Here is a 55145-nt window from a genome sequence, read left to right as displayed (position 1 = left end):
GCGCCGCGCCAGGTATTCCGCGTAGGACTGATCCTCCATCCGGATCCCGCGCGCGGAGGAGAACACCTCGGTGTTCTTGTTCATCACCGTGATGTCTTCATAGCGGGTGACCGACCAGAAGTTCTTGCCGCCTTCGTATTCAGTCCAGTGCAGCGGGTCTTCGCGGCGCAGACGAGCAAAGGTGTTGTGCGGCGCACCATGTGCAAACGCGTCATGGCTGCTCAAATCCGCATGGCCGTCATCCGTCGGGGTCCAAACTGTCATGGCGGGCTTTCCTATCCTGCTGGCTAATTGTATATTAATGTGAGCCATAAATATGTAAAACGGAATCTTGCGAGCTGTCTCATGCACTTGGCCATCCTGATGACCAACACCGACGAAAGCGAATTCGCGCAAAGGCATCCCAAGGATGGCGAGAAGTTTACCAGCCTGATCCAGATGGCACGGCAGGACTGGCGCACCACGGTCTTTGCCGTGAAGGACGGCGCGTTTCCGCAGGATCTGTTTCAGTTCGACGGCGCGATGATCACCGGCAGCCCGGCGTCGGCCCGCTCTGGCGCGGCTTGGATTGCACAGCTGCTGGATTTGATCCGCGCCGCGCACGCCCGCCGCTTTCCGCTGTTTGGGGCCTGCTTCGGCCATCAGGCCATCGCTCTCGCCCTCGGCGGCAGCCTGGACCGCAACCCGGACGGCTGGGTTCACGGGCTGACCCGCAACCTGCTACTCCACCGCCCGGATTGGGCTGCGGGCCTGCCCGACGAAATCAAACTCTACGGCTCCCATTGCGAATGCGTCAGCACGCTGCCGGAGAGCGCAACAGCGCTCAGCGAAAGCAACGGCATGAACACGGGCTTCACCTTGGGCCGCCACATCTTCACCACCCAGCACCACCCGGAGATGACCCGCGATTTCATCATCGCGCTGAGCGAAGAAATGCGGGACGAACTTGGCCCTGCTGTCCATGCACGCGCCATAAACAGCCTAGCAGAGCATTCCGATCAGCACGCCTTCGCGGAATGCCTCGCGCGCTTCTTCGAGCAGTCTGCCCGCTGAGTTTTCATCTTTCTGACAAATACTCGCGTCGCAGGCACGGAGCCGCCAGGCGCCGTTCAGCGCGCTTTCAGCCCAGCGCCGCCAGCAGATCCATCACCGTGACCTGGTCGAACTGCACATGCGCAATCATCGCCGCCTCCGCGCCCTCCCGGTCGTGGGCCAGGATCAGCCCGGCAATCTGCCGGTGCTCCCTGGCCGACTGCGCAATCACCCCGGGATAGCGGTAGCGCGCCCGGTAATAGGCCATCAGTTTGCGCGCATTGGTCTTGATCATCTCGACCAGAAACGGATTGCCGGAGCCTTCCGCCACAGATGCATGGAACCGCAGGTTCAGCTGGTAATACCCGGCCGGATCGCGGTCCCCCTTCTCTGCCGCGTGTTTCTCGCAGGCGGCCACCGCCGCTCCCAGTTCCCTGGCCTGGGCCGGAGACAGCCGCCGCGCCGCCAGCGCCGCCGCCTGCCCCTCCAGCCGGGCATGCACCTCCAGGATGGCCAGGAATTCCTCCAGCGTCGGCTTGAACAGTACCGCCCCCTTGCGCGGCAGCCGCCTGATCAGGCCAATCGCTTCCAGCTGGATAAAAGCCTCCCGCACCGGGGTGCGCGACACCCCGTGGCGTTCGACCAGCTCGCTTTCCTCCAGCGGCGCGCCGGGCACCAGACGACCGGTCTCGATATCCCTCAGGATTGCGTTCAGAACCTGTTCCGTCTGCCCTGCCATTGTGCCGCCTTTGGTGCGTTTCCGGCCAATTTATGCGCCCCTTTGCCGCTTGGCAACGCGGGCTGGTGAGGGCGCTGCCCCCGCCCTGCGGGCTCCCCCGGAGTATTTGCGCAAAGGTGAATATGCAGGGCGGCTATCGCGGCACCGGTCCGCGGTACTTCGCCGTCAGTTCGGGCGCGGCCTCATCCGCCTCATAGACCCCCAGCAGGATCCCCTTGCGCCCGGAGGTGCCGCGGCGCGCGGTGATCTGCGCATCGGACAGGGTGATCCGCTGCGACATCCTCAGCCCCCATTCCAGCAGTCGGCTGTACATCAGGTCTATGATCTCCTGATGTCCGCCGCCCTTGGCCAGGTCCGCCAGTTCATCCGGGTCGTTTTCCATATCAAACAGCATCGGCCGCAGCCCGCCCTCGGCGTGCATGAATTTCCAGCGCTTGTCCGCCACCATGAACAGCCGTGCGTCCTTGGGCTCCAGCCCCAGCTTTTGGCAGAGCGGCATGGTGGAATAGTCGAACTCGGCAATCGCATAGTCCCGCCACTTGGGGGTTTCGCCGCGCAGCAACGGCATCAGCGAGCGCCCTTCCAGGATATGCGGCGCCGGGTCGCCGCCAGCCGCCTCCAGGAAGGTGGGCAGCAGATCAATGGCTTCCACCAGCTCATCGCAGGTGGTGCCGCGGGTGGCATCGGCCTCAGCGCGCGGGTCATAGATGATCAGCGGCACCTTGATCGACGGCTCGTGGAACAGGTTTTTCTCGCCCAGCCAATGATCGCCCAGGTAATCCCCGTGGTCCGAGGTCAGCACGATCATCGTGTCCTGCATCCGGCCGGTTTCCTCCAGCCAGGCAAACAGCCGCCCCATCTGGTCATCGGCCTGTTTGATCAGACCCATATAGGCGGGGACCACCTTCTCGCGCACCTCATCGCGGCTGAAGGTCTTGCCGATCTGGTTGTTCATCATGCCGTCAAAGACGGGGTGCGCATCCTCGCGTTCCGCGTCCGAACGCACCGCCGGCAGAACATGCTCCGGCCCGTACATATCGTGATAGGGTGCCGGCACTATATAGGGCCAATGCGGCTTGATATAGCTCAGATGCGCGCACCAGGGGCGTTCGGCCTGCGCGATGAACTCCATCGCCTGCGTGGTCAGCCAAGGGGTTTCGCTGTCTTCCTCGGCGATGTTGGCGGGCTTGTCCGCATTGATCATGAACCAGCCCGAGGCAATGTCCTGCCCCTGCACCGCGGCATTGGCAAAGTCGCTCCAGGGATTTTCGCCCGGGTAGCCCTTGCCCTTCAGGTATTCGTTATAGGGGCTGCGCTTGTTGTCATAGAACCCGTCCGGCCCCTCGGCCCACAGCCCGTCATCGCGCACCCAGGGATCAAAGCCGCATTCCGACTGGCGCACGCCAATCACGCTGTCCGGCGCCAGGCCCAGCCGCCGCATGCCCTCGGCATCCGCCACCATATGCGTCTTGCCGATCAGGTGGCAGCCCATGCCCGCCTTGCGCAGATGGTCGCCCATGGTCCATTCGCCCACCCGCAAAGGGTAGCTGTTGAACTGCACCCCGTGGCTGGAAGGGTAGCGCCCGGTATAGCTCGACATCCGCGAGGAGCCGCAGGTGGGCGACTGCACATAAGCCCGGGTGAAGCGCACGCCCTTGGCGGCCAGCGCATCGATGTGCGGCGTGTGAAGATGCGGATGGCCCGCGCAGCTCAGGTAGTCGAACCGCAGCTGGTCGAACATGATGTAGAGGATGTTCATCGGCGCCTCCCGCACAGTGCTGCCACATTGATAAACAGGTGAAGCAAAATTGACGAGGGTGTTTCCTTGACCGCCCCGCAATGGCCACGGAACAGTGGGGCGTATTGTGAAACCGGCTTAGAAAGCAATTATGACCCCGGCACTACACGCTGTTTCCCTGATGCCCGCGACCCAGGACGACTGTTCCAGCCTGGCCGCCCTGTCGATAGAGGTCTGGCTGGGCACCTATTTGCACAACGGCATCAACCGCTTGTTCTCGGATTACGTCCTTTCCGCGTACACGCCGGACCATTTTGCCGGCGCCTTGCAAAACCCTGCCGAACGCCTGATCGTTTCGCAAAACCAGGACGGTATCGACGGCTACATCCGTATCCGCCACGGCAGGCCAAGCCCGGCGGGCGGCCCCTCCCGCACAGAGATTTCGACGCTCTATGTCCAGCCCCGGCATCAGGGCAGGCACATCGGGCGGTTGCTTCTGGAAGCCGGGTTAAAGACCTGCCGGTCAGAAGGCTGGGACGCGCCGTGGCTTGCGGCCAACGCGCAGAACACGCGCGCCATTGCCTTCTATCTCCGGCACGGCTTTGAACCGGCAGGGCTGACCTGCTTCCAGGTTCAGGACAGCCAGTACCCGAACGATGTTCTGCAGTATCGCGGCAGTTGGCCCGCGGCAGAAACCTGAACCCGGCGGCTCCCGCCCGTCGTCAGTCTTTCTGGCGAAAGACCTCCTCCCGTTGGGCCCGGCGCCGCGCGCTGCGCGGCGCCGGGCCCAACGGGAGCGGAGCATTCTAAATGCACCGGCGACGGGCGGGAGCATCCGGCTGCGGGATCACGTGCGGTCGTCTTCCTGCGGCGTGATCTCCAGCAGCACCTGTCCCGCCTGCACCTGCGCCCCGGCACGCACCGCCACCGCCGCAACGGCACCCGGCGCGGGCGCCCGGATCTCGTGCTGCATCTTCATGGCCTCCATCACCGCCAGGCGGCTGCCCGCAGCCACTCGGTCCCCTTCTGCCACGCAAATATCCCGGACAACCCCGTGCATCGGCGCAACCACCTGCCCGGCTTGCCCGGCAGACGCCGTGCCGGCGGACGCCCGCTGCCGGGTGAAGGTGACGATCTGCGCAGCAGTTGCCACCTGCAGCTTGTCCCCCTCCAGCCGCCAGGACCTGAGGTCCGCCCGCCTGCCGTCCACCCGCAGAGCTTCGCCCTCCCCGGTCACGCGCTGCAGCCAGCCGGGGCCAACCACGCGCAGCCGGCCCGGTTCTTCACTCACCTGCAGGCTTTGGGTCTCGCCGTTGCAGCTCAGCCGCACAAAGGAGTGCAGGCTGCCCCGGCTTGACCAGCCCAGCAGTTCCGTTGCCACGCCGCCCGCCGCGGCGGCGCAGCGCTGCTGTTCTGCCCGGTGGATCAGGGCTGCACCCAGCGCCCAGATGCTGGCGGGCACTGGCGCCGCCAGCCCGTCCGGAAAATGGCTGGCGATGAATGCGGTAGTGATATCCCCTTTGGCAAACTGCGGATGCGCCAGCACCTGCAGCAGGAAATCCCGGTTGCACACCGGCCCGAACAGCACGCAGTCCTGCAGCGCCGCCATCAGACGCTGCCGCGCTTCTGCCCGGGTGCGGCCATGCGCGATCAGCTTGGCCAGCAGCGGATCGTAGAAGGCCGGCACCTGCTGCCCCGAAACGATCCCGCTTTCGGCGCGGACACCGTCACCGCAGGGCGGCTGCCAACGGTCAACCCGCCCGGCCTGCGGCAGAAAACCCTGCGCCGCATCCTCCGCGTAAAGCCGCACTTCGATCGCGTGGCCCTCCAGCCGCACATCGTTCTGCGCCAGCCCCAAGGGTTCGCCCCGCGCCACCCGGATCTGCAGCTCCACCAGGTCCAGCCCGGTGATCATCTCCGTCACCGGATGCTCCACCTGCAGCCGGGTGTTCATCTCCAGGAAATAGAACGCCCCCTTCTGATCCAGCAGGAACTCCGCCGTGCCCGCCCCCTGGTAGCCGATGGCCTGCGCCGCCCTGACCGCCGCGGCCCCCATCCGGGCGCGCAAGGCTGCGTCCACGGCCGGGCTTGGCGCCTCTTCCACCACTTTCTGATGGCGGCGCTGGATGGAGCAATCGCGCTCGCCCAAATGAATGACAGTGCCATGCGCATCGCCCAAGACCTGCACCTCCACATGGCGCGGCTGCAGCAGCGCACTTTCCAGGATCACATCCCCGCAGCCGAAGGCCGCCAGCGCCTCGCTGCGGGCCAGGTCCAGTGCAGCGCTGATTTCCGCCGCCTGCCGCACCAGCCGCATCCCCTTGCCGCCACCGCCCGCGGCGGCCTTGATCATCACCGGAAAGCCGATCCGCGCGGCTTCTGCCGCCAGTACATCCGCCGCCTGATCCACGCCCTCATAGCCGGGAATGCACGGAACGCCCGCCGCCATCATCCTGCGCTTGGCGGCGGCCTTGTTGCCCATCAGGGCAATCGCCTCCGGCGCAGGGCCGATAAAGACCAGCCCGGCAGCCGCACAGGCGCGGGCAAACTCCGCGTTTTCCGACAGGAAGCCATAGCCCGGATGCACTGCGCCCGCGCCCGCCTCCCGCGCGGCCGCGAGGAGTTTGCCGGTCGCAAGGTAGCTGTCCGCCGCGGGGCCTTCACCGATGCGGATGGAGATATCGGCAAAATCCGCATGCGGGCTGGCCGCATCCGCATCGGTGTACACCGCTACGCTTTTCAGCCCCATCGCCCGCGCCGTGCGCATCACCCGCAGCGCGATCTCGCCGCGGTTGGCCACCAGGATTGTGTCAAAACTGCTCATCCCGCCCCCTCAGATCCGCGCCACGCCAAAGCTGTTGGGGTTCAGTTGCCGCGCCCGCGCCTCCTGGCAGGTGTGCAGGCAGAAGCCGAGCACCGCCCGCGTGTCGCGCGGGTCGATCATCCCCATGTCCAGCATCCGCCCCGAGGTGTAGAAGGCATCCGACTGCCGGTCGAAATGCGCAGTGATCTTTGCGCGCTGCGCCGCCAGCCGTGCCTCGTCCGGTTCCACGCCCTTGCGTTCGGCTGTGCGCCGGGCGACCTGCTCCATCGTCAGCGCCGCCTGCGCGCCGCCCATCACCCCGGTCATCGCATTGGGCCAGGTGAACAGGAAATCGGCCCCGAAGGCATAGCCGCACATGCCATAGTTCCCCGCCCCGAAGCTGGCCCCGGTATAAAGGGCGATCTTCGGCACCCGCAGATTGGTCACCGCCTGGATCATCTTGGCGCCGTGCTTGATCATGCCCGCGCGCTCTGAGGCGGTGCCGACCATGTAACCGGTGGTGTTGTTCAAGAAGACAACCGGGGTGCCGGCCTGGTCCATCGCCTGCAGGAAATGCGTGGCCTTGGCCGCCCCGTCCGGGTCCAGCGGGCCGTTGTTGCCAAGCAGGCCAACCGGCTGCCCCATGATCCGCGCCTGCAGGCAGAGCGTCGCAGGCCCGAAATCCGGCTTGAATTCGCGCAAATCCGAGCCATCCGCGATCCGCGCCGCCACCTCGCGCATGTCGCAGGGGGTGCGGTAGTCGACCGGCACCACGCCCGCAATCTGATCAGGCGGCAGCACCGGCTCGGCGCAATCCGGCAGCGCGGGGCTGCAGGGCGCCCAGCCCAGCCCGGACACCACTTCGCGGGCGATTTCGATGCCATGGGCGTCATTCGCTGCGAGATACTCCACCTGCCCGGTTGTTGCGGCGTGCATCTCTGCGCCGCCAAGATCCGCGTCCTGCGCCGCCTCGCCGGTCGCCGCCTGTACCAGCGCAGCGCCCGCCAGCATCGCCATGCCGTTGCCCCGGACCCCGATCACATAATCCGACAGCCCCGGCTGATAGGCCCCGCCCGCGGTCGAGGCGCCGTGCAGCACCGTGATCACCGGGATGCCCGCCGCCGATAGCCGCGCCAGCCCCGCAAACATGCCGCCGCCATGCGCCCACAGCTCCACCGTGTAGCGCATCAGATCGGCACCGGCGCTTTCCACCAGGTGGATGAAGGGCAGCTTCTGCCGCTCGGCAATTGCAATCGCGCCCAGCGCCTTGTCCACCGATTTCTGCGTCATCGCCCCCGCGTTGATCCCGGCATCATCGGCAAAGACCATCGCCCGCACGCCCTCGACATACCCGATCCCCAGGATGATCGAGGCGCCGGGGATCGAGGTGTCCGGGTCCGGATCATCCACCAGGTAGGAGGCCATGTTGTACAGTTCCAGGAACGGCAGCCCAGGGTCCAGCAGTGCCGAGACCCGCTCTCGCGGGGACAGCTGCCCGCGCTTGTCAAAGACAGGGCGGCGTTCTTCGGATTTCGCCGCCGCGCGGGCCTCCAAGGCGCGCATTCGCTTGACCAGCGCCAGCATGTCTTCGCGGTTCCGGGCGAAGGTTTCGCTGTCAGGGCTGATTTTGGTCTGGAATTCACTCATGAACTGCTTTCCCAATTTGCGTTCCGCCCGGCGGCACGCCGGGCAGCGCCCGACCCTCCCCACGGGAGGGCGCTTCGCACCCACCCAGGGCCGGGCGCAGCCCTGCGCACATCATACCGCTGCCTCCAGCAAGTCCGCATCCACCCGCACCAGGGCCGCCAGCAGCAATTGCGCATAGCCCTTGGCCTGCGGGTCGTTGCGCAGCGAGGACGTGCCGCCGCCGGCCAGCGCGCCGTGCAGCAGGACGTTCATCGCGTGGCTGCCGGGCAGATAAAACCGCTCCATCCGCCCGTCCCAGAAATGCCCGAACACCCGGCGCAGATGAGTTTCGCTCAGCGCCTCCCAGATCCAGGGCATCACCTCCGGCTTGCGCGCGACAACGCCGATATTGGCGATGTCGCCCTTGTCGCCGCTGCGCGCCCAGGCGAGGCGGATCAAGGGCACCTCCGCCACGCGCTTTGCGTGCGGCACCGGCGGCGGCGCGGGCGGCTCCACCGCCTGCAGCGGGAGCGCCGGAGCCGCAGGCACAGCGCAGGTGCCCGCAGCATCCCGCACGGTCGCGGGCACCTGTGCCTTAGGCAGCAGGCAGGAAAACAAGGCCAGCACCGGCGACGGCCGGGGCCGCGCGCCCGCAAACCCGCTAAGCCCAGGCGGCGCCGACAGGCCCAGACCCACCGCCTCTTTCAGGAACACCCCCACGCCGCGGGCCTCGGGATGGCGCACTGCGATCTTGGCGGCCACCTCCCGCGCGGGCTCGCTCTGCCGCAGCCCGCCGAACTGGCTTTCGCTGCCGATCAGCTCGATGCTCACATCTCTGAAATCCGGCAGCTTCATGCCCCGCAGAACCTCCCGCGACCGGGCCAGCGCCGCCTCGGCAAAAGCCCGCGCCTTGGCCTCGGCATCGAGGCCATAGAAGGTAAAGTAATGACCGCTGCGGAAACCGTCCTGCCAGGTAATGCAGGTCTTATACGCATCCGGCACCCCGCGCCCCCTGGCGCCGGCCACCCGCACCCGGTCCGGTCCGGTCTCCGTCACCGCGACGGCAGAAAAATCGCAGACCACATCCGGCAGCACGTAGGCCTGCGGATCGCCGGTCTCATACAGCAGCTGCTCCGCCACCGTCCCGCGGGAGACCAGTCCGCCGGTGCCTGCGGGCTTGGTCACCTCAAACGAGCCATCCTCGCGGATCTCCGCAATCGGGTAGCCGATCCCGGCCAGGCCCTCCGCAGCCGCCTGCCAGTCGGTGAAGTTGCCGCCGGTCGCCTGCGGCCCGCATTCCAGGATATGGCCCGCCAGGCTGCCGCCCGCCAGCCGGTCCAGGTCCGCCGCCGCCCAGCCGAAGCGGTGGATGCAGGCCGCCAGCGTGACCGCGCTGTCCACGCAGCGCCCGGTCACCACAATGTCCGCCCCGCGGTTCAGCGCTGCGGCAATGGGAAAGGCGCCGAGATAGGCGTTGATGCTGGCGATCTTTTCCAGCGGCGGGAACGGCGCGCCGGTGAACATATCCTCCGGCGCGGCCGCCGCCAGCTCCGCCGCCCGCCCGAGAAGGTCGTCACCTTCAACCACCGCCACCTTCAGATCCAGCGCCTGCGCGCCGATCTCCTGCCGCAGGGCTGCGGCGCAGGCCTCAGGGTTGACCCCGCCCGCGTTGGAGATGACCCGCACCCCCTGCCGGGCGATCTCCGCCAGGTTCGGTGCCATCGCCGCGGTCACGAAATCGGTCGCATAGCCCGCCTGCGCGTCTTTTGCCCGCGCCCGCGCCAGCACTGCCATGGTGATCTCGGCCAGGTAGTCATAGACTAGGAAATCCAAGCCCCCCGCCGCCAGCAGCTGCGGCGTGGCCAGGGCGGCCTCCCCCCAGAACCCGGAAGCACCGCCGATGCGCAGTCCCTGTGGCATTGCTCCTCCCCTTGGCCGCCATCCGGTGCACAGCATACACGGATTTGCCCGCAAACGGCGGCCCCTTGCTGCCAGCCTGACCGCCAACGCCTTGGCGCCGCAACAGTAACCCCGCGTTCGTTGCGGCGGAGAGTGCGCTCCGCCCCTGACGCGTTACAGAATTTCCAAAGGTGAAAGTTTCAGGTTACATTTCACTTGCCGCGAATCATCTTCCGGCGTAATACCGACCCAACGGTCGGCTTATCCCGCCGCCGCCACAGGAGACGCGAACACCCATGGATGCTTTCATCTGCGATGCCACCCGCACCCCGATCGGCCGCTACGGCGGCGCGCTGAGCCAGGTGCGTACCGATGATCTTGCCGCCCTGCCGATTGCCGCGCTCGCCGCGCGCAACCCGGACGTGGACTGGGGCTCCCTTGACGATGTGATCTTTGGCGATGCCAACCAGGCCGGTGAAAGCAACCGCAACGTGGCCCGCATGGCGGCGCTGCTGGCGGGCCTGCCCACCTCTGTGCCCGGCACCACCATCAACCGTCTCTGCGCCTCCGGCATGGATGCGGTCGGCATGGCGTCCCGCGGGATCAAGGCGGGCGACTATGACATGGCCATCGCCGGCGGCGTCGAAAGCATGAGCCGCGCGCCCTTCGTGATGCCCAAGGCAACTTCTGCCTTCACCCGCGCCAATGCGGTTTACGACACCACCATCGGCTGGCGCTTCGTGAACAAGAAAATGCACGAGATGCACGGCACCGACTCGATGCCGCAGACCGCCGACAACGTGGCCGACGACTACGGCGTCTCCCGCGAGGATCAGGACGCATTCGCCGCCCGCAGCCAGGCCCGCTGGGCCGCCGCGCATGAGGCCGGCATCTTCAAGAACGAAATCACACCGGTCACCATCCCGCAGCGCAAGGGCGATGATCTGGTGGTGGACACCGATGAACACCCCCGCCCCGGCACCTCGGCAGAGAAGCTGGCGGGCCTCAAGGGCGTCAACGGCCCGGACAAGACCGTGACCGCAGGCAATGCCTCCGGCGTCAATGACGGTGCTGCGGCGATCCTGATGGCGAATGAAGCGGCAGCGGCGAAGAACGGCCTGACACCGATGGCCCGCATCGTCGGCATGGCCGCCGCAGGCGTGGAGCCGCGCATCATGGGCATCGGCCCGGTGCCCGCGACCCGCAAGGTTCTGGCCCGCTCCGGCCTGACCATCGAACAGATGGACGTGATCGAGCTGAACGAGGCATTCGCATCGCAGGGCCTTGCCACCCTGCGCGAGCTTGGCCTTCCGGACGATGCGCCCCATGTTAATCCCAACGGCGGTGCGATTGCACTGGGCCACCCGCTCGGCATGTCCGGCGCGCGGCTGGTGCTCACCGCCGCCTACCAACTGCAGCGCACCGGCGGGCGGTATGCGCTCTGCACCATGTGCGTCGGCGTTGGACAGGGCACCGCCCTGATCCTCGAACGCGTATAAAGAACTCTAGGGAGGTCCCAGACATGTATGCTCAGATGATCAAATCCGAGGCGACCCAGGACGATCCGGAAAAGCTGGCGGCCTTCCAGGCGCGCATCGACGCGGGCGAGAAGATCGAGCCCAAGGACTGGATGCCTGAGGGCTACCGCAAGACGCTGATCCGCCAGATCGGCCAGCACGCCCATTCCGAAATCGTCGGCCAACTGCCCGAGGGCAACTGGATCACCCGCGCGCCGACGCTGGAGCGCAAGGCGATCCTGCTCGCCAAGGTGCAGGATGAGGCCGGTCATGGCCTGTACCTGTACTGCGCGGCGGAGACGCTGGGCGTCTCCCGCGACGAGATCACCGAGATGCTGCTGGATGGGCGCATGAAGTATTCGTCGATCTTCAACTACCCGACGCTGAACTGGGCCGACATCGGCGCGGTCGGCTGGCTGGTGGATGGCGCGGCGATCATGAACCAGGTGCCGCTGCAGCGGACCTCCTTCGGCCCCTACTCCCGCGCGATGATCCGCATCTGCAAGGAAGAAAGCTTCCACCAGCGCCAGGGCTACGACGCCATCCGCAAGATGGCAGAAGGAACCCCGGAGCAGAAGAAGATGGCCCAGGATGCGCTGAACCGCCTCTGGTACCCGTCGCTGATGATGTTCGGCCCGTCCGACAAGGACTCTGTCCACTCCGCCCAGTCGATGAAGTGGAAGATCAAGATGAACACCAACGACGAGCTGCGCCAGAAGTTCGTCGACCAGACCGTGCCGCAGGCCGAATACCTCGGCCTCACCGTGCCGGACGAGAACCTGAAGTGGAACGAAGAGCGCGGCCACTATGACTACACCGACCCGGACTGGAGCGAGTTCTTTGACGTGATCCAGGGCAACGGCCCCTGCAACGTGGACCGCCTCGCCGACCGCAACAAGGCCTGGGACGACGGCGCCTGGGTCCGCGACGGCCTGCTCGCCCACGCCAAGAAAAAAGCCGCGCGCCAGCACGCCGCCGAATAACCCCAAGCATTCCGGCGCTCCGCCCAGACGCGCAAGCGCCCCCTCAGCCAGGAGGATTTGAGACATGAAAAACGAATGGCCCCTCTGGGAAATCTTCATCCGCGGCCAGCACGGCATGAGCCACCGCCACGTCGGCTCCCTGCATGCGCCGGACGCCGAAATGGCGATCAAGAACGCCCGCGACGTCTACACCCGCCGCAACGAAGGCGTGTCGATCTGGGTGGTCGAGGCGAACCACATTTCCGCCTCCTCGCCCAGCGACAAGGGCCCGCTCTATGAGCCGTCCGAGTCGAAGGTCTACCGCCACCCGACCTTCTTCGACATCCCCGAAGAAGTGGGGGCAATGTAATGACCCGCGACGACGCATTTGCCCAGTTTCTGCTGCGGATGGGGGACAACACCCTGATCCTCGGCCACCGGGTCAGCGAATGGTGCGGCCACGCGCCGGTGCTGGAAGAGGACATCGCGCTGGCCAACACCGCGCTGGACCTGATCGGCCAGACCCAGATGTGGCTCGGCCTCGCCGGTGAAGTGCAAGGCCAAGGCAAATCCGCCGACGACCTCGCCTTCCTGCGCGACGCCTGGGACTTCCGCAACGTGCTGCTGTGCGAAGTGCCAAACGGCGACTTCGGCCGCACCCTGATGCGCCAGTTCCTGTTCGACGCCTGGCATTCGATCCAACTGGGCCGGCTGATGAAATCCTCGGACGAGCGGGTTGCCGCAATTGCCGAAAAGGCCTCAAAAGAAGTGGCCTATCACCTGGAGCGTTCCGCCGACACCGTGGTGGGCCTGGGCGACGGCACCGAAGAGAGCCACCGCCGGATGCAGGAGGCGCTGGACTATCTGTGGCCCTACGTGGGCGAGATGTTCCAGTCCGACGAGGCCGACGCGGAGATGGTGAAAGCGGGCATCGCGCCCGATCCGGCGTCCTTGCGCGAAGAATACGACGCGCTGATCTCCCGCATCCTGAGCGACGCGACGCTGACCATTCCGGACAGCAGCTTTGCCCACAAGGGCGGGCGCACCGGTGCGATGCATACCGAGCATCTGGGCCACCTGTTGACCCAGATGCAATGGCTGCAGCGCGCCTATCCCGGCGCCAAGTGGTAAGGCCGCGGCCGGAGAACTGAAGGCAACGCCCGTCACGAGCGGCGGGCGTTGGACCCCCGCACCGCGGGGGCGCAATGGGCGTTGCCCGGCGCACTGCCGGGCGATACAGCCAATGAGGGTAACCGCATGAGCCAAGTGACAACTCAGCCAAGCACTGACCAGATCTGGGAGTGGCTCGACGCCGTGCCGGATCCGGAAATCCCGGTGATCTCGGTCGTCGACCTCGGCATCGTCCGCGGTGTGGAATGGCAGGGCGAAACCCTGGTTGTTTCCGTCACCCCCACCTACTCGGGTTGCCCGGCGACCTCAATCATCAGCCTCGACATCGAGACTGCGCTGCGCAGCAAGGGGATCGAAGACCTGAAGATCGAAACCCGGATCTCCCCCGCCTGGACCACCGACTGGCTGTCGGAAAAGGGCCGCGCCAAGCTGGAGGAGTACGGCATCGCCCCGCCCCAGCCCGCGGGCGGCCCGGAAAAATGCCCGCGTTGCGGCAGCAAGAACCTCACCAAGGTCAGCCAGTTCGGCTCGACCCCCTGCAAGGCCCACTGGCGCTGCCAGGACTGCCTCGAACCTTTTGATTATTTCAAGTGCATCTGAGGAGACCCTGATGGCGCGCTTTCACGACCTTGAAGTCACCGATGTCCGCAAGACCATCCGCGATGCGGTGGTTGTCACCCTGAAGCCCGTGAACGGCGCGGCTGAGGCGTTTGATTTCACCCAGGGCCAGTACCTGACCTTCCGCCGCGATTTCGACGGCGAGGAACTGCGCCGCAGCTACTCGATCTGCGCCGGCAAGGACGAAGGCATCCTGCAGGTCGGCATCAAGCGCGTCGACGGCGGCGCGTTTTCAACCTGGGCCAACACTGAGCTGAAGGCCGGCGATACCCTGCAGGCGATGGCACCGATGGGGACCTTCTTCACCCCGCTCGATGGTACCGCCGAAAAGCACTACCTGGGCTTTGCCGGCGGCTCCGGCATTACCCCTGTGCTGTCGATCCTCAAGACCACGCTGGCGGAGGAGCCCAAATCCTCCTTCACGCTGGTCTACGCCAACAAGGGCGTGAACACGATCATGTTCCGCGAGGAGCTGGAGGATCTGAAGAACCTTTACATGGGCCGCTTCAACGTGATCCACGTGCTGGAATCGGACGCCCAGGAAATCGACCTGTTCACCGGCCTGGTGACAGAGGAGAAATGCGCCCAGCTGTTCGAGCACTGGATCGACATCGAAAACGTGGACACCGCCTTCATCTGCGGACCCGAGCCGATGATGCTGGGCATCGCCGCCGCCCTGCGCAGCGCAGGCCTTGACGACAGCCAGATCAAGTTCGAACTGTTCGCCTCCGCCCAGCCGGGCCGGGCCAAGCGCAAGGCCGCCGCAACCGATGCCGCCAGCAGCGCCAACCAGACCAAGGCCGCAATCACCCTGGACGGCGCCACCCAGACCATCGAGATGGGCAAGGACATGACCCTCTTGGATGCCGCGCTGGAAAACGCCATGGATGCGCCCTATGCCTGCAAGGCCGGGGTCTGCTCCACCTGCCGCTGCAAGGTGCTGGAAGGCGAGGTCGAGATGGTCGCCAACCACGCGCTGGAGGATTACGAGGTCGAAAAGGGCTATGTGCTGTCCTGCCAGGCCTATCCGGTGACCGATAACGTCGTCGTGGACTACGATCAGTAAGGCAATTTCAAAACCCGGGTCGCCCGGAGATTTCAGGGAGGGCGTTTCATGTCCGAAGAGATGAGCATCACAAGCTATCTGGCCCAGGGTGGGGTTCTGACCAACCCGTCCAACGTGCCGCCGCGCTACCGCGCCGAGCTGATGAAGCTGATGGCGACCTTCGTCGACAGCGAACTGGCCGGGGCCGCGGGCTTTGCCGACATCATCAACGAAGGCCCCGGCATCAAGGCCCGTATCGCCGCGGCGCGGATCGTGCTGGAAAAGACCGACCACGCCGAGAAGGTGCTGCGGATCATGGGCGACTTCGGGGCCGACACCGAGCGCTATGCCGACCATCACCCCTGGACTGCGCGGCTGGAGCGGGAGGCCGACATCGGCCAGAGCCGCACCAAGCACGACATGCGCCTGGCGGTGTTCAACTACCCGCTGGAAGGCTGGGCAGATGCGGTGGTGATGAACTTCCTGATGGGCCGCGCGGTGGTGCTGCAGCTGGAGGAGCTGAGCCATGTGTCCTACCAGCCGCTGGCCGAAGCCTTCCGTGCCATCCTGCCGGTGGAGACCCGCCACGCGGAGCTGGCCGAAGAAGGCCTGATGGTGCTGGTCGAGGCCCAGGGCCCCGATGGGCTGCAGGAGCTGGTTGACTACTGGTGGCCGCGGGTCGCGGCCAGTTTCGGACAGGAGGACTCGGAGAAATTCGAAGGGCTGAAGGCCATGGGCCTGCGCCGCACCCCGAATGCGGATTTGAAGGCCCGCTGGCAGCAGGACGCCGCAGACATTCTGGACAAGGCCGGCCTGAAACCGGCCGCCTGATCCCCACCCGCAAAACTCCCGCCCGGGCTGCAGCGCATCACAGATGCGCAGGCCCGGTTGGGCCCGGCGCGCCTTGCGGCGCGCTGGCTGCGCTGCGCCGCCGCGGCTGTGCAAATCCACAGGCACATAGTGCGGCGCTGCGGAATGGCAGCCGGGCCGCACAGCGGCCATATCTGCAGCACCAGAAAGATGGAGGCTGCAATGAGCACTCGCACACACCCCCTTCCCGCAGGCACCCGCATCGGCCATGTCCACCTGAAGGTTTCGGACCTGGAGCGGGCGATCGGCTTTTACGGCGGCGTCCTGGGGTTTGAAGTGACCCAGCGTCTGGGCAGCTCCGCCGCCTTCCTGTCGGCGGGTGGCTATCACCACCACATCGGCCTCAACACCTGGCAGTCGCGCGGCGGCCCTGCCCCGGCTCCGGACATGACCGGCCTCTACCACACCGCCGTCCTGCTGCCGGACCGCAAGAGCCTGGCCGCAGTTCTGCACAGGGTGCTGGAGGCCGGCATCGCGCTGGAGGGCGCCGCCGATCATGGTGTCTCCGAGGCGATCTACCTGCGCGACCCGGACGGCAACGGGGTGGAGCTCTACCGCGACCGGGCGGAGGCGGAGTGGCCGCGTGCGGCGGACGGAAGCCTGGCGATGGGCACAGAGGCCCTGGACCTGCAGGCATTGCTCGCGGAGGTTGAGTAGGTCAGCGTTGCTGCCCGAATGTTTCGCGCGCGAAACAATTGGTCAGACATGCTGACCCAAAAGACGCAGCGTCAGAACTCTTGCAAGATACGGACAACACCCTGTAAAGATTAATAAAAGCGGCCTAATCGCCCCCTGTGCCGGGACACTTGCGGGTGATGTTAGGTCTGGACCTCTGACCTTTCTCTGCCTACCCTAGCGGCAAGCAGAGGGAGGGAAAACATGGCTGTAAGCGGCACAATCCGGACCTATTTCAACGGCAGCTGGCACGACGGCGACCTGCCGGTGATGCGGGCGGCGGACCATGCGATGTGGCTGGGCTCTTCGGTGTTCGACGGCGCGCGCTTCTTTGACGGGGTGACGCCGGACCTCGATCTGCACTGCGCCCGCACCAATGCCTCGGCAGAGGCGCTGCTGATGACACCGACCCATTCGGCCGAGCAGATGGCGGCGCTGATCCGCGAGGGGCTGGAGGGGTTTGCCCCCGGCGCTGCCGTCTATATCCGGCCGATGTACTGGGCGGCGGATGGCGACGCGACGCTGATCGCGCCGGACCCGGACAGCACCCGCTTTGCGGTCAGCCTGGAGGAAATCCCGATGGCGGCGCCTGAGGCCTCCGCCACGCTGACCCGCACCCGCTTCCGCCGTCCGGTGCTGGAAAACGCGGTGGTAAATGCCAAGGCCGGCTGCCTGTACCCCAACAACGCCCGGATGCTGCGCGAGGCGCGCAGCAAGGGGTTCACCAATGCGCTGGTGCTGGATGCCATGGGCAACGTAGCGGAAACCGCCACCACCAATGTCTTCATGGTGCGCGGCGGCGAGGTCTTCACCCCGATCCCCAACGGCACTTTCCTGGCGGGCATCACCCGCGCCCGCCACATCAGCAACATGCGCGCCGATGGCATTACGGTGCATGAATGCGTGCTGGGCTATCAGGACTTTGAGGAGGCCGACGAGGTCTTCCTGTCGGGCAACATGAGCAAGGTGACACCGGTCACCGCCTTTGACAGCCGCCAGTATCAAACCGGCCCCGTCGCCAAGCGGGTGCGTGAGATGTACTGGGACTGGGCCCGCAGCCGGAGCTGACGCCAGGCACTGCGCCGCTTGCGGAGGCTCCCGCCCGCTCCGGGCCTTTTTTGCAAAAGACCGCTGCACGGTTGGGCCAGGCACCGTGCCTGCGCACGGTGCCGCGCCGCGCCCTGCGCGGCGCCGGGCCCAAGGCCGCCAAGGGGCTTCCGGCGCAGCCGGGAGATCCTGCGGGCGCGGCAGCGCTCGCTGCCCCAATCTAGCGCCAGTTTCTTGAAACGGCACAACGGGTTTGGCTCTATTGCCTGATGCGCCCGCTTGCGTCATGATCCGCGGTGGAACAACGAGAGAGCGAAAATGCGCAAATTCCTTGTGGTACTGGACGACAGCCGCGAATGCCTGAACGCCATGCGGTTCGCCGCCATGCGCGCGGCGCATACCGGCGCCGGCGTCACCATCCTGTCGGTGATCCCGCCGGATGAGTTCAACCACTGGATCGGCGTCGGCGAAGTGATGCGGGAAGAAGCCCGCGAACGGATCCATGCGCATTTCGAGGTCTTTGCCAAATGGATGCGCGACCGCCAGAACGTCGACCCGGAACTGGTGATCCGCGAGGGCGAGCCGGTGCCGGAGATCCTCGACTTTATCGAGGGCGATCCGGAAATCGGCGTGCTGGTGCTGGGCGCGGGCACCGGCCGCAAGGGGCCGGGCCCGCTGGTCACTCAGTTGACCAAGAACTCCGGCACCTTGCCGGTGCCGATCACCATCGTGCCCGGCGATCTCAGCAAAGAGAAGCTGGAAGCGATCACCTGACCAGGGCAGCGGGGGGCAGGCGATGCGCGGCAGGCTAACCTTCTGGTTCGAGTTCGCCTCCACCTATTCCTATCTCAGCGTGATGCGGATCGGCGCGCTGGCCGCCGCCCGCTCTGTTGCCGTCACCTGGAGGCCGTTCCTGCTGGGGCCGGTGTTTGCCGCCCAGGGCTGGGACACCTCCCCGTTCAACATCTACCCTGCCAAAGGCCGGTATATGTGGCGCGATATGGAGCGGATCTGCACCGCCCGCGGGCTGCCCTTCCGGCGCCCGGACCCGTTCCCGCAAAACGGACTGAAGGCGGCACGGCTGGCACTGGCCGCCGCGGAGATGGACAGCATCGAAGCGTTCACAAAGGCAGCGTTTCAAGCGCAGTTCGGCGATGGCGCGGATATCTCCAGCGACGCTGTCCTGCAGGGCTGCTTGCGCCAGGCGGGCCTTGACGATGCGCTTATGCAGCGCGCCCGGGCGCCTGCCGTCAAATCGGCGCTGCGGGCGCAGACCGAAGACGCGATCGCCGCTGGCATTTTCGGCGCCCCCAGCTTTATCAGCGGTCCGGAACTCTTCTGGGGCGATGACCGGCTGGAGCAGGCCCTGGCGCACGCTGCGGGCCGAGGGATTTAGAATGGTTCCAAAACTTGACTTGGCGCGCCGCAAGGCGCATATCGGGGGCACGCTTAACGGAGACCCGACATGTTCATTCAGACTGAATCCACGCCCAACCCGGCGACGCTGAAATTCCTGCCGGGCCAGACCGTTCTGGAGGCGGGCACCGCCGACTTCCCCAGCGCAGACGCCGCTGGCAAATCGCCGCTGGCCTCCCGCATCTTTGCGGTCGACGGCGTGACCGGCGTGTTCTTCGGCAATGATTTCGTGACCGTGACCAAGGCCGACGGGGTCGACTGGGACCACATCAAGCCCGCCATTCTGGGCGCGGTGATGGAACACTACCAGTCCGGCCAGCCGGTGATGGCGGACGGCTCTGCCGATCCGGCCTCGGGCCACGCGGAGCACACCGGCGAGGACGCCGAGATCGTCAACCAGATCAAGGATCTGCTGGACAGCCGGGTGCGCCCGGCGGTGGCTCAGGACGGCGGCGACATCACCTTCCACGGTTTTGACCGCGGCGTTGTCTACCTGCACATGCAGGGCGCCTGCGCGGGCTGCCCGTCCTCGACCCTGACCCTGAAGATGGGCATCGAGAACCTGCTGCGCCACTATATCCCGGAAGTCACCGAGGTGCGCCCGGTCGCCGTCTGACCGCTCGCGAAAGGACATCTGATGGCTTCCGAACCGCTGGTTCTGGGATTTGACACATCGGCCGCGCATTGCGCGGCCGCTTTGCTGCGCGGCGATGCGGTGCTGGCCTCCCGGCTGGAAGAAATGACCCGCGGCCAGGCCGAGCGGCTGATGCCGCTGCTGGAGGAGGTGCTGGCCGAGGGCGGCACCGGCTGGCAGGATCTTGACGCCCTCGGCGTCGGCATCGGCCCCGGCAACTTCACCGGCATCCGCATTGCGGTCTCTGCTGCGCGCGGCCTGGCGCTGGGTCTGGAGATACCGGCCGTCGGCGTTGACGGGTTTGAAGCCCGCGCGGCCGAAGGCACCCTGCCCGCCGTGCCCGCGCCGCGCGATCAGGTCTATGCCGCCCTGCCCGGGGAAGCGCCGCGCCTGATGCCACGCCAGGAGGCCGAAGACGCCGCCCGCGGCGCCGGGCTGGCGTTTGCGCCCGAGGCAAGCCCTGCAGGCATTGCCGAAGCCATTGCGCGGATTGCGGCCGGGCGGTTCGAGACCGTGACCGGGGCGCCTGCCCCCTTGTATCTGCGCTCTGCCGATGCCGCGCCGTCCAGCGATGTGCCGCCGGCGCTGATTGATGGCTGACCCGGTGACACCGGAGGCGATGGCCGCCACCCATGCGGCGGCCTTTACCCAGTCCCGGCCCTGGTCGGCGGCGGAGTTTGCCGCCCTGCTGGACAGCCCGCTGGTCTTTGCCGCAGGCGACGCCCGCTGTTTTGCGCTGGTGCGGGTGATCGCGGATGAGGCGGAGTTGCTGACCATTGCCACCGGCCCCGGCCATCAGCGCCAGGGGCTGGCCCGCGCCTGCATGGCGGACTGGGAATCAGTTGCCCGCGCGCACGGCGCGGCAGAGGTGTTCCTGGAAGTCGCCGCCGATAACGCCCCCGCACAGGCGCTGTACCATGCCTGCGGATTCGCGGAATGCGGGCGCCGGGCCGGATATTACCGCCGCGAAGGGGCAAAACCGGCGGATGCGATCCTGATGAGAAAAGGTTTACGCTAGGCCAGTTGCGCGGATTTCGCACCATTTGGTCAAAAAGCGGTTGACCCTCTCCCTGCCCTGCGGGCTAAATTGCCGCACCCTCTTTGGCCTGAACGTGGCCGGGCAGCGGAAAAGCCCCGCTGCATCCAACAATAATGACAGTGGGAGTTAACCTGATGACCCTGATGAAATCGCTGATGGGCGCAGCCGCGTCGCTGGCCCTGACAGCAGGTGCCGCGCTGGCCGAACCTGCGCTGATCTTCGACTTGGGCGGCAAGTTCGACAAGAGCTTCAACGAAGCCGCGCACAACGGCGCCCAGCGCTGGGTCGAAGAGACCGGCGGCACCTACCGCGAGATCGAGCTGCAGTCCGAAGCCCAGCGCGAGCAGGCTCTGCGCCGCTTTGCCGAGGCCGGCGCCAACCCGATCGTGATGGTCGGCTTTGCCTTTGCCGACGCTTTGGGCCAGGTGGCCGCCGATTACCCGGACACCAAATTCACCATCATCGACATGGTGGTTGAGGGCGACAACGTGCGCTCGGTCGTCTTCAACGAGCATGAAGGCTCCTATCTGGTCGGCATGATGGCGGCGATGGCGTCCAAGTCGAACACCGTCGGCTTTATCGGCGGCATGGACATTCCGCTGATCCGCAAGTTCGCCTGCGGCTATGCCGAGGGCGTCAAGGCCGCCAACCCGGACGCCAAGGTGATTTCCAATATGACCGGCACCACCCCGGCAGCCTGGAACGACCCGGTGAAAGGGTCGGAGCTGACCAAGGCGCAGATCAGCCAGGGCGCTGACGTGGTCTATGCCGCGGCTGGCGGCACCGGCGTGGGCGTGCTGCAGACCGCGGCCGACGAAGGCATCCTGTCGATCGGCGTGGACAGCAACCAGAACCACCTGCACCCGGGCAAAGTGCTGACCTCGATGACCAAAAACGTCGGCAACGCCGTGTTTGAGGCCTTCTCGGACGGTGCCGAGATGGAAACCGGCTTCTCTGTGATGGGCCTGGCCAATGGCGGCGTCGGCTATGCCATGGATGAGCACAACGCCGAGCTGGTCACCGGCGAGATGCAGGCCGCGGTGGACGACGCTGCTGCCAAGATTGCCTCGGGCGAGATCAAGGTGCATGACTACATGTCCGATGACAGCTGCCCGGCGCTGAGCTTCTAAGAGAAAGCCCCAGGCCATGACGGAGTCTATTCATATTCTGTTTGCGGCCTGGGGCGACCCAACCCCCGAAGGCCGTGTTGCAAAAACCGACGCGGCGATCGGGCCCGAATTCTATTATTCCGATCCCAGCACCCCCGCCCCCATCAACGGCCGCGGCGCCTATCTGGACCATATCGCGCAGTTCAGCGCGAAGATGCCGGGCGCCGAGGCCAAAGTGGTGGCCGTCTCGGAACACCACGGCCATGCGCGGGCCACGGTGGATTTCCTGAAGGACGGCACCCGCATGGTGCGCGGCCAGTATTTTGCCGATCTGCAAGACGGCAAAGTGGTGCGGCTGATCGGATTTACAGGCATGGGAGAGCCCGCTTGACTGCCCCCGCCATCGAACTCAAAGGCATCTCCAAGGCCTTTGGCCCTGTCCAGGCAAACAAGGACATTTCGATCCGCGTCGCCCCCGGCACCATTCACGGTATCATCGGTGAAAACGGTGCGGGCAAGTCGACGCTGATGTCGATCCTCTATGGCTTTTACAAGGCCGACAAAGGGGAGGTTTTCATCAACGGCAAGAAGACTGAAATCCCCGACAGCCAGGCGGCAATTGCCGCGGGCATCGGCATGGTGTTCCAGCACTTCAAACTGGTGGAAAACTTCACCGTGCTGGAAAACATCGTGCTGGGGGCCGAGGACAGCGGCATGCTGATGCCCTCGCTGCGCCGCGCCCGCAAGGAGCTGAAGGCGCTGGAGGAGGAGTACGAGCTTTACGTGGACCCCGATGCGCGCATCGACGAAATCGGCGTCGGCGCGCAGCAGCGGGTGGAGATCCTCAAGGCGCTCTACCGCAAGGCAGAGATCCTGATCCTGGACGAGCCGACGGGCGTGCTGACGCCGTCTGAGGCCGACCAGCTGTTCCGCATCCTCGACCGGCTGCGCGCCGAGGGGAAGACCATCATCCTGATCACCCACAAACTGCGGGAGGTGATGGAGTACACCGATACGGTGTCGGTGATGCGGCGCGGCCAGATGACCGCCACCGTCAAGACGTCTGAGACCAGCCCCGAGCACCTGGCCGAGCTGATGGTGGGCCGCAAGGTGCTGCTGCGCGTCGACAAGGTGCCCGCACAGCCCGGCGCCCCGATCCTGGAGATCGAGAACCTGCGGGTGGTGGATGAGGCCGGCGTCGAGCGCCTGAAAGGCATCAACCTGACCGTGCGCGCGGGCGAGATCGTCGGCATTGCCGGGGTGGCCGGCAACGGCCAGTCGGAACTGCTGGAAGTTCTGGGCGGCATGCGTCCGGGCACCGGCAGCATCAAGCTGCACGGCACGCCGCTGCCGCTCAGCGGCGCGGGATCGGATGCCAAGGCACGCCGCGGCGCCGGTATTGGCCATGTGCCGGAGGACCGCCAGCGCGAGGGCCTGATCATGGATTTCCACGCCTGGGAAAACGTGGCCTTCGGCTATCACCGCGATGCGGCCTATCAGAACGGTGTGCTGATGAACAACGCCGCCCTGCAGGCCGATACCGAGGCCAAGATGGAAAAATTCGATGTGCGCCCGTCGGACCCCTGGCTGGCGGCCAAGAACTTCTCCGGCGGCAACCAGCAGAAGATCGTGGTGGCGCGCGAGATCGAGCGCAACCCGGACCTGCTGCTGGTCGGCCAGCCGACCCGCGGCGTCGACATCGGCGCCATCGAATTCATTCACCAGCAAATCGTCGCGCTGCGCGACCAGGGCAAGGCGATCCTGCTGGTCTCGGTCGAGCTGGAAGAGATCCTGTCGCTCTCCGACCGGGTTGCGGTGATGTTTGACGGCATGATCATGGGCGAACGCCCGGCGGATCAGACCGATGAGAAAGAACTCGGCCTCCTGATGGCCGGTGTCGCGGGGGAGGCCGCGTGATGCAATACAAGATGACTTGCAACAAAGGCCTGCGCCTGTCCGCGGGCGGAAGCGAAGCGCCCACCCATGGGGGCGGACGGGCGCTGGCCGGACAGCTGCGCGTTCCGGCCGTGACAGCCAAACCGGGGGCCGCGTAAATGGACAAGATGCCGAAATGGGCCGACGTGGTCCTGATCCCGCTGATCAGCCTGATCCTGGCCGCGCTCCTGTCGGCCCTGGTGATCCTCGGGATCGGCGAAGACCCGGTGGCCGCGGTCAAGCTGATGGTCAATGGCGCCCTGGGCTCCACCTATGGCTGGGGCTATACGCTTTATTACGCCACCAACTTCATGTTCACCGGCCTCGCGGTGGCGGTGGCCGCCCATGCGGGGCTGTTCAACATCGGCGGCGAGGGCCAGGCGATGCTGGGGGGCCTGGGCGTGGCGCTGGTCTGCCTGCTGATCCCCTGGCCGCACTGGACGCTGGCGCTGGCCTTTGCCGCCCTGGGCGCAGGGATCTTTGGCGCCGCCTGGGCCGCTATTCCGGCCTACCTGCAGGCCAAGCGCGGCAGCCATATCGTGATCACCACCATCATGTTCAACTTCATCGCCGCGGCGGTGCTGAACTATGTGCTGGTCAACGTGCTGCGCCCCGAAGGCTCGATGGACCCGGCCACCGAACGCTTCCCGCAGGCTGTCCACCTGCCCTCCCTGCATGAGCTGCTGGCGCCGATCGGCATCAACTTCTCCAAATCGGCCCCGGCCAACGTCAGCCTGCTGGTCGCCATGGGCGCCTGCCTGTTCGTCTGGCTGCTGATCTGGCGGACGCCGCTGGGCTATGAGATCCGCTCCCTCGGCAAATCCGAGCCGGGCGCGCGCTATGCCGGCATCTCCTCGGTGCGCACAGTCATGATCGCGATGCTGATCTCCGGCGCGCTGGCGGGCATGATGGCTGTGAACAACGTGATGGGCGAAGCGGAGCGGCTGGTGCTGAACGCCACCGAAGGCGCCGGTTTCATCGGCATCGCGGTGGCGCTGATGGGGCGCAACCACCCGTTCGGCGTGTTCCTGGCGGCCATCCTGTTCGGCTTCCTGTATCAAGGCGGCGCGGAACTGGCGCTCTGGACCTCGATCCCGCGCGAGCTGATCGTGGTGATCCAGGCGCTGGTGATCCTGTTCACGGGTGCGCTCGACAACATGGTGCGGATGCCGCTTGAGAAGATCTTTCTGGCGGTGCGGAGAGGGCAGAACTGATGGAATTCCTGACGATCATCCAGATTTTGGATTCCACCGTCCGCCTGGCGACACCGCTGCTGCTGGCCTGCCTGGCCGGCCTCTACTCCGAGCGCGCGGGCATCTTCGATATCGGCCTGGAAGGCAAGATGCTGATGGCTGCCTTCTTCTCTGCCGCCGTGGCGGCAGTGACCGGCAACGTCTGGCTGGGGCTGCTGGCGGGCATCGCCTCTTCGCTGCTGCTGGCCGGGCTGCACGGGGTGGCCTCGATCACCTTCCGCGGCAACCAGCTGATCTCCGGCGTGGCGATCAACTTCCTGGCTGCGGGCATGACGGTGCTGATTGCCCAGGACTGGTTCCAGCAGGGCGGCCGCACGCCGTCGTTGTTCAGCGGCGGCCGGTTCACCCCGATCACCCTGCCCTTTGCCGACAGCCTGTCGGGCGTGCCGGTGCTGGGGCCGGTCTACTCCGAGCTGCTGTCGGGCCATTCGGTGCTGGTCTACATCGCCTTCCTGGCGGTGCCTGCCACCTGGTGGATCCTGTTCCGCACCCGGTTCGGCCTGCGCCTGCGCGCGGTGGGCGAGAACCCGGCGGCAGTGGACACCGCGGGCGTCTCGGTTGTCGGCCTGCGGTACGGCGCGGTGATGATCTGCGGCCTGCTGTGCGGCATCGCCGGCGCCTATCTGGCCACTGCGCTGCAGGCGGGCTTCGTCAAGGACATGACCGCAGGACGCGGCTTCATCGCGCTGGCGGCGCTGATCTTTGCCAAGTGGCGGCCCTGGCACGCAATGGGCGCCTGCCTGCTGTTCGGGCTGCTGCAGGCCATCGCCCTGCGCTTCCAGAACATCCAGCTTGGCGGCATCGTGATCCCGGTTCAGGCCATGGATGCGCTGCCCTATGTGCTGACGGTTGTGATCCTGGCCGGCTTCGTCGGCAAGGCGATCCCGCCCCGCGCCGGCGGCGAGCCTTACGTCAAAGAGCGCTGAGCGCTGCAAGTAACACCCCGAACGCCCGGCCCTGCGCCGGGCGTTTGCTTTTCCCAGCACGCGTCTGTTCCGGGCCAAGGGCCGCGGCAGCGGCGGCGCGCAGGCGCCTTCTCCCCTCGACGCAGCAAAAAGACGCAGCTGCACTCAAACGGCCGCCTGAGGGGCCGCCCTCCCGCTCAGGGGCCTCCCTCAGCAGAAAGACCTTTGCGCCGCCCGCAGGGCGGCGCCCGGCCCTAGGCCGCCAAGGCAGTTGGCGCAGCCAGCCGCCTGCGGGCGCGGGAGCCCCTGCGCCTCAGCCAGTGCAGGGCGGCCACAGTTAAGTCCAGTTTGCCGCCTCAAATCAGTCCTGCACGCTGCACAGCGGCATAGATCATTGATTTTCAGGCGGTCTGCGGTCTAACAAAGATCATGCAGATATACCTTCCCATAGCTGAGGTCTCGGTCAATGCCTTCCTTCTTCTGGGCCTCGGAGGAATGGTGGGTGTTCTCTCAGGCATGTTCGGAGTCGGCGGCGGCTTCCTGATGACGCCGCTGCTGTTCTTCATCGGCATCCCGCCCGCGGTGGCGGTGGCCACGGAAGCGAACCAGATTGTTGCCTCCTCCTTCTCGGGCGTGCTGGCGCATTTCCGAAGGCGCACGGTCGACATCAAGATGGGGCTGGTGTTGCAGGCCGGCGGCCTGATGGGGGCGGCGCTGGGGGTTGTGGTGTTCAACTATCTCAAGGCGCTGGGCCAGGTCGATCTGCTGGTCAAGCTGTGCTATGTCGTCTTCCTTGGCGTCGTCGGCGGCCTGATGTTCATCGAAAGCCTGAACGCCATCCGCAAGGCCAAGAAGGCCGGCGGTGCCGCGCCCGCCCCGCGCCGCCAGCGCGGCTGGGTGCATGCGCTGCCCTTCAAAATGCGCTTCCGCACCTCCGGCCTCTATATCTCGGTGATCCCGCCCGTTCTGGTTGGCGTGGCCGTGGGGATCCTAGCCGCGATCATGGGCGTCGGCGGCGGCTTCATCATGGTGCCTGCGATGATCTACATCCTCGGCATGCCGACCAAAGTGGTTGTCGGCACCTCGCTGTTCCAGATCATCCTGGTCACCGGTTTCACCACCATGCTGCACGCCACCACCAACTATACCGTGGACATCGTGCTGGCGGTGCTGCTGCTGATCGGCGGCGTGATCGGTGCCCAGATCGGCACCCGTATCGGTGTATATCTCAAGGCCGAACAGCTCCGCATCCTGCTGGCGCTGATGGTCATCGCGGTCTGCGTCAAGCTGGGCCTCGACCTGTTGCTGCAACCCTCCGAGATCTACTCGCTGGGTGAGCCTGGGGGACACTGACCATGCGCAAGCTGCTGTTGTCCGCCCTGACCGCCGCCGCCCTGGCCCTGCTGCCGCACGCCACGGCCCAGGCCGGCAAGGAAGAGGTCGTGCTTGGCCTCAGCCAGGACCGGGTGGCGATCACCGCCACCTTCGACGGGTCGGAAATCCTGGTTTTCGGCGCGGTCAAACGTGAAACCCCGATCCCGCAGGACGACCCGTTGGAGGTGGTGGTCGCCGTGTCCGGCCCGGCGCCCTCCGTCATGGTGCGGCGCAAGGAAAGGAAGCTGGGGATCTGGATCAACGTCGACAGCGTTCTGGTCGACTCCGCGCCGGCGTTCTATGCGGTCGCCACCAGCGCCCCCTTCAAACAGGTGCTGACCGACACCGAGGACTTGCGCTACCGGATTTCGATCAAACGCGCGATCCGCTCGGTCGGCGCCGCGATGCATATCCGCGGCGCCCAGGCCTTTGCCGATGCGGTGATCCGGATCCGCGAGAAGAACGGGCTTTACTCCCTGCGCGAAAACACGGTGGCGGTGGATGAGCAGACCCTGTTCCGAACCGCCATCGAGATGCCTGCCGACCTGACCGAGGGCAGCTATCTGACCCGCATCTTCCTGACCCGCGGCGGCAAAGTTGTGTCAAGCTATGAGACCGCCATCGACGTGCGCAAGGTGGGGCTGGAGAAGTTCCTGTACTCGCTTTCGCGCGAGCAGCCGTTCCTTTACGGCCTGATGTCGCTGGCGATTGCCATTGCGGCCGGCTGGGGCGCGTCCGCAGCCTTCAGCCTGCTCAGGAACCGCTAAGGGGCCAGCGCCTTCTGGCGGAGCGGAAAAGGGGCGCTGCCCCTCTTGGCCTTTCGGCCAATTCACCCCGGAGTATTTTGCGAAAGATGAAGGCCCGCGTTTCGCTGCCCGGCAGGCGGCTGTGCCGCCGGGAGAGCTGGCCCGCTGCGCGCCAGCGCAGCGCCACGCCCAACGGGAGCGGCGCATGTGTAATGCGCCTGCGACGGGCGGGAGCGCTTAGCCGCGGCCGATGTAGGGCATCTTGGTGGCCATCACCGTCATGAACTGCACGTTGGCCTCCAGCGGCAGGCGGGCCATGTGCAGCACCGATTTCGCCGCGTCCTCCACCGCAAAGGTGTGCATCGGGTCGGCACCGGGAGTGGCCTCCGCGTGGCGCTGGCCCAGATCTTCGACCATCGGGGTGCGGGTGTTGCCGATGTCGATCTGGCCGCAGGCGATGTCAAAGGGGCGGCCGTCCAGCGACAGGCTTTTGGTGAGGCCGGTGATGGCTGCCTTGGTGGCCGCGTATGGCGCTGAATGGGGCCGCGGCACATGGGCGGCGATGGAGCCGTTATTGATGATCCGGCCGCCCTGCGGCGCCTGGTGGCGCATCTGCCGGAAGGCGGCGCGGGCCGCCAGGTACATGCCGGTGAGGTTCACGTTCACCGAGGCAAACCAGTCCTCTAGCGGGATTTCGTCGATGGAGCCCGGCGGGGTGAAGATGCCTGCGTTGTTGAACAGCACATCCAGCCGCCCCGCCGCCATGGCAAAGCTGTTTACCGCATGGTCCACCGCCGCGGGGTCGGTCACATCAGCGGGAAGCACATGCGCGTTTGCGTGGCCCTGCGCCGCCTCCTCCAGCTTCTCTGCCCGGCGTGCCAGCAGGCCGACCTGCCAGCCCTCGGCCAGAAACAGCTCGGCCACGGCACGTCCGATGCCGGAGCTGGCGCCGGTGATCAGGATGGAAGGGCTCATGCGGGGGTGTCCTCCTGTGCTTCCAGTGTCAGCGCCGCGGCCGGGATGGCCTTGAGGTCGTCCACCGGCAGCGGGCCGGAAGGTTTGGCCAGCCGGTTCCTGACCACCCAGATCAGCCGCTCCTGTGCCCGGGTGATGGCAACATAGGCGAGCCTTTTCCACAGCGGCTGGCCTGCCTCCACCCGGCCCATGCGGGCGGCGGCGTAGATGTCCGGGGCAAAGACCTGGGCGGTGTCCCATTGCGAGCCTTGCGCCTTGTGGATGGTCACAGCCGCCCCATGCAGGAAGGTTGCGCCCATGCGCGCGGCATAGGGAATGAAGGGCTCTTCCTCATCCGGCTTCTCGATCTTCACGATCGAGGCGGCAGAGACCTGCGGATCCTCCGCCCCCATCACATGCAGGCGGGAAAACCCGGGCTTGCGGCCGGCCCCGAGGTAGATCACCTGCGCGCCCTTGATCAAGCCGCGGGCCTCCAGGTCCAGGCGTTTCTTGCGGTGCTTCGCCGGCAGTTCGATACCGTCGCAGATCAGCGGCTCGCCGGCGATCAGCGCGTCCTCCGGCGCGCCATGAACGGCACGGAAGGCGTTGATCAGCCGGATGCGGGTGTTGTTGCGCCACACCAGCACCGGCGAGCGCGCCATCAGGTCGACCTCCACCCGCTGGCCCCAGACCACGCGGTCGTCGCGCCGGGCGGTGTCCTCCACCATGCGCTCGAAATCCTCGAACCCCAGCTGCGGGTCAGCCAGCGCGTGGGCCAGATCCAGGATCGGGTTGCCCGCCTCTTGCCGGTGGATGCGGTTGAGGATCAGGCGGCGCGGCTCCGGCAGGGTTTCGAACACCATGGAGCCTGACTGGTTGACCGGTGCCAGCTGCGCCGGGTCGCCGAACAGGATCAGGTTCGGGAAGATCTCCTTCAGATCCTCGAACTGGCGGTCGTCCAGCATCGACGCCTCGTCAATGAAGCCGATGTCGAGAGGATCCTCGCGCCGCTTCCAGCCGGTGATGAAGTCGGAGCCGCGCAGGCCCGCCGCAGCAAGCGCGCCAGGGATCGACTTGTTCCTTTCGTAAAAGGCCGCGGCCCGGGCCAGTGCCTCCTCGCTCAGCCCTTCGATGTCGGGCTGCTCCCCCTGCCCCGCCAGCCATTCGGCGATTTTCTCGAATTCAGGATCGTAAACCGGCGTGTAAAGAATACGGTGGATGGTGGTGGCCGGCACCCCGCGCAGGCGCAGCACGCTGGCGGCCTTGTTGGTGGGCGCCAGTATCGCAAGCGTGCGGCGGTCTTCGCCCTTCTTGCGGCTTTCGTAATCGCCGGAGACAACTTCAACCCCCGCCTGTTCCAGCGCCTTGTAAAGCTCGGCCAGCAGCAGCGTCTTGCCGGATCCGGCCTTGCCGATCACCGCCATCACCCCGGCATCGCCGCGGGGCGGCTGCAAAAGCCCGTCGTCAAGGTCCACCCCCGCCTGGCGCAGGAGTTCGGTCACGCTGTCATAAGCGGCGGCCTGGTCATCGGAAAACTGTACGGGCAGAGCTGTCATGGCGCGACCCTACAGCCGCGGAGCCGGGTCCGCCAGAGGATCCGGCCCCGGTGTGCGCATTGATCAGGCGCTGAGCGCCACCGGACCGGAGGCGCCGGCGCCGCCGAAGGAGCGGTCGAACCACAGCTGCGACAGCTCCGGCGGGATGCCCGCCTTGCGCGACACGCTGTGATAGGTCTCTTCGGCATATTCCCAAAAGCCCATGCAGATGGGATTGCGCCCCTCGCCCTGGGTGCCGGTGATCTCAGGCGCGAAGCCCAGGTTGCGGAAGGCGCGGGCCGTGTGGCGGTAGAACACGCCTGTGTAGTGAGGAACGTCGAAGTTGCGCATGATTTCCAGGCTGCCGAGCATCAGCCCTGCCGCGATTCTGCCGTGCGCCTTGCGCGACAGGCAGAACCGGGTGCATTCCCAGATCAGCGGGCTGCAGATGGGGACGCCGCCGCAGAGATCCAGGAAGATCTCGTTCACCATCACCCGGCCCGTGGTCGGCAGAAACCGCATGGAGCCGCCGTGGCTGCCGTCCGGCATTTCCCAGATCATGTAGAGCGGGTCCAGTTCGTCGTATTGGTCCCGCTCTTCGCCGTTGGCGTCCACCTGCACATCCCAGCCGAGCCGCGTCTTAAACTGATCGGCCCGGTCCAGGAACATTGAATGAGCCAGATCCGAATGCGAGTGAAGATCGTGACCGTAAACATACCGCAGCATGATGTATTCCCCTTTTGGTAGAAAAGCAGGGGAATAGTACGGCCATTGGGTTCAATGCCCGAGAGAATTTACACGTATTGAGGTATCTCTACCGTTAAACCACAATCAAACCGAGACTTACAGCCCGGGCAATGGCGTGCGTGGTGTTGATCGCGCCCAATTTGAATCGGGCGCTTTCGATATAGACCCGCAGGGTGTGCTCCGAGATGGACAGGGTTTGCGCCACCTGTGCGCGGCTGTAGCCGATCGCCAGCAGCGTCAGGGCATCAACCTCCCGCGGCGACAGCGGCTGCGCTTGCTCCGCCGTCCGGGAGGGCTCCAGCTCCAGCACCTTGCGGTTGAAGTAATGCGCCACCAGAATGAAATCGCGGTTGTATCTCGCGATGATCTTCTCCCACGCCGCATCGTCGCAATTGTGGCTGAGCGTGAAGAGCGCGAACTGGCCGTTCGGCCCCCGGATGGGAATCGCATAGCCCTGGTTGCCCACACCATGCTCCATCGCGTCTCTCAGGAACTCGCGGGCCGGTTTGGGGTTCCAGTCCAGCCGCTTCCAGTCGACCGGGTGAAAGCGCTGGTAGCAGCCCACCACCACCGGATCGACCCGCGAGTAGGCCTTGTCCAGATAGCGGTCCGTCCAGGCCTTGGAATAGGTGCCGAAATAATAGTGGTTCCCGGCGGTTTCGACCCAGAGGTACATGGCATGATCGACGGCGAACACTTCGCAGACCTGCTCAACGATCAGCTGAAGGCCTTCCAGGGTTTCAGTGGCGTCAAGCGCCTCCAGAATGCGGTCGAGTTCTGCTTTGTATGCCATGAATTACGTGCTGCTGCCCTTTAGGTCCGGCCCCGTTCTAAGGGAGGCCCGTGGCAAAAAATGCTGCTGCGGGCTGGCCGGTCGTTCATGCTCTTTTGCAGTGGGGACCTCCCGGAGGTCAATGCGAAGGTTCCGCTTTCGTTCATTTTGGGTGAACAGTCGTGCGAAGCCGCAAAAAAACGTCGCAAAAACCAGAGCGTAGAGAGTCGCCTTTTCCTGCCGGCGGCTGGCGCCTCCCCTGAAATAGCGAGGCCGCATCCGGCAACCGGCTGAAATTCTTCGCTGCAATCCGTTAAATCAGCAAAAACCCGCGAACCACAGATGTGATTCGCGGGCTTGGTCTCAGCTTGATTGCGTTGCCGCCTGCAGGATCAGGCCTCCAGCACGTCCTGCAGCGTGCGCAGGCCGGTTTTCGGCGCCTGCACCAGCACCGACATATTGCCCGGCAGGTGCTCGTTGCGCAGCATCTTCATGTGCGCTTCCGGCAGGTCGTTCCAGGTGAAAACCTCGGACATGCAGGGATCCAGGCGGCGCTCGACCATCAGCTTGTTGGCGGAGGCGGCCTGCTTCAGATGGGCAAAGTGCGAGCCCTGCAGGCGCTTCTGGTGCATCCACATGTAACGCACGTCGAAGGTCAGGTTATAGCCGGTGGTACCGGCGCAGATCACCACCATGCCGCCCTTCTTGACCACGAAGGTGGAGACCGGGAAGGTCGCCTCGCCCGGGTGTTCGAACACCATGTCGACGTTCACGCCCTTGCCGGTGATGTCCCAGATCGCCTTGCCGAACTTGCGGGCTTCCTTGAACCACTCGGCATATTCCGGGGTGTTGACCGTGGGCAGCTGGCCCCAGCAGTTGAAGTCCTTGCGGTTCAGAACGCCCTTGGCGCCAAGGCCCATCACGAAGTCGCGCTTGCTCTCGTCCGAGATCACGCCGATGGCGTTGGCGCCGGCGGTGTTGATCAGCTGGATCGCATAGGAGCCGAGGCCGCCCGAAGCGCCCCAGACCAGCACGTTCTGGCCCGGCTTCAGGTCGTGCGGCTCATGGCCGAACAGCATCCGGTAGGCGGTGGCGAGCGTCAGCGTGTAGCAGGCGCTTTCTTCCCAGGTCAGGTGCTTGGGGCGCGGCATCAGCTGCTGGGCCTGCACGTTGGTGAACTGAGCGAAGGACCCGTCCGGCGTCTCATAGCCCCAGATCCGCTGGCTGGGCGAATACATCGGGTCGCCGCCGTTGCATTCCTCGTCGTCGCCGTCATCCTGGTTGCAGTGGATGACCACCTCGTCGCCGACCTTCCAGCGGGTGACCTTGGAGCCCACCGCCCAGACGATGCCCGAGGCATCGGACCCGGCAATGTGATAGGGTGCCTTGTGGCCGTCAAAGGGCGAGATCGGCTTGCCCAGCGAGGCCCAGACGCCGTTGTAGTTGACGCCGGCCGCCATCACCAGGACCAGCACCTCGTTGCTGTCCAGCTCCGGAACATCGACCACTTCCTGCTGCATCGCAGTATTCGGCTCGCCGTGGCGCTCCTTGCGGATGGCCCATGCGTACATCTTCTTGGGCACATAGCCCATCGGGGGAATTTCCCCCAGCTCATAGAGATCTTTCTCCGGCGCCTCGTACGACATGACGTCAGTCTGGGTATCCAATGCCATGATGGCCTCCTTTGTATCCTGTGCTTTTGCCGCGGTGCAGAATCGCAGCGGTTATCTGAGGGATAGGATTGGCAAAGTAATATTGCAACCACTTTTGCGGTATATGGGTAATTTTATGACCCAGCGGATGCAGCATTTCCCTTAGCAGGTGCAGAAAAATCACGGTTTCCACCCGGCTGCGCGCCATCCTGGGGCATCAGGTGGCGGATCGAATTGGCGTAAAACACCAGCAGGTCGCGGCGGTCTTCGACCGGGGCGAACCGGCCGCCGAATTCGGCCACCAGCCCGCGGCGCAGCAGCTGCTGCAGGCCGCTGCCGGCCGCATAGGACAGATTCTCGCGGGGCATATGGGCATGCGCCAGCGGCATCGCCGCGATCAGATCTTCCAGCCGGTGCTCGATGGCGGCCCGGCTGAGGGCGCCGTGGCGCAACAGGAGCGCCGCGATCAGCGGCACCGGCAGCACCGGAACAATGGCGCTGATCCGCTGCATCAGCTCCCGCGCCAGCGGCTTGGTGATGTCGCCCTGCCGCCCCGCCCCGAAACCGGCCAGGCTCAGCGGGCGGCCGAAGTTCACCGCTGCATAGCCCGCGCGGCGGTGGCGCCCGGTCATCCACAGCCACAGCTGCCGCAGCAGCCGCAGCGCCACCAGCCCGATCCCGGCCCGGAACCGGCGCTCGCCCGCCTTGGCGGCAGAGGTCAGGATCCGGTCCTCCAGCACCCGGTCGTAGTTCAGCGCCACTGGCACAAAAACCACGTCGCGCCCGTCCGGGTCATAGCCCTCGACGATGTATTTCAGCAGCCCCAGCCTGGGCGGGGCCAAGGCGCCGTCCAGGCTGAGGCCGCCCTCGGGGAACATCGCCTGGGTGGAGCCGCCGCGGGTGGCGAGGCGCACATAGGCGGCCAGCACCTTGCGGTAGAGATCATTGCGCGAGCGGCGGCGGATGAAATAGGCGCCCATCGCCCGGATCAGACGGCTGAGCGGCCAGACCCGCGCCCACTCCCCCACCGCATAAGACAGCGCAGAACGCTCCGCCGCCAGATAGGTGACCAGCACGTAATCCATGTTGGAGCGGTGGTTCATCACGAAGACCACGGTGGACTTGGGGTCGATGGCCCGCAGCGCCTCCTCGTCCTGGTGGCCCAGCCGCACCCGGTAGACGGCGTTGGACAGGAGCCGGGCGGCGCGGATCGCCAGCCCGAAATAGGCGAAGGCGGAGAACCCGGGCACAATCTCGCGCGCATAACGGCGGACCTGCTCAAACGCCACGTTTTCCGGGATGCCCTCCGCCGCTGCGTGATCCGCTGCCGCTTGGGCCACCTGCGGATCGTGGATCAGGCGCTGGATCATGTCATGGCGGCGGGCCAGCTTGAACGGCTCGATGGGGCGCTCCAGCCGCTTGTTCAGCCGCGCCACCGCGCGCTCCAGCCGCCGCCGGAAGAACCAGCGTACCGAAGGAAACAGGAAATGCGACGCAAAGGTCACCGCGGCAAAGCCCACGATCAGCACAAAAAGCCACAGCGGCAGTTCCACGGTTTGCGTCATCCCGCAAAGCCTTGCCCATGCCCGCCCGGTTTACAAGCCTTTTGCCGCGGCTTGCGGCCCTGGCGCGGGCAGCAGCTCGCGGCCGCCATCAGCGCGGCGCTCAAGAAGGGACCGGACGGCCTGCTGCACCGGCAGTTCGACCAGGTGATGAACAGCGTTCGACAGCAGCAAAATGCCCCCCCAGAACCAGGCCCGCGGCCAGCACATAGGCCCCGTCTGACAGCCCCGGCGGCAGCAGCGACAGCAGGGTCACTCCAATGTAATTGTGCAGCAGGTAAACCGGATAGCTGATCACCCCCAGCGCCGCCAGCGGCCGCCACGCCAGCACGCTGGCCGCCCGCAGGCGCCAGGCACAGGCGGCAACCGACAGGAAAATCAGGGCAAGGACCACGGCCTCCCCCCAATCCTCTGCGCGGTAGAGGGCAACCGAAAAGCTCCAGAAGATCAGCGCTGCCTGCCGCTTTCTGCGCGCCCCGCCATAGACCGCGGCAAAGGTGATGCCCGCCGCAAACAGATGCGCATAGGCCAGAAAGAGCGTCTCAATCAGCACCTGCGGCACCAGTCCCGGGACCGCGAACTGAACCGCTGCAATCAGGGACTGCATCAGCAGCAGCACCAATGGCGCCACCTCCGCAAAGCGTCCGGCGGGTGCCAGCCAGCAGATCACCGCTGCCAGCAGGTAGAAGCGGATTTCAATGGCGAGGGTCCAATACACGACATCGACATAGCCATCGAACCCGAAGGCGCTGTGCCAGAAGCGCTGCGACGTGAAGGTCCAGGAGGCGGCAAAGCCGCTCAGCCCGCCCTGCACCTCCCGGCTGAAGCCGCTGTCAAAGCTGTGCACGACGGCAAAAGTGATAATGGAGCAAACCGCCAGCGCAGGCCACAGCCGCGCCAACCGTTTCAGCGCAAACCGCCAAAGCCCGGGCTGGCCGGCAAGCGACAGGGTGATGACAAAGCCGGAAATCACGAAAAACAGCGCAACCCCCAAATCGCCGTATTTCGCCAAAGGCAGCAGGCCCGCGCCATAGGGATAATGCTGGGTATACGCCTGAAAATAGTGGTACAGCACAACCGCCAGCACGGCGATGGCGCGCAGGCCGTCGATCTCGGCAAGGCGCCGCCCGGTTAATGAGGTCTTCAAAGCAGTATTCTTCTAAAAATCGATTCAACTTAAAGGACTTTAGTCCGCATCCAGCTCCACCTCAACCGCGCGCTTACTGATGGTTAACCGCGCAACCGGGCATCAGCCCTGCGAATGCCGCAACGCAGCGAATTGACACGGGTTGAAAATTGCAGTTTACATCAGCGTGACGAAATAAAATTACCGACACTCTGACTCGCGAGGCCCGACATGCCGCAGATGCAAAAAGACCGCCCCTGGCTGATCCGCACCTACGCCGGCCACTCCACGGCCAAGGCGTCCAACGCGCTTTACCGCGCCAACCTGGCGAAAGGGCAGACCGGGCTTTCGGTCGCCTTCGACCTGCCGACCCAGACCGGCTATGACAGCGACCACGTGCTGGCGCGCGGCGAGGTGGGCAAGGTCGGCGTGCCGGTTTGCCACTTGGGCGACATGCGGGCGCTGTTCGATCAGATCCCGCTGGAGCAGATGAACACCTCGATGACCATCAACGCCACGGCGCCGTGGCTGCTGGCGCTGTATATCGCGGTGGCCGAGGAACAGGGCGCGGATGTGTCCAAGCTGCAGGGCACGGTGCAAAACGACCTGATCAAGGAATACCTCTCCCGCGGCACCTATGTCTGCCCGCCCAAGCCCAGCCTCAAGATGATCGCGGATGTGGCGGAGTATTGCTACACCAATGTGCCCAAGTGGAACCCGATGAACGTGTGTTCCTACCACCTGCAGGAGGCCGGCGCGACGCCGGAGCAGGAGCTGGCCTTTGCCCTGGCCACCGCGCAGGCGGTTCTGGACGAGCTGAAACCGCGCATCGCACCGGAGGATTTCCCGGCTATGGTCGGGCGCATCTCCTTCTTCGTGAATGCGGGCATCCGGTTCGTGACCGAGATGTGCAAGATGCGCGCCTTTGTTGACCTGTGGGACGAGATCTGCCGCGACCGCTATGGCGTCGAAGACCCCAAGTTCCGCCGATTCCGCTATGGCGTGCAGGTGAACTCGCTGGGCCTGACCGAACAGCAGCCGGAAAACAACGTCTACCGTATTCTGATCGAGATGCTGGCAGTGACTCTGTCGAAGAAAGCCCGCGCCCGCGCCGTGCAGCTGCCCGCCTGGAACGAGGCGCTTGGCCTGCCCCGCCCCTGGGATCAGCAGTGGTCGATGCGGATGCAGCAGATCCTGGCCTATGAGACCGACCTCCTGGAATACGGCGACCTGTTCGACGGCAACCCGGCGGTCGATGCCAAGGTCGAGGAACTGAAGGACGGCGCCCGCGCGGAGCTTGCCAATCTGGAATCGATGGGCGGCGCGGTCGCCTCGATCGAATACATGAAGGGGCGGCTGGTCGAGTCCAATGCCGACCGGCTGAACCGGATCGAGAAAAACGAGACCATCGTGGTGGGCGTCAACAAATGGACCGAGGGAGAGCCTTCGCCGCTGCAGACCGAGGACGGCGGCATCATGGTCGTCGACCCCGCGGTGGAGCAGGAGCAGATCAGCCGCCTGAACGCCTGGCGCGGCGAGCGCGACAATGACGCTGTGCAATCGGCCCTGGCCGCCCTGCGCGCCGCGGCGCAAAGCGGCGCCAATGTCATGGAGCCGTCGATTGCCGCGGCCAAGGCTGGCGTCACCACCGGCGAATGGGCCGAGGAGATGCGCAAGGTCTATGGCACCTACCGCGGCCCGACCGGCGTGTCGGCCTCTGTGTCGAACAAGACCGAAGGGCTGGACGATCTGCGCGATGCGGTCAATGCGGTCAGCGACGTGCTGGGCCGCCGGATCAAGTTCGTGGTCGGCAAGCCGGGCCTCGACGGCCACTCCAACGGCGCCGAGCAGATCGCCTTCCGCGCCCGCGACTGCGGCATGGACATCACCTATGACGGCATCCGCATGACCCCGGCGGAACTGGTGGAAGCAGCGCAAAAGGATGACGCCCATGTGGTTGGCCTGTCGATCCTGTCGGGCAGCCATCTGCCCTTGGTCGAAGAAATGATGCAGCGCATGCGCGACGCCGGTTTGGCGCATATCCCGGTGGTCGTCGGCGGCATCATCCCGGACGAGGACGCGCAAAAGCTGAAGTCAATGGGTGTGGCTCGCGTCTATACGCCCAAGGATTTCGAGCTCAATTCAATTATGAGCGACATTGTGGACCTGGCAAGGCCACCGGAAATTGCAGCGAATTGACTTTTTACCGGCAGTTTTCTGCAAACCGATAAAAAAGATGCTGAAATGCGTCTGGTATTCAGTCCATAAGGAATGACATACCGGTTTTTCCGGTGTGTCATTTTTATATATGGAGTTCAGAATGACCTTCGACCTTTCGGCAATGAGCAGAAAAGAGCTTCTGCAGCTTCAAAGCAATGTTGAAAAAGCACTGCAGGAAGCAGAACTGCGCGAACGCCAGGAAGCCTTGAAAGCCGCCGAGGAGGCTGCCGCAAAATACGGTTTCTCGCTGGACGAGATCGCCACTGCGTCGCGCCAGGGCGCAAAAAAAGCCAAGGCCGCTCCGAAATACCGCAACCCGGAAAATCCGGAAGAAACCTGGACCGGGCGCGGCCGCAAACCGCATTGGGTCCATGCCGCGCTGACCGCCGGCAAAGATATTTCCGATCTGGAAATCTGATCTGTCTGGAGCTGAGCGATGACCATTCACATCGGCGCCGCCAAGGGCGATATTGCAGAAACCGTGCTGATGCCCGGCGACCCCTACCGGGCGAAATGGGCGGCTGAGACGTTTCTGGAAGATGCCAAGCTGGTCAATAAAGTGCGCGGCATGCTGGGCTATACCGGCACGTGGAAGGGGCACCGGGTGAGCATTCAGGGCAGCGGCATGGGGATGCCCTCGCTGTCGATTTATGCCAACGAGCTGATCCGGGACTATGGCGCCAAGACGCTGATCCGCATCGGCTCTTGCGGCGGCATGCAGGACAAGGTCAAGCTGCGGGACGTGATCCTGGCGATGACCGCCACCACCCTCAACAGCCCGTCCAGCGGTATTTTCCGGGAGCTGAATTTCGCCCCCTGCGCCGACTGGGGCCTGTTGCAGGCGGCGGCCCAAGCGGCTGCTAAGCGCAGCGCCGACACCCATATCGGCGGCATCTACTCCTCGGACGTGTTCTATGACGAACGCCCCGACCTGAACGAGCAGATGGTGCGCCACGGCATTCTCGGCGTGGAGATGGAAGCGGCGGAGCTTTACACGCTGGCGGCTCGTCACGGCTGCCGGGCGCTGGCAGTGCTGACCGTGTCAGATCATCTGGGAACTGGCGAGGCGCTGCCCTCCGATCAGCGCGAGCGCAGCTTTGGCGACATGGTGGAAATTGCCCTTGAAGCCGCGTTCGGCTGAAAGTTTTCATTTTGATAATTAGTAAGGGCAGCGGCTTTCGCCCTGCCCTTTTTTCCGCCTGAAAGACCTGGTTTCATTTTGTGCGCTGGGAAAATCCCCCTGCGAATGGCGTTTTTGGACAGAATAATAACGTGACCTTTCTGCCCCTTATGCAGATTTGGTGCCAAATTTGTCCACTTACCGGAATTCCAAACCCTTATTGCCCGCTCAGCCAATGCCGTGGCTGCGGTCATAGCCATTTCGCGGCGGGCTTTTCCAATCGCCTAGGGCGCCTTTGGCCGGGGCAAAGATTTCGACCAGCAGCGGATGGCACGCCGCCGTATCGCTGGAATGCTCCGCCGAGCAATCCCCGCCCGGGCAGGCGCTGAGCGCGCCCAGCAGGCCGATCTCGGCAAAGAACTCCAGATAATCGCCGGGCCGCACCGGGCTCGCTTTCATGAAATACTGGCCGGTATCGCGGGTAAAACCGGTGCACATAAAGACATTCAGCACATCATGCACATGCGGCTCCGCCTCCGCCAGCGGCAGCCCCAGGTGGCCTGCCAGCGCCCGGGTCAGGTTGGAGTGGCAGCAGTGATGGTACTGGCTGCCCGCCAGCAGGTTGCCGGTATAGGGATCGCAGCGGGTGCCGATCACGTCATGCACCGAGCCGCCATACGGGTCGATGCCGTACCAGCCCAGCGTGTCCTCAGTGATGGTCGTCATCGGGCGCAGATGCGGAAAGCTGGTCCACATCCGCTCTCCCGCGGTGATATGGGTGCCGTGCAGGGCGCGGGTCTTGCCGGAGTAGAACCGCTCGCTGAGGTCGGCCCTGTTCCACAGGTTCAGATCGCCCACCTGCGGCCCCTCCACCGAGGTGATCCGGAAGAAATGCCCGGCGGGCACCTCGAAACAGGCGGCATCGCGAGGCTGCACCAGCACCTCCCCGGTCTTCACCGCCGCTTGCCGCGCTTGCCGGTACAGCGGCAGATCCGGAACCGGCAGGGTGTCGTTGGGGTAGCAGATCACCGGCTTGACCGCGCGGCGGGCGTCCGCGTCGGCGGGGGCTTCGGGGGCGGTAGTCATGGGGCAAACCTTCTCGTCCGTTTGCCCCATCAAGACGGCAATGCCGCAGGGTTTCAAGCCCTGCGGCGGCCGGAACAGATCACAAGTGCCGGAAGACGGAGGTCAGATCACCACCACGTCCAGCGGCGGAAAGCCGTTGAAGCCGACGGAGGCATAGGTCGACGTGTAGGCGCCGCAGGAATGGATCACCACGCGGTCGCCGGCCTTCAGGCCCAGCGGCAGCTGCACCAGCTGCTTTTCGTACAGCACATCGGCGCTGTCGCAGGAGGGGCCTGCCAGCACGCAGGGGCCGGTCTGCTCGTGGTCGCGGCTGGTGGAAATCTGGTAGCGGATCGCCTCGTCCATGGTTTCGGCCAGGCCGGAGAACTTGCCGATGTCCAAATAGACCCAGCGGAACATGTCATCGGCATGCTTGCGGGAGACCAGCAGCACCTCGGCCGCAATCGCGCCGGCTTCGGCCACCAGGCCGCGGCCCGGTTCTGCCATCACTTCAGCGGCATCGGGGAAGCGGGCATTGACCTGCTCCATCACCGCGCGGGCATACTCCTCGGCGCCCATCACCTCGGTCTTGTAGGAGGCCGGGAAGCCGCCGCCGATGTTCACCAGCTTCAGGTCGTGGCCGGCCGCGCGGCCCGCGGTCCAGACCTCTGCCACCTGATCCAGCACCGGCGCCCACATCAGCGGGTCGCGGGTTTGCGAGCCGACGTGGAACGACAGGCCATGCACGGTGAGGCCCAGCCCGGCGGCCGCGTCCATCAGGCTCAGCGCCATCGAAGCCGACGATCCGAACTTGCGGCTGAGCGGCCAGTCGGCGCCCGAGGCCTCGACGATCACCCGCAGGCAGACATGCGCGCCCGGCGCGAATTCCGCCAGCTTTTCCAGCTCTTCCTGGGCGTCGGCGGCAAAATGGGTGATGCCGATGTTGTGGGCAAAGGCAATGTCAGAGGGCCGTTTGATGGTGTTGCCGAAGGTGATCTGCTCAGCCCGCGCGCCGGCGGCCAGGCACATCTCGATCTCGGTGCGGCTGGCAGCGTCGAAGTTGGAGCCCAGGCGCACCAGGGTTTCCAGCACTTCCGGTGCCGGGTTGGCCTTGACGGCATAGTGGATGCGCGCCCGGCCCAGGCCGCGGTCCAGCGCCTGGTACTGGCGGGCCACCGCCTGGCTGTCGATGACCAGAGTCGGCCGGTCGAAGTGGTTTTGCGCAATGTGCTGCAGGTGACGGGATACAGATACGGAATCGCGAGCAGTCTGCCCGGCTACGTGTACGTTCATGGTCATCTCCAAAAGACCCGGCCATATATGACCGCTCAGTTCAGTCAGAGACGTTACCGTCGCTACGTAACCTTAGGGGAGTAACCCCTTTCGACAGAGGCGCGTGCGTTGGCGTCTTGTCCGCCCATATCGGGCAAAGAGGTGAGTCTTTCAAGCATTATTTTTTGCGGGTCTGCCATGCACGGACCGAAGGGCTCCCGCCTGCTCCGCCGCCTTTTGACAAGGCGTCCCGCAGTTGGGCCCGGCACCGCGCCCGGCGCGGTGCCGGGCCCAAGCCCGTACGGAAGGCGTTCCGGCGCAGCCGGGGCGCCTGCGGGCGCGGGAGATCACCGCTGCGGGCTGCAAGTTCCCGCTAAGGCGTGCGGCGCGGATCGCGGCAGAGGCGCGGGGCGGCCTCTCCCGATTCCGCGGCGCCGCAATAGCTGCAGCGCCACTGGCCCTGGGCGCGCTGCTGGCGCCAGCGGCAGTTGCGGGTCAGGCTGGTGGCGTGGCGGCGCCAAAGGAAATAGGCGAACACGCCCGCCAAAAGGACAAGCAGCAGAACAGGCATGCCCCTGTCTACGCCGCGGCAGCCTCCGGCTCAACCGGTTTGCCGCCTGCGCATCAGGCTGCCCTCAGGCAGCCTGGTAATACTCGACCACACCGTCCACGGCGCTGGGTTCTGCTGCCGCTGGCAGCGGCTCCGGGGTGTAGTAGGCGTAGGCCTGCTCCAAGGCCTCAAGCGCGGCCTGACGGGCCTTGTCTTTCGGGTCCTGCTGCAAATTCACCGGGTTCATCGGGTTGCCTCCATAGTCTGGCACGATCCTCCCTCAAGCGCCAAACTACCCCCTGCCCGCCGCGGGCGCAGCCGCCGTTTCTGCAAAGGCGCCATGCAGTTGCTGCATTGCAGCAACCATGGGTGCGCGTCACACCGTCAGCAGGTGCCCGGCCAGCCCCAGGGCAAAGCCCGCAACCGCGCCGAGTGCCGGCACGCTGCTGCGGCTGGAATGCGCCTTGGGCGCGATGTCCTGAAACAGCAGATAGAGAATGCCGCCCGCCGCAAAAACCATGATCGCCCCCAGCACCGCGTGGGCCTCTGCCAGCCAGACCAGCCCCGCCAGAGCGCAGATCGGCCCCAGCGCCGCCAGCCCGACAAAGGCCAGCAGCACATGCCAGGCCGGGCTATCGCCGCTCCAGACATCGCGGAAGGCGGCAAACCCCTCCGGCAGGTTCTGCAGGAAGATCATCAGCGCCAGCAGCCAGGCGGTGGCGGCATCCGCCACCAGCATCGCCCCCAGCGCCATCGCTTCGGGCACGTAGTCCAGCAGCATCGCCAGCAATAGCGCGCCGCTGCCGCCGCGCTTTTGCAGCACGGTATCGGCGAGGTAGAACACGCCGCCGCCCGCGGCGAACAGCAGTACCGCCAGCACGGCAGGCAGCGCTTGCGCCCCCTCCGGCACCAGCACCAGCGCCACCGCAGAGGTGAGCGCGCCGCCGCCAAAGGCCGCGACGGCGTGCAGCACCTCGTCGCGCAGCGTCGGGTTGCGGATATGCTCACACCAGGCAAGAAACCCGCCCAGCGGCATCGAAAGCCCGGCAAGCCCGGCTAAAAGAATGGCAAAAACATGCGGTTGCATTCCGGCACCCTAGGGCCGCCGCAGCCGCATCACAACCGCTTTGCGTCAGGTGTTGATACAGCTCGTCGCCTGTGCCGCCTGCGCCTCACTGACGTTCAGTCCCGGCTGCACCATGCGCAGAACGGTCGCCCCTGCCCCATGGCCCAGAAACTCCGTACGCACCCGGTATTCCCCGGTGATGCCCGCAGCCGCGATACAGCCGGGGATCTTGGCGTCCGTTGCTGCCAGCTGGCCTCCGATGCGGTCGTGGTCGGTGGCTGTCATACAGCTCGCCAGCACGGTCAGCACGCCCGCGGCAAGTCCCATCAGTTTCATGCCCGAACTCCAATGCCAGCGAAAAACATACCCCCGGTTTCGCAGGAAACCGGGGGCCATGCAAATTTCATTGCGCGGGGCGGCGGATCCTTGCGGATCAGCCCTGCCGCGATCAGACGGTGCGCTCGATCATCATCTTCTTGATATGCGCAATCGCCTTGGCCGGGTTCAGGCCCTTGGGGCAGGTCTTGGCGCAGTTCATGATGGTGTGGCAGCGGTACAGCTTGAACGGGTCTTCCAGCTGGTCCAGGCGCTCGGGCGTGGCTTCGTCCCGGCTGTCGATAATCCAGCGATAGGCGTGCAGCAGCGCGGCCGGCCCCAGGTAACGGTCGCCGTTCCACCAGTAGCTCGGGCAAGAGGTCGAGCAGCTGGCGCACATCACGCACTCATAAAGCCCATCGAGCTTCTTGCGGTCCTCGATGGACTGTTTCCACTCTTTCGCCGGGCGGTTGGTCTTGGTCTCAAGCCACGGCATGATCGAGGCGTGCTGGGCATAGAAATGGGTGAGGTCCGGGATCAGGTCCTTGACCACCGGCATATGCGGCAGCGGGTAGATCGCCACATCGCCCTTGATCTCATCCATGCCATAGATACAGGCCAGTGTGTTGATGCCGTCGATGTTCATCGCGCAGGAGCCGCAGATCCCCTCGCGGCAGGAGCGGCGGAAGGTCAGGGTCGGGTCGATCTCGTTCTTGATCTTGATCAGCGCGTCCAGAACCATCGGGCCGCAGCTGTCCATATCAACGAAATAGGTGTCGACCTGCGGGTTTTTCCCGTCATCCGGGTTCCAGCGGTAGATCTTGAACTTGCGCACATTGCTGGCGCCCTCCGGCTTGGGCCAGGTTTTGCCGGTGGTGATCTTGGAGTTCTTCGGGAGGCTGAATTGAACCATGATCTGTCTCCTTAGAACGTCCGCGCCTTGGGCGCGATTTTCTTGAGGCTGATGCCGCCTTCATCCTCGGTGGTCAGCGGGTCGACCACCACCGGGCGGTAGGACAGATCAACCTTGTTGCCCTCCACGCGGGACACGGTGTGGACACGCCAGTTCTCGTCGTCGCGGGAGGTGAAGTCCTCATGCGCGTGCGCGCCGCGGCTTTCCTTGCGCGCCTCGGCGCCCACGATGGTGGCCAGCGCGTTCGGCATCAGGTTGGTCAGCTCCAGCGTCTCCATCAGGTCGGAGTTCCAGACCAGCGAGCGGTCGGTCACCTTGAGGTCATCGAGCTTGGCCGCGATCGAGGTCATCTTCTCGACGCCTTCCGCCATGGTCTTGGAGGTGCGGAACACCGCCGCGTCGGCCTGCATGCACTTCTGCATTTCCAGCCGCAGGTCCGCGGTCGGGATGCCGCCCTTGGCGTTGCGCAGGGTGTCGAACCGGTCAAACGCCTTGTCGACGGAGGCCTGGTTCAGCACCGGGTTCGCCGCTTCCGGATCCACGACCTTGCCCGCGCGGATGGCGGAGGCACGGCCAAAGACCACCAAGTCGATCAGCGAGTTGGAGCCAAGCCGGTTGGCGCCATGCACCGAGGCGCAGCCCGCCTCGCCCACGGCCATCAGGCCCGGCACCACGGCGGTCGGATCGTCGGCTGTCGGGTTCAGCACTTCGCCCCAGTAGTTGGTCGGAATGCCGCCCATGTTGTAGTGCACAGTCGGCAGAACCGGGATCGGCTCCTTGGTCACATCCACGCCGGCAAAGATCTTGGCGCTTTCGGAAATGCCCGGCAGCCGCTCCGCAAGCGCTTCGGCCGGCAGGTGGGACAGGTTCAGGTGGATATGGTCGCCCTCGGCGCCCACACCGCGGCCTTCGCGGATCTCCATTGTCATGGAGCGGCTGACGTAGTCGCGCGGCGCCAGATCCTTGTACTGGGGCGCATAGCGCTCCATGAACCGCTCGCCTTCGGAGTTGGTGAGGTAGCCGCCCTCGCCCCGCGCGCCCTCGGTGATCAGGCAGCCGGAGCCGTAGATGCCGGTCGGGTGGAACTGCACGAACTCCATGTCCTGCAGCGCCAGGCCTGCCCGCGCCACCATGCCGCCGCCGTCGCCGGTGCAGGTATGCGCCGAGGTGGCAGAGAAGTACGCACGGCCGTAACCGCCGGTCGCCAGAACCACCATCTTGGCGTTGAAGACATGCATGGTGCCGTCATCGAGCTTCCAGCAGACAACGCCCTGGCACTGACCGTCATCGGACATGATCAGGTCGATGGCGAAATACTCGATATAGAATTCCGCGTTGTTCTTCAGCGACTGGCCATAGAGGGTGTGCAGGATCGCGTGGCCGGTCCGGTCGGCCGCCGCACAGGTGCGTTGCACCGCGGGGCCTTCGCCGAATTCGGTGGTGTGGCCGCCGAACGGGCGCTGATAGATCTTGCCCTCTTCGGTGCGCGAGAACGGCACGCCGTAATGCTCCAGCTCATAGACCGCCTTGGGCGCCTCGCGCGCGAGGTATTCCATCGCGTCGGTGTCGCCCAGCCAGTCGGAGCCCTTGACGGTGTCATACATGTGCCACTGCCAGCTGTCCGGGCCCATGTTGCCCAAGCTGGCGGCAATGCCGCCCTGCGCCGCAACGGTGTGGGAGCGGGTCGGGAACACTTTGGTCACGCAGGCGGTGCGCAGACCCTGTTCCGCCATGCCCAGCGTCGCACGGAGGCCAGCCCCGCCGGCGCCAACCACGACCACGTCATATTCATGTGTTTCGTATTCGTAAGCAGCCATTGATGGAAACCTCGGAGCGTTACAGGGCCAGGCGGATCAGCGCATAGGCGCTGGTCGCGGCGACGGCATAAGACAGGCATTTGACCAGGATGATCGCCAGGCGGCCTTTCAGGCCATGGACATAGTCCTCGATCATGATCTGGGCGCCGGATTTGAAGTGCATCATGCCCACCCACATGGTCAGCACGGCCACCAGTGCCGGGAACGGGCGGGAGTAATAGGCGGTGATCTCCTCGTAAGAGCCGCCCAGCGCAGAGCCGAAGGTGAAGACAAACAGCGGCACCAGGATCAGCAGCGCCACTGCGCTCACCTGCATCGACCAATGGTGCGCGGTTCCGGATTTTGCAGCGCCCATGCCAACGGCGCGTTTGCGGTCAGTCAGATATCGCATCGCGTGTGTCCTTTGAGCTTAGACGATGATAATGGTGAGGACGGTCAGAACCGCCGAGCCGATCACCACGATCCAGCCCAGCTTCTCGGCCTGCTCCAGGTCCAGCATCATGCCGTTGTCCCAGATCAGGTGCCGGATGCCGGCCAGCGTGTGATACCACAGGCCCAGCACCGACAGCGTCATCACAAGATCGCCGAACCAGCTGGTCAGCAGGCCGTTGGCGGTGGCAAAGTAGTCGGCAGAGGTTGCCGCGGCCAGGAACCACCAGGCGATCAGCAGCGCAGAAACGATCAGCGCGTTGCCGGTGATCCGCGTCAGGATCGACGTCACGGAGGTCAGCTGCGGGCGGTAGACCTGCAAATGCGGCGAAAGCGGGCGGTTGCCCCGATTGACATCGGCCATGTTGGCTCCTTTTCAGGTTGGCTGACGACGTTTTAGCCGATTTTTACGGCGTGTCACCCGACCGAACGGTTAAAAACAGCAGGTTTCCGTGCTGTTGGCGCTAAAACGTCACGTGTTGTGATCACAGCAAATATTTAGTGATCACAAAACACCTTTTTGGAAATCTTTTGCAGAATCACAGCCCTTTCTGCAAATCACTGCAAAGCTGCCACGGTCCCGGCATCCCTATGCGGTGCCATGGCCGTCTGCCGCGCCACCTCCCGCACCAGCTTTTTGCGGATGCGCGACGGGTAATCGGCAAAGCTGGCGGCTGTGACCACAAAGGCCCCCTCGCCGCGGATCACGTTTTCAAAGAAATAGGCGGTCAGGTCCGGCTCGCTCTGCTCGATCGCAATGGCGTTCACGGTCACGCCGAGCGCGGACAGCGCACCATGCGCCTCGCGCGGCTCGACCCCTTCGTTGGAAAACCCGTCGCCGGAAATGTCGATCACCCTGCGCGTGCACTCCGGCACCGCGGCAAACTGGTCCACCGCCAGAAACAGCGCCTCTCCCACAGCGGTGGAGTAATTGCGCCAGGGCCGCGGCGCCTGTTCGATCCGCTGCGCCAGCGCCTCGGCATCGGCAAAACTGCGCACCTCGGCCCAGGGCAGCGTCACCTCCTGGCGCGACTGGCCGGACCACTGCATCAGCAGCACCCGGGCGCGCGCCTTGACCAGCGCCTCAGAGACCACCCCGTCCCGCAAGCCAGCCGCCAAACCGTCCATCTGAATGCGGTATTCATCGGCATCGACAGAGCCGGAAACATCCACCGCCAGCACCAATGCCAGATCGCAGGCCGCTGCCTTCAGCGGCCAGACGGAGAGCATGGAGAAAACCAGAAGCTGCAAAACCCGCATGCACCCAGCTTAAGCGTCAATCGCACCAAGGGTCATCACATTTCTGCCAGCTTCCCCTGTTCATCTGGCTGAAAATATCCTGGGGGTGAGCAGGCGCAGCCTGTGAGGGGGCAAAGCCCCCTGTCCGGTTACTTCGGCATCAAGGCCCAATAGTCGAGATCCAGCAGCACATCCGGCAGGTACTTGCCGTCCTCCCCCTTCAGATGGAACGGCTCACCGCCCTTGGTGGCCACCAGCCGCAACCGGATTGCGCCAACGCCAGGTGCGCTGGTGTCAGCCTTGTCCAGCACCTCCGACCAGGCCCGCACAGTGAGGCCGGACAGGCAAGGATTGGCATGGGCGCCGCCATTGAGGCCCACGATCATCTGCGCATTGGCCAGCCCGTTGAACGACAGCGTGCGCGCCATCGAAATCACATGGCCGCCATAGATCAGCCTGGTGCCGTCGGGGCGCGCGGTATTGTCGAAATGCACTTTGGCGGTGTTCTGCCACAGGCGGGTCGCCATCATGTGCTCGGCTTCCTCGATGGTGACACCATCCACATGGTCGATGGTCTCGCCCACCTCGTAATCTCCCCAGCGGTGCGGCTCGCCCGCCAGGGTGAAATCGTAATTACTGAAATCCAGCCCCGCCGGGACCGCCAGTTGGTCCGCCGGGATCACCTTGTTCAGCTCCGGGATCACGGTTTCGGGCGCCGGCGCCTCCAGGTCGCGTTTGCGCACCATGACCCAGCGCACATATTCCATCACGCATTCATCGCGCTGGTTCAGCCCGCGGGTGCGCACATAGACGACGCCAGACTTGCCGTTGGAATTCTGCTTGAGGCCGATCACCTCGGATTCCGAGCGCAGCGTGTCGCCGGGATACACCGGCAACAGCCAGCGCCCCTCGGCATAGCCGAGGTTCGCCAGCGCATTGAGGGAGATGTCCGGCACCGTCTTGCCGAACACCACGTGGAAGGCCGCCAGATCATCCAGCGGCGCCGAGGGCAGACCACAGGCCCGGGCAAATTCATCCGAAGAATACAGCGCATGGCGTGCCGGGTAGAGCGCATGATAGAGCGCCCGCTCGCCGCCCGACACCGTGCGGGGCACTGCGTGGCGTATTACCTCGCCGACGGTATAGTCTTCGAAAAACCGGCCCGGATTGGTCTTGGCCATCAGTGTTCTCCCAGTTTGGTCTCAGGGGTGTAGGTTCCGTCCACCTCTTTTACCACCGCCTGGCCGCAGCGCATGATCCCCTTGACGGGATCGAAGGCCTGGGTCGGGCTGCCATGCAGCTCCCAGCCTTTGTTCAGCGCATCGGTCACCTTGTGGCAGAAGGCAGAGGTGTCGTCCTCGGACAAAAATCGGTACAGTTTCATGGTGTCCTCTCCTGCTCAGGGCCTATCCCGGAAACGGCGACGGCCCGATCAGCCCGTGGACGTAGCCAATCACCGCCAGCAGCACAATCGAGGCCAGGAAGAACATCCCGTCCTTGGCGAGCGTGCCCTTGGGACCCGGCTGCCACTCCCGCTCGGACCGGTTGATCACGATGACCTCAGCCACCGCCCAGGCCAGCAGCCCGCCGAACAGGATGATCGAGGCCAGATCGCCATTGACCAGCAGATGCGCCGCGGTCCACAGCTTGAAGCCCGCCAGCATCGGGTGCCGCATGCCGTTCAGCAACGTGCCTTTCTTGGGCGCCGGGCTCATCATATAGATGGCGATCAGCACCAGCAGGTTGTTGATATGCACCATGAAGGACGGCGGCGCCCAGACATGGATGAATTCCGTGCCGCGGTAGCCCAGCACCATCAGCACAATGCTGGCAACCAGCACCAGCGCCACGACGCCGCGCCCGGCATTGCCCATCGCGGCGCGCATGTCCGGCGCCAGCCGTTTGAACAGGTGGCCGCCCCACCACAGCAGAAGTCCCAGGATCAAAAGCGCCATATCAGCCCCTCTTAGATGTTAAACTTGTTAACACCTATGCGGAAAGCGCGGCGATTGCATCCGCTTTTGCCAGGATCTCACGCGCCGTCGCCACATGCAGGTTCTCGACTATCTTGCCGTCGACCACGGCAACACCCTGGCCTGCGGCTTGCGCCTCTTCAAACGCGGCGATCTGGCGGCGGGAGGTGTCGATCTCGCGTTCGGTTGGGGCAAAGGCGGCATTGGCCACCTCCACCTGCGCAGGGTGGATCAGGGTTTTGCCGTCAAAGCCCATGTCGCGCCCCTGTGCGCATTCCGCAGCCAGCCCCTCAACGTCCTTGAAGGCATTATAGACGCCATCGACGATCACCAGCCCCTCGGCCTTGGCCGCCAGCAGGCACAGGCCCAGCCCCGCCATCATCGGCAGCCGGTCCGGGCGGTAACGGGTCTGCAGTTCCTTGGCCAGGTCATTGGTGCCCATCACCATGCCCTGCAGCTTGGGGTGCGCGGCGATGGCGGCGGCATTCAGCATCCCGCGCGGCGTCTCCATCATCGCCCACAGCGGGATGTCCCCGGTGATCTCTGCCAGCGCGTCCAGATCGGCGGGCGCGTTCACCTTCGGCAGCAGAATCGCGTCGCAGTCCATCCGGGCCGCGGCAACCGCATCCTCGCGGCCCCATTCGGTGTCCAGCCCGTTGATCCGCACGATCTTCATCCGCGCGCCAAAGCCGCCCGCCTCCAGCGCCTGCGCCAGGGTCGCGCGGGCATTGGGCTTTTCATCCACAGACACCGCGTCTTCCAGATCAAAGATCACCGCGTCCACCGGCAGGGTCTTGGCCTTCTCCAGGGCGCGCGGCTTGGAGCCGGGAATATACAAAACCGAACGGTAAGGGCGCGCGCGCGGGTCCATGCAAGCTCTCCTGAAGTTATTTTATTGCGTAAAGCGGTACAGATTCGATTGTATACTTTCAAGTACAATTCCGCCGCAGCGCAGCGTAAACTTCCCCGCAATTGCAGCAAGCCCCTGATAAAGCGTGTGCTTTTTCGGCGCCCGCAGGGTTAACCACTTATCAGCACCTGACAGGCACACTGAAGGGTACTAAGGCACAGGATCTCCGCCGCCCATCAGGGCCGCCCCTGCTGCCCGCAGGCATGGAGCCTGCAGCACGAATTGCGTCACACACCGGCCCGCTCAGGGATACGGGGGCTGCCGTCCGGCACCCTGCTCTGCCCGGCCGTTCCGGAAAGGGTAAAACGGGATGAAAAGGACAACACTTGCACTTCCAGCGGCCCTGGCCGCCCTGACACTGGCCGCAGCCCCCGCTGCCGCGCAAAGCCGCAACTGTGCGCCGCGCGACACGGTCGTGAAACGCCTGGCCGAGAAATACGGCGAAAGCCGCCAAAGCATCGGTATGGGCCAGCAGGGCATGGTGATGGAGACCTTCGCGTCGGACGAGACCGGCAGCTGGACGATCACCGTGACCACCCCCAACGGCATGACCTGCCTGGTCGCCTCCGGCCAGTCCTACGAAGTGCTCGCAGAAGCATTGCCAAACACAGACAGCGACGTCTGAGCAGTTATTGAGGCAGGTTTCCAGGCGGCGGTTTGCGGGCCGGGCTGCGGCGCAGGGTCATCGCGTGCTTGTCGTCACCGGAATAGCCAAGCCGTTCATAGAAGCCGCGCGCTGCGGCCGCCTTGCCGGTCAGAAGCATGATTTTATAGGCATCTTCCGCCCAGGCTGCGTCCCGGGCAAAGCCCATCACCGCCCGGCCCAGCCCCCGGCCCTGGAAGGCACGCAGTGTCACCACGTTCTCAATCAGCGCATAGGGCCGCCCTCCGTGGGTAAGGTTGGGAAGGATGTGCAGCGTGGCGGCCGACACCACTTGCGCCTCCACTTCGGCCACCGCGATGCAAGTGCCCGGATGTTCCAGGATACGGCGCAACATCTCGGCACCCCCTGTGCCGGCCAGGACTGGAATTTCCCCCATCAGCTCCCGGTACAGACACAACAAATCGCGGTAGTCCCGCTCACCCGCACGGCGCAGGCGGTGGCATAGTTCCATGCTCATGTCAGCCCGTCCCAGATCAGCTTGCTGCCGGTGACCGTCAGCAAAACATAGGTCAGCGCAAAGAACCAGCGCTCCGGAATGCCGTGATGCAGCTTCACCCCCAGCCAGGCCCCGAGCAGGGCAAAGGGCGCCAGCATCAGATCCAGCATCAGCGTTTCACGTGTGAACATCCCCAGTCCGGCATAAGGCACCGCCTTGGCAATGTTGATCGCCCAGAAAATCAGCACCGTGCTGGCCTGGTATTCCGTCTTCCGCAACTTGAGGCTGAGGAGATAGACCGCGGCCGGCGGCCCGCCCGCATGGCTGACAAAACTGGTGAAGCCCACCGCCAGCCCGGCGGCGAGACCCGCAAGGCGCGATAACGGCCGTGCCGCAACGGTCCGCAGACCCAGCCGGGCGCGCAGCTGCCACAGCACGAACCCCACCGCTACCGCGCCGATCAGCACCCGCATCGCATCGGCGTCCACCGAGGTATAGAGCCACGCCCCCAGCGCCACCCCCGGCAGCCCGCCCGCGATCAGCAGCAGCGCGGCCCCCATGTTCCAGCGCCCCCAATAGGGTTTCAGCGTGGCCACGTCGATCAGCATCAGCAAAGGCAGCATCAGAGCCAGCGCCATTCCCGGCTCCAGCACCAGTGCCAGAATCGCCGCCGAGGCAAAGGCGGCGCCGGACCCGAAACCGCCCTTGGAGACGCCCGCAAAAACGACCGCAGGAATGGCAAAAACGAAAAACAGCGCATCAAATGCCGCCATAGCCCGCCCCTGAAAGCCCTGAATTAAAGACCGTTTAGCGGTATCACCTCGGCATACGCAAGTATACCGCGCCCTATGCCGCAGCGCAGAACCCTTGCACGGCCCGGGTTTACGCCGTAGGCATCAGGAAATTTCAACCGGACCGGAGACATTTACCAATGGCACGACCCAAAATCGCCCTCATCGGCGCAGGTCAGATCGGCGGCACCCTCGCGCACCTCGCAGCCCTCAAGGAACTGGGCGACGTTGTTCTCTTCGACATCGCCGAAGGCATCCCCGAAGGCAAGGCGCTGGACATCGCAGAATCCGGTCCCTCGGAAGGCTTCGACGCCTCCCTCAAGGGCACCCAGTCCTATGAGGACATCGCAGGCGCCGATGTCTGCATCGTGACCGCAGGCGTGCCGCGCAAGCCGGGAATGAGCCGCGACGACCTGCTGGGCATCAACCTCAAGGTGATGAAATCGGTGGGTGAAGGCATCCGCGACCACGCGCCGGACGCCTTTGTGATCTGCATCACCAATCCGCTGGACGCGATGGTCTGGGCCTTGCGCGAATTCTCCGGCCTGCCCCACAACAAGGTCTGCGGCATGGCCGGCGTGCTGGACTCCGCGCGCTTCCGCCACTTCCTGGCCGAGGAATTCGGCGTCTCCATGAAAGACGTCACCGCTTTCGTGCTGGGCGGCCATGGCGACACCATGGTGCCGTCTGTGCGCTACTCCACCGTGGCCGGCATCCCGCTGCCCGACCTGGTCAAGATGGGCTGGACCACCCAGGACAAGCTCGACGCCATCGTTCAGCGCACCCGTGACGGCGGCGCCGAGATCGTCGGCCTGCTGAAAACCGGCTCCGCCTTCTATGCGCCGGCGACTTCGGCGATCGAAATGGCCGAGGCCTACCTGAAAGACCAGAAGCGCGTGCTGCCCTGCGCCGCCTACTGCACCGGCGAAATCGGCGTCAAAGACATGTATGTGGGCGTGCCCACCGTGATCGGCGCCGGCGGCATCGAGAAGATCGTCGACATCCAGCTGACCGAAGAAGAGCAGACCATGTTCGACAACTCGGTCAACGCGGTGAAGGGTCTGGTCGAGGCCTGCAAGGGCATCGACAGCTCGCTGGCGTAAGCGCCGAAGCAACCCGGCATTCAAGGGGCCCGCGTCTGGCGGGCCCTTTTTTATTGCCGCAGCGTCCCCGGTCTGGCGGCTGACGCTTTTGGTCTATGATGCGGCGGGCACAGCCCTTGGTCTCAGCCTCAAATCACCGCCGTTAAGCCTCCGGTAAATTGTGATCACACCCCCAAAACCTGTGATCACAAAACCTGAAAATCTTCCCCATTTCTCTGCTTCCCGTCAAATAAGCCTTTAACACTTGGCTTTAACACGGCCTATTGAACGACAGACAATTGCAGCCAGACGGGACAGTTTCAGATGAACATCCACGAATATCAGGCCAAAGCCCTTCTTCGCAGCTACGGCGCGCCGGTGTCCGACGGACGCGTGGTTCTGCGGGCCGAGGAAGCCAAAACCGCCGCCGGTGAGCTCGACGGCCCGCTGTGGGTCGTGAAGGCACAGATCCATGCGGGCGGCCGCGGCAAAGGCTCCTTCAAGGAAGCCGATGCCGGCGAGAAAGGCGGCGTGCGCCTGACCAAATCGGTGGAAGAAGCTGCCGAAGAAGCCAAGAAGATGCTGGGCCGCACCCTGGTCACCCATCAGACCGGCCCCGCGGGCAAGCAGGTGAACCGCATCTACATCGAGGCCGGCTCCGGCATCGAGCGCGAGCTGTACCTGGCGCTGCTGGTGGACCGCCAGACCTCGCGCATCTCCTTTGTCTGCTCCACCGAGGGCGGCATGGACATCGAGGAAGTGGCCGCCGCCACCCCTGAAAAGATCCTGTCCTTCTCCGTGGACCCGGCCACCGGCTACCAG

59 protein-coding genes (2 of these 59 only partly in view) are annotated in these 55145 nt (G+C 65.1%); 29 read left to right on the top strand and 30 right to left on the bottom strand.

Features of this window, described 5'->3' with window-relative positions; genetic code table 11:
• Positions 1 to 264, bottom strand: the start of a protein-coding gene (locus PHA8399_RS05905) for a cytochrome P450 (protein ID WP_058285235.1). It extends 996 nt beyond the left edge of the window; only the first 264 of its 1260 coding nucleotides appear in the window; its start codon is at positions 262 to 264; the stop codon falls past the left edge of the window.
• A gap of 81 nt (positions 265 to 345) precedes the next feature.
• Here PHA8399_RS05905 and PHA8399_RS05900 point away from each other — a divergent pair, with 81 nt between their 5' ends.
• Positions 346 to 1053 (top strand): type 1 glutamine amidotransferase, encoded by a 708-nt coding sequence (locus PHA8399_RS05900; protein ID WP_058285234.1) that lies wholly within the window; start codon positions 346 to 348, stop codon positions 1051 to 1053.
• Between the two features lie 67 nt (positions 1054 to 1120).
• On the opposite strand, the gene PHA8399_RS05895 is transcribed toward PHA8399_RS05900, so the two are convergent.
• Together PHA8399_RS05895 and PHA8399_RS05890 are read right to left on the bottom strand one after the other, a co-directional pair.
• Positions 1121 to 1771, bottom strand: coding sequence for a GntR family transcriptional regulator (locus tag PHA8399_RS05895; protein ID WP_058285233.1), 651 nt, complete (start codon positions 1769 to 1771; stop codon positions 1121 to 1123).
• Between the two features lie 133 nt (positions 1772 to 1904).
• Positions 1905 to 3530: a sulfatase-like hydrolase/transferase gene (locus PHA8399_RS05890; RefSeq protein ID WP_058285232.1), complete on the bottom strand. Its 1626-nt coding sequence runs from the start codon at positions 3528 to 3530 to the stop codon at positions 1905 to 1907.
• Positions 3531 to 3660: 130 nt separating this feature from the next.
• Here PHA8399_RS05890 and PHA8399_RS05885 point away from each other — a divergent pair, with 130 nt between their 5' ends.
• Entirely contained in the window at positions 3661 to 4209 is a 549-nt protein-coding gene (locus PHA8399_RS05885; protein WP_058285231.1) for a GNAT family N-acetyltransferase, read from the top strand.
• A gap of 147 nt (positions 4210 to 4356) precedes the next feature.
• Here PHA8399_RS05885 and PHA8399_RS05880 read toward each other — a convergent pair whose 3' ends face one another.
• From PHA8399_RS05880 to PHA8399_RS05870, 3 genes are all read right to left on the bottom strand, one after another.
• Entirely contained in the window at positions 4357 to 6333 is a 1977-nt protein-coding gene (locus PHA8399_RS05880; RefSeq protein ID WP_058285230.1) for an ATP-binding protein, read from the bottom strand.
• Between the two features lie 9 nt (positions 6334 to 6342).
• Positions 6343 to 7959, bottom strand: a complete 1617-nt coding sequence (locus tag PHA8399_RS05875; protein WP_058285229.1) for an acyl-CoA carboxylase subunit beta — start codon at positions 7957 to 7959, stop codon at positions 6343 to 6345.
• Positions 7960 to 8070: 111 nt separating this feature from the next.
• The gene (locus PHA8399_RS05870) at positions 8071 to 9858 is read right to left on the bottom strand and encodes an acyclic terpene utilization AtuA family protein (protein ID WP_058285228.1); all 1788 of its coding nucleotides are present in this window, start codon (positions 9856 to 9858) and stop codon (positions 8071 to 8073) included.
• A gap of 275 nt (positions 9859 to 10133) precedes the next feature.
• Here PHA8399_RS05870 and pcaF point away from each other — a divergent pair, with 275 nt between their 5' ends.
• From pcaF to PHA8399_RS05765, 21 genes are all read left to right on the top strand, one after another.
• Positions 10134 to 11336 (top strand): 3-oxoadipyl-CoA thiolase, encoded by a 1203-nt coding sequence (gene pcaF / locus PHA8399_RS05865; RefSeq protein ID WP_058285227.1) that lies wholly within the window; start codon positions 10134 to 10136, stop codon positions 11334 to 11336.
• Positions 11337 to 11359: 23 nt separating this feature from the next.
• Positions 11360 to 12337 (top strand): 1,2-phenylacetyl-CoA epoxidase subunit PaaA, encoded by a 978-nt coding sequence (gene paaA, locus PHA8399_RS05860; protein ID WP_058285226.1) that lies wholly within the window; start codon positions 11360 to 11362, stop codon positions 12335 to 12337.
• A 64-nt stretch (positions 12338 to 12401) separates the two neighbouring features.
• The gene (paaB, locus tag PHA8399_RS05855; protein ID WP_008562338.1) at positions 12402 to 12686 is read left to right on the top strand and encodes a 1,2-phenylacetyl-CoA epoxidase subunit PaaB; all 285 of its coding nucleotides are present in this window, start codon (positions 12402 to 12404) and stop codon (positions 12684 to 12686) included.
• The gene (gene paaC / locus PHA8399_RS05850) at positions 12686 to 13447 is read left to right on the top strand and encodes a 1,2-phenylacetyl-CoA epoxidase subunit PaaC (RefSeq protein WP_058285225.1); all 762 of its coding nucleotides are present in this window, start codon (positions 12686 to 12688) and stop codon (positions 13445 to 13447) included. Before paaB ends, paaC begins: the two co-directional genes overlap by 1 nt.
• A 126-nt stretch (positions 13448 to 13573) precedes the next feature.
• A complete protein-coding gene (gene paaD, locus PHA8399_RS05845) occupies positions 13574 to 14047 on the top strand; it encodes a 1,2-phenylacetyl-CoA epoxidase subunit PaaD (RefSeq protein WP_008557456.1) in 474 nt (157 codons plus the stop codon).
• Between the two features lie 10 nt (positions 14048 to 14057).
• A complete protein-coding gene (gene paaE, locus PHA8399_RS05840; RefSeq protein WP_058285224.1) occupies positions 14058 to 15131 on the top strand; it encodes a 1,2-phenylacetyl-CoA epoxidase subunit PaaE in 1074 nt (357 codons plus the stop codon).
• Positions 15132 to 15179: 48 nt separating this feature from the next.
• A complete protein-coding gene (locus PHA8399_RS05835; RefSeq protein ID WP_058285223.1) occupies positions 15180 to 15941 on the top strand; it encodes a Phenylacetic acid catabolic protein in 762 nt (253 codons plus the stop codon).
• Positions 15942 to 16142: 201 nt separating this feature from the next.
• A complete protein-coding gene (locus tag PHA8399_RS05830) occupies positions 16143 to 16637 on the top strand; it encodes a VOC family protein (RefSeq protein ID WP_058285260.1) in 495 nt (164 codons plus the stop codon).
• A gap of 222 nt (positions 16638 to 16859) precedes the next feature.
• Positions 16860 to 17723 (top strand): branched-chain amino acid aminotransferase, encoded by an 864-nt coding sequence (locus tag PHA8399_RS05825; protein ID WP_058285222.1) that lies wholly within the window; start codon positions 16860 to 16862, stop codon positions 17721 to 17723.
• Between the two features lie 297 nt (positions 17724 to 18020).
• Positions 18021 to 18476 carry a universal stress protein gene (locus PHA8399_RS05820; RefSeq protein ID WP_008554060.1) on the top strand — a complete coding sequence of 152 codons (456 nt, stop codon included), beginning with the start codon at positions 18021 to 18023 and terminating at the stop codon, positions 18474 to 18476.
• 22 nt (positions 18477 to 18498) lie between these two features.
• Positions 18499 to 19098, top strand: a complete 600-nt coding sequence (locus tag PHA8399_RS05815; protein ID WP_058285221.1) for a 2-hydroxychromene-2-carboxylate isomerase — start codon at positions 18499 to 18501, stop codon at positions 19096 to 19098.
• Positions 19099 to 19167: 69 nt separating this feature from the next.
• Entirely contained in the window at positions 19168 to 19734 is a 567-nt protein-coding gene (locus PHA8399_RS05810; protein WP_058285220.1) for a NifU family protein, read from the top strand.
• A gap of 21 nt (positions 19735 to 19755) precedes the next feature.
• Positions 19756 to 20352 (top strand): tRNA (adenosine(37)-N6)-threonylcarbamoyltransferase complex dimerization subunit type 1 TsaB, encoded by a 597-nt coding sequence (tsaB, locus tag PHA8399_RS05805; protein ID WP_058285219.1) that lies wholly within the window; start codon positions 19756 to 19758, stop codon positions 20350 to 20352.
• Complete coding sequence (locus PHA8399_RS05800) at positions 20345 to 20770, top strand: GNAT family N-acetyltransferase (RefSeq protein ID WP_244270159.1); 426 nt, start codon at positions 20345 to 20347, stop codon at positions 20768 to 20770. Before tsaB ends, PHA8399_RS05800 begins: the two co-directional genes overlap by 8 nt.
• Before the next feature lie 155 nt (positions 20771 to 20925).
• On the top strand, positions 20926 to 21921 hold the full coding sequence (locus PHA8399_RS05795) for a BMP family lipoprotein (RefSeq protein ID WP_058285258.1): 996 nt from the start codon (positions 20926 to 20928) through the stop codon (positions 21919 to 21921).
• Positions 21922 to 21937: 16 nt separating this feature from the next.
• Entirely contained in the window at positions 21938 to 22291 is a 354-nt protein-coding gene (locus tag PHA8399_RS05790; protein ID WP_058285218.1) for a nuclear transport factor 2 family protein, read from the top strand.
• Positions 22288 to 23817, top strand: coding sequence for an ABC transporter ATP-binding protein (locus PHA8399_RS05785; protein ID WP_058285217.1), 1530 nt, complete (start codon positions 22288 to 22290; stop codon positions 23815 to 23817). The genes PHA8399_RS05790 and PHA8399_RS05785 overlap by 4 nt, the downstream gene beginning before the upstream one ends.
• A gap of 137 nt (positions 23818 to 23954) precedes the next feature.
• Positions 23955 to 25049 carry an ABC transporter permease gene (locus PHA8399_RS05780; protein WP_058285216.1) on the top strand — a complete coding sequence of 365 codons (1095 nt, stop codon included), beginning with the start codon at positions 23955 to 23957 and terminating at the stop codon, positions 25047 to 25049.
• The gene (locus tag PHA8399_RS05775; protein ID WP_058285215.1) at positions 25049 to 26014 is read left to right on the top strand and encodes an ABC transporter permease; all 966 of its coding nucleotides are present in this window, start codon (positions 25049 to 25051) and stop codon (positions 26012 to 26014) included. Before PHA8399_RS05780 ends, PHA8399_RS05775 begins: the two co-directional genes overlap by 1 nt.
• 408 nt (positions 26015 to 26422) lie before the next feature.
• On the top strand, positions 26423 to 27346 hold the full coding sequence (locus PHA8399_RS05770; RefSeq protein WP_058285214.1) for a sulfite exporter TauE/SafE family protein: 924 nt from the start codon (positions 26423 to 26425) through the stop codon (positions 27344 to 27346).
• A gap of 2 nt (positions 27347 to 27348) precedes the next feature.
• Complete coding sequence (locus tag PHA8399_RS05765) at positions 27349 to 28134, top strand: TIGR02186 family protein (RefSeq protein ID WP_058285213.1); 786 nt, start codon at positions 27349 to 27351, stop codon at positions 28132 to 28134.
• A 216-nt stretch (positions 28135 to 28350) separates the two neighbouring features.
• Here the strand turns inward: PHA8399_RS05765 and PHA8399_RS05760 are convergent, their stop codons facing one another.
• From PHA8399_RS05760 to PHA8399_RS05730, 7 genes are all read right to left on the bottom strand, one after another.
• Entirely contained in the window at positions 28351 to 29088 is a 738-nt protein-coding gene (locus PHA8399_RS05760; RefSeq protein WP_058285212.1) for an SDR family oxidoreductase, read from the bottom strand.
• A complete protein-coding gene (locus tag PHA8399_RS05755) occupies positions 29085 to 30623 on the bottom strand; it encodes an ATP-dependent DNA helicase (RefSeq protein ID WP_058285211.1) in 1539 nt (512 codons plus the stop codon). Before PHA8399_RS05755 ends, PHA8399_RS05760 begins: the two co-directional genes overlap by 4 nt.
• A gap of 63 nt (positions 30624 to 30686) precedes the next feature.
• Positions 30687 to 31328, bottom strand: a complete 642-nt coding sequence (locus tag PHA8399_RS05750) for an acyl-homoserine-lactone synthase (protein ID WP_058285210.1) — start codon at positions 31326 to 31328, stop codon at positions 30687 to 30689.
• A gap of 94 nt (positions 31329 to 31422) precedes the next feature.
• Positions 31423 to 32142 carry a helix-turn-helix transcriptional regulator gene (locus PHA8399_RS05745; protein WP_058285209.1) on the bottom strand — a complete coding sequence of 240 codons (720 nt, stop codon included), beginning with the start codon at positions 32140 to 32142 and terminating at the stop codon, positions 31423 to 31425.
• Positions 32143 to 32513: 371 nt separating this feature from the next.
• Positions 32514 to 33794: a crotonyl-CoA carboxylase/reductase gene (gene ccrA / locus PHA8399_RS05740; protein ID WP_058285208.1), complete on the bottom strand. Its 1281-nt coding sequence runs from the start codon at positions 33792 to 33794 to the stop codon at positions 32514 to 32516.
• A 113-nt stretch (positions 33795 to 33907) separates the two neighbouring features.
• Entirely contained in the window at positions 33908 to 35338 is a 1431-nt protein-coding gene (locus PHA8399_RS05735; RefSeq protein WP_058285207.1) for a 1-acyl-sn-glycerol-3-phosphate acyltransferase, read from the bottom strand.
• A gap of 100 nt (positions 35339 to 35438) precedes the next feature.
• Complete coding sequence (locus PHA8399_RS05730; RefSeq protein WP_244270158.1) at positions 35439 to 36482, bottom strand: acyltransferase family protein; 1044 nt, start codon at positions 36480 to 36482, stop codon at positions 35439 to 35441.
• A 210-nt stretch (positions 36483 to 36692) separates the two neighbouring features.
• Between PHA8399_RS05730 and PHA8399_RS05725 the strand changes: the two genes are divergently transcribed.
• The 3 genes from PHA8399_RS05725 to deoD all read left to right on the top strand — a co-directional run bounded on the left by PHA8399_RS05725 (position 36693) and on the right by deoD (position 39822).
• Positions 36693 to 38660, top strand: coding sequence for a protein meaA (locus PHA8399_RS05725; RefSeq protein WP_058285206.1), 1968 nt, complete (start codon positions 36693 to 36695; stop codon positions 38658 to 38660).
• A gap of 121 nt (positions 38661 to 38781) precedes the next feature.
• Positions 38782 to 39099: an H-NS histone family protein gene (locus PHA8399_RS05720; RefSeq protein WP_058285205.1), complete on the top strand. Its 318-nt coding sequence runs from the start codon at positions 38782 to 38784 to the stop codon at positions 39097 to 39099.
• Between the two features lie 18 nt (positions 39100 to 39117).
• Positions 39118 to 39822 carry a purine-nucleoside phosphorylase gene (deoD, locus tag PHA8399_RS05715; protein ID WP_058285204.1) on the top strand — a complete coding sequence of 235 codons (705 nt, stop codon included), beginning with the start codon at positions 39118 to 39120 and terminating at the stop codon, positions 39820 to 39822.
• 207 nt (positions 39823 to 40029) lie between these two features.
• Here deoD and PHA8399_RS05710 read toward each other — a convergent pair whose 3' ends face one another.
• The 15 genes from PHA8399_RS05710 to PHA8399_RS05645 all read right to left on the bottom strand — a co-directional run bounded on the left by PHA8399_RS05710 (position 40030) and on the right by PHA8399_RS05645 (position 51311).
• A complete protein-coding gene (locus PHA8399_RS05710; protein WP_058285203.1) occupies positions 40030 to 40887 on the bottom strand; it encodes an urea carboxylase-associated family protein in 858 nt (285 codons plus the stop codon).
• A gap of 102 nt (positions 40888 to 40989) precedes the next feature.
• Positions 40990 to 42159 (bottom strand): type III PLP-dependent enzyme, encoded by a 1170-nt coding sequence (locus tag PHA8399_RS05705; RefSeq protein WP_208856266.1) that lies wholly within the window; start codon positions 42157 to 42159, stop codon positions 40990 to 40992.
• A 352-nt stretch (positions 42160 to 42511) separates the two neighbouring features.
• Positions 42512 to 42709, bottom strand: coding sequence for a hypothetical protein (locus PHA8399_RS05700; RefSeq protein WP_058285201.1), 198 nt, complete (start codon positions 42707 to 42709; stop codon positions 42512 to 42514).
• A 64-nt stretch (positions 42710 to 42773) separates the two neighbouring features.
• Positions 42774 to 42959, bottom strand: coding sequence for a hypothetical protein (locus PHA8399_RS22210; protein WP_145976977.1), 186 nt, complete (start codon positions 42957 to 42959; stop codon positions 42774 to 42776).
• Between the two features lie 105 nt (positions 42960 to 43064).
• On the bottom strand, positions 43065 to 43775 hold the full coding sequence (locus PHA8399_RS05695; RefSeq protein ID WP_058285200.1) for a ZIP family metal transporter: 711 nt from the start codon (positions 43773 to 43775) through the stop codon (positions 43065 to 43067).
• Between the two features lie 45 nt (positions 43776 to 43820).
• A complete protein-coding gene (locus tag PHA8399_RS05690; protein ID WP_058285257.1) occupies positions 43821 to 44090 on the bottom strand; it encodes a hypothetical protein in 270 nt (89 codons plus the stop codon).
• A 112-nt stretch (positions 44091 to 44202) separates the two neighbouring features.
• Positions 44203 to 44982 carry a succinate dehydrogenase iron-sulfur subunit gene (locus tag PHA8399_RS05685; protein WP_058285199.1) on the bottom strand — a complete coding sequence of 260 codons (780 nt, stop codon included), beginning with the start codon at positions 44980 to 44982 and terminating at the stop codon, positions 44203 to 44205.
• A gap of 11 nt (positions 44983 to 44993) precedes the next feature.
• Complete coding sequence (gene sdhA / locus PHA8399_RS05680) at positions 44994 to 46799, bottom strand: succinate dehydrogenase flavoprotein subunit (RefSeq protein ID WP_058285198.1); 1806 nt, start codon at positions 46797 to 46799, stop codon at positions 44994 to 44996.
• 19 nt (positions 46800 to 46818) lie between these two features.
• Positions 46819 to 47190, bottom strand: a complete 372-nt coding sequence (gene sdhD, locus PHA8399_RS05675; RefSeq protein ID WP_058285197.1) for a succinate dehydrogenase, hydrophobic membrane anchor protein — start codon at positions 47188 to 47190, stop codon at positions 46819 to 46821.
• Between the two features lie 18 nt (positions 47191 to 47208).
• Complete coding sequence (gene sdhC, locus PHA8399_RS05670; RefSeq protein ID WP_058285196.1) at positions 47209 to 47592, bottom strand: succinate dehydrogenase, cytochrome b556 subunit; 384 nt, start codon at positions 47590 to 47592, stop codon at positions 47209 to 47211.
• A gap of 194 nt (positions 47593 to 47786) precedes the next feature.
• A complete protein-coding gene (locus PHA8399_RS05665) occupies positions 47787 to 48488 on the bottom strand; it encodes a DUF1194 domain-containing protein (protein ID WP_058285195.1) in 702 nt (233 codons plus the stop codon).
• A 128-nt stretch (positions 48489 to 48616) separates the two neighbouring features.
• Positions 48617 to 49648 carry a MaoC family dehydratase gene (locus tag PHA8399_RS05660; RefSeq protein WP_058285194.1) on the bottom strand — a complete coding sequence of 344 codons (1032 nt, stop codon included), beginning with the start codon at positions 49646 to 49648 and terminating at the stop codon, positions 48617 to 48619.
• The gene (locus PHA8399_RS05655; protein ID WP_019297062.1) at positions 49648 to 49851 is read right to left on the bottom strand and encodes a DUF1737 domain-containing protein; all 204 of its coding nucleotides are present in this window, start codon (positions 49849 to 49851) and stop codon (positions 49648 to 49650) included. The genes PHA8399_RS05660 and PHA8399_RS05655 overlap by 1 nt, the downstream gene beginning before the upstream one ends.
• 22 nt (positions 49852 to 49873) lie before the next feature.
• Positions 49874 to 50422: an NnrU family protein gene (locus PHA8399_RS05650; RefSeq protein ID WP_058285193.1), complete on the bottom strand. Its 549-nt coding sequence runs from the start codon at positions 50420 to 50422 to the stop codon at positions 49874 to 49876.
• A 34-nt stretch (positions 50423 to 50456) separates the two neighbouring features.
• On the bottom strand, positions 50457 to 51311 hold the full coding sequence (locus PHA8399_RS05645; RefSeq protein ID WP_058285192.1) for an HpcH/HpaI aldolase/citrate lyase family protein: 855 nt from the start codon (positions 51309 to 51311) through the stop codon (positions 50457 to 50459).
• Positions 51312 to 51660: 349 nt separating this feature from the next.
• Here PHA8399_RS05645 and PHA8399_RS05640 point away from each other — a divergent pair, with 349 nt between their 5' ends.
• On the top strand, positions 51661 to 51975 hold the full coding sequence (locus PHA8399_RS05640) for a hypothetical protein (RefSeq protein WP_058285191.1): 315 nt from the start codon (positions 51661 to 51663) through the stop codon (positions 51973 to 51975).
• A 4-nt stretch (positions 51976 to 51979) separates the two neighbouring features.
• On the opposite strand, the gene PHA8399_RS05635 is transcribed toward PHA8399_RS05640, so the two are convergent.
• Positions 51980 to 52471 (bottom strand): GNAT family N-acetyltransferase, encoded by a 492-nt coding sequence (locus PHA8399_RS05635; protein ID WP_058285190.1) that lies wholly within the window; start codon positions 52469 to 52471, stop codon positions 51980 to 51982.
• Positions 52468 to 53223 carry a sulfite exporter TauE/SafE family protein gene (locus PHA8399_RS05630; RefSeq protein WP_058285189.1) on the bottom strand — a complete coding sequence of 252 codons (756 nt, stop codon included), beginning with the start codon at positions 53221 to 53223 and terminating at the stop codon, positions 52468 to 52470. The genes PHA8399_RS05635 and PHA8399_RS05630 overlap by 4 nt, the downstream gene beginning before the upstream one ends.
• Positions 53224 to 53381: 158 nt before the next feature.
• On the opposite strand from PHA8399_RS05630, the gene mdh reads away from it, so the two are divergent.
• Positions 53382 to 54344 (top strand): malate dehydrogenase, encoded by a 963-nt coding sequence (mdh, locus tag PHA8399_RS05625; RefSeq protein WP_008557495.1) that lies wholly within the window; start codon positions 53382 to 53384, stop codon positions 54342 to 54344.
• A gap of 303 nt (positions 54345 to 54647) precedes the next feature.
• A protein-coding gene (gene sucC / locus PHA8399_RS05620) for an ADP-forming succinate--CoA ligase subunit beta (protein WP_008556852.1) crosses the window boundary here: on the top strand, positions 54648 to 55145 show its 5' end (the start). It continues 696 nt past the right edge of the window; the window shows 498 of its 1194 coding nt (coding positions 1-498); the start codon lies at positions 54648 to 54650; its stop codon lies off the right edge, out of view.

This window comes from Leisingera aquaemixtae, assembly GCF_001458395.1.
Lineage (GTDB): Bacteria > Pseudomonadota > Alphaproteobacteria > Rhodobacterales > Rhodobacteraceae > Leisingera > Leisingera aquaemixtae.
Note: the sequence above shows the minus strand (reverse complement) of the source record. Positions and strands in the feature narration are given on the sequence as shown.

Bases quoted from the DNA above. Each gene is read 5' to 3' on its own strand.
- PHA8399_RS05665 (WP_058285195.1), bottom strand. From the start codon at position 48,488: ATGCGGGTTTTGCAGCTTCTGGTTTTCTCCATGCTCTCCGTCTGGCCG.
- sdhD (WP_058285197.1), bottom strand. From the start codon at position 47,190: ATGCGATATCTGACTGACCGCAAACGCGCCGTTGGCATGGGCGCTGCA.
- deoD (WP_058285204.1), top strand. From the start codon at position 39,118: ATGACCATTCACATCGGCGCCGCCAAGGGCGATATTGCAGAAACCGTG.
- PHA8399_RS05630 (WP_058285189.1), bottom strand. From the start codon at position 53,223: ATGGCGGCATTTGATGCGCTGTTTTTCGTTTTTGCCATTCCTGCGGTC.
- mdh (WP_008557495.1), top strand. From the start codon at position 53,382: ATGGCACGACCCAAAATCGCCCTCATCGGCGCAGGTCAGATCGGCGGC.
- PHA8399_RS05705 (WP_208856266.1), bottom strand. From the start codon at position 42,159: ATGAACGTACACGTAGCCGGGCAGACTGCTCGCGATTCCGTATCTGTA.
- pcaF (WP_058285227.1), top strand. From the start codon at position 10,134: ATGGATGCTTTCATCTGCGATGCCACCCGCACCCCGATCGGCCGCTAC.
- PHA8399_RS05700 (WP_058285201.1), bottom strand. From the start codon at position 42,709: ATGCCTGTTCTGCTGCTTGTCCTTTTGGCGGGCGTGTTCGCCTATTTC.
- PHA8399_RS05635 (WP_058285190.1), bottom strand. From the start codon at position 52,471: ATGAGCATGGAACTATGCCACCGCCTGCGCCGTGCGGGTGAGCGGGAC.
- paaA (WP_058285226.1), top strand. From the start codon at position 11,360: ATGTATGCTCAGATGATCAAATCCGAGGCGACCCAGGACGATCCGGAA.
- paaC (WP_058285225.1), top strand. From the start codon at position 12,686: ATGACCCGCGACGACGCATTTGCCCAGTTTCTGCTGCGGATGGGGGAC.
- PHA8399_RS05885 (WP_058285231.1), top strand. From the start codon at position 3,661: ATGACCCCGGCACTACACGCTGTTTCCCTGATGCCCGCGACCCAGGAC.
- PHA8399_RS05660 (WP_058285194.1), bottom strand. From the start codon at position 49,648: ATGGCCAAGACCAATCCGGGCCGGTTTTTCGAAGACTATACCGTCGGC.
- PHA8399_RS05810 (WP_058285220.1), top strand. From the start codon at position 19,168: ATGTTCATTCAGACTGAATCCACGCCCAACCCGGCGACGCTGAAATTC.
- PHA8399_RS05890 (WP_058285232.1), bottom strand. From the start codon at position 3,530: ATGAACATCCTCTACATCATGTTCGACCAGCTGCGGTTCGACTACCTG.
- sdhC (WP_058285196.1), bottom strand. From the start codon at position 47,592: ATGGCCGATGTCAATCGGGGCAACCGCCCGCTTTCGCCGCATTTGCAG.
- PHA8399_RS05820 (WP_008554060.1), top strand. From the start codon at position 18,021: ATGCGCAAATTCCTTGTGGTACTGGACGACAGCCGCGAATGCCTGAAC.
- PHA8399_RS05720 (WP_058285205.1), top strand. From the start codon at position 38,782: ATGACCTTCGACCTTTCGGCAATGAGCAGAAAAGAGCTTCTGCAGCTT.
- PHA8399_RS05815 (WP_058285221.1), top strand. From the start codon at position 18,499: ATGCGCGGCAGGCTAACCTTCTGGTTCGAGTTCGCCTCCACCTATTCC.
- PHA8399_RS05695 (WP_058285200.1), bottom strand. From the start codon at position 43,775: ATGCAACCGCATGTTTTTGCCATTCTTTTAGCCGGGCTTGCCGGGCTT.
- PHA8399_RS05735 (WP_058285207.1), bottom strand. From the start codon at position 35,338: ATGACGCAAACCGTGGAACTGCCGCTGTGGCTTTTTGTGCTGATCGTG.
- PHA8399_RS05875 (WP_058285229.1), bottom strand. From the start codon at position 7,959: ATGAGTGAATTCCAGACCAAAATCAGCCCTGACAGCGAAACCTTCGCC.
- PHA8399_RS05880 (WP_058285230.1), bottom strand. From the start codon at position 6,333: ATGAGCAGTTTTGACACAATCCTGGTGGCCAACCGCGGCGAGATCGCG.
- PHA8399_RS05800 (WP_244270159.1), top strand. From the start codon at position 20,345: ATGGCTGACCCGGTGACACCGGAGGCGATGGCCGCCACCCATGCGGCG.
- PHA8399_RS05710 (WP_058285203.1), bottom strand. From the start codon at position 40,887: ATGACTACCGCCCCCGAAGCCCCCGCCGACGCGGACGCCCGCCGCGCG.
- PHA8399_RS05645 (WP_058285192.1), bottom strand. From the start codon at position 51,311: ATGGACCCGCGCGCGCGCCCTTACCGTTCGGTTTTGTATATTCCCGGC.
- PHA8399_RS05755 (WP_058285211.1), bottom strand. From the start codon at position 30,623: ATGACAGCTCTGCCCGTACAGTTTTCCGATGACCAGGCCGCCGCTTAT.
- PHA8399_RS05725 (WP_058285206.1), top strand. From the start codon at position 36,693: ATGCCGCAGATGCAAAAAGACCGCCCCTGGCTGATCCGCACCTACGCC.
- PHA8399_RS05745 (WP_058285209.1), bottom strand. From the start codon at position 32,142: ATGGCATACAAAGCAGAACTCGACCGCATTCTGGAGGCGCTTGACGCC.
- paaD (WP_008557456.1), top strand. From the start codon at position 13,574: ATGAGCCAAGTGACAACTCAGCCAAGCACTGACCAGATCTGGGAGTGG.
- PHA8399_RS05750 (WP_058285210.1), bottom strand. From the start codon at position 31,328: ATGCTGCGGTATGTTTACGGTCACGATCTTCACTCGCATTCGGATCTG.
- paaB (WP_008562338.1), top strand. From the start codon at position 12,402: ATGAAAAACGAATGGCCCCTCTGGGAAATCTTCATCCGCGGCCAGCAC.
- PHA8399_RS05760 (WP_058285212.1), bottom strand. From the start codon at position 29,088: ATGAGCCCTTCCATCCTGATCACCGGCGCCAGCTCCGGCATCGGACGT.
- sdhA (WP_058285198.1), bottom strand. From the start codon at position 46,799: ATGGCTGCTTACGAATACGAAACACATGAATATGACGTGGTCGTGGTT.
- PHA8399_RS05770 (WP_058285214.1), top strand. From the start codon at position 26,423: ATGCAGATATACCTTCCCATAGCTGAGGTCTCGGTCAATGCCTTCCTT.
- PHA8399_RS05830 (WP_058285260.1), top strand. From the start codon at position 16,143: ATGAGCACTCGCACACACCCCCTTCCCGCAGGCACCCGCATCGGCCAT.
- PHA8399_RS05685 (WP_058285199.1), bottom strand. From the start codon at position 44,982: ATGGTTCAATTCAGCCTCCCGAAGAACTCCAAGATCACCACCGGCAAA.
- PHA8399_RS05835 (WP_058285223.1), top strand. From the start codon at position 15,180: ATGTCCGAAGAGATGAGCATCACAAGCTATCTGGCCCAGGGTGGGGTT.
- PHA8399_RS05650 (WP_058285193.1), bottom strand. From the start codon at position 50,422: ATGGCGCTTTTGATCCTGGGACTTCTGCTGTGGTGGGGCGGCCACCTG.
- PHA8399_RS05795 (WP_058285258.1), top strand. From the start codon at position 20,926: ATGACCCTGATGAAATCGCTGATGGGCGCAGCCGCGTCGCTGGCCCTG.
- PHA8399_RS05655 (WP_019297062.1), bottom strand. From the start codon at position 49,851: ATGAAACTGTACCGATTTTTGTCCGAGGACGACACCTCTGCCTTCTGC.
- PHA8399_RS05870 (WP_058285228.1), bottom strand. From the start codon at position 9,858: ATGCCACAGGGACTGCGCATCGGCGGTGCTTCCGGGTTCTGGGGGGAG.
- PHA8399_RS05775 (WP_058285215.1), top strand. From the start codon at position 25,049: ATGGAATTCCTGACGATCATCCAGATTTTGGATTCCACCGTCCGCCTG.
- PHA8399_RS05780 (WP_058285216.1), top strand. From the start codon at position 23,955: ATGGACAAGATGCCGAAATGGGCCGACGTGGTCCTGATCCCGCTGATC.
- PHA8399_RS05895 (WP_058285233.1), bottom strand. From the start codon at position 1,771: ATGGCAGGGCAGACGGAACAGGTTCTGAACGCAATCCTGAGGGATATC.
- PHA8399_RS05640 (WP_058285191.1), top strand. From the start codon at position 51,661: ATGAAAAGGACAACACTTGCACTTCCAGCGGCCCTGGCCGCCCTGACA.
- paaE (WP_058285224.1), top strand. From the start codon at position 14,058: ATGGCGCGCTTTCACGACCTTGAAGTCACCGATGTCCGCAAGACCATC.
- PHA8399_RS05900 (WP_058285234.1), top strand. From the start codon at position 346: ATGCACTTGGCCATCCTGATGACCAACACCGACGAAAGCGAATTCGCG.
- tsaB (WP_058285219.1), top strand. From the start codon at position 19,756: ATGGCTTCCGAACCGCTGGTTCTGGGATTTGACACATCGGCCGCGCAT.
- PHA8399_RS05690 (WP_058285257.1), bottom strand. From the start codon at position 44,090: ATGAAACTGATGGGACTTGCCGCGGGCGTGCTGACCGTGCTGGCGAGC.
- PHA8399_RS05825 (WP_058285222.1), top strand. From the start codon at position 16,860: ATGGCTGTAAGCGGCACAATCCGGACCTATTTCAACGGCAGCTGGCAC.
- PHA8399_RS05790 (WP_058285218.1), top strand. From the start codon at position 21,938: ATGACGGAGTCTATTCATATTCTGTTTGCGGCCTGGGGCGACCCAACC.
- ccrA (WP_058285208.1), bottom strand. From the start codon at position 33,794: ATGGCATTGGATACCCAGACTGACGTCATGTCGTACGAGGCGCCGGAG.
- PHA8399_RS05765 (WP_058285213.1), top strand. From the start codon at position 27,349: ATGCGCAAGCTGCTGTTGTCCGCCCTGACCGCCGCCGCCCTGGCCCTG.